The sequence below is a fragment of the Wolbachia endosymbiont (group B) of Melanostoma mellinum genome, assembly GCF_947251465.1.
GTDB lineage: Bacteria > Pseudomonadota > Alphaproteobacteria > Rickettsiales > Anaplasmataceae > Wolbachia.
On the sequence record NZ_OX366366.1, the window covers coordinates 1,787,426 to 1,845,096 of the forward strand.

The 57,671-nt window shown below is 34.4% G+C and carries 51 protein-coding genes, 1 tRNA gene and 7 pseudogenes (2 of these 59 running past the window's edge); 26 read left to right on the forward strand and 33 right to left on the reverse strand.

Features of this window, described 5'->3' with window-relative positions:
• Window positions 1-516, reverse strand: partial view of a hypothetical protein gene (locus OPR42_RS08300; RefSeq protein ID WP_265042295.1) — the beginning only. Its footprint begins 1,017 nt before the window's first position; only the first 516 of its 1,533 coding nucleotides appear in the window; it begins with the start codon at window positions 514-516; the stop codon falls past the left edge of the window.
• A gap of 179 nt (window positions 517-695) precedes the next feature.
• Here OPR42_RS08300 and OPR42_RS08305 point away from each other — a divergent pair, with 179 nt between their 5' ends.
• The 5 genes from OPR42_RS08305 (at window position 696) to OPR42_RS08325 (ending at window position 5,164) form a co-directional block, all read left to right on the forward strand.
• Window positions 696-1,973: an adenylosuccinate synthase gene (locus tag OPR42_RS08305; protein ID WP_010401253.1), complete on the forward strand. Its 1,278-nt coding sequence runs from the start codon at window positions 696-698 to the stop codon at window positions 1,971-1,973.
• 158 nt (window positions 1,974-2,131) lie between these two features.
• Window positions 2,132-2,743 carry a hypothetical protein gene (locus OPR42_RS08310; RefSeq protein ID WP_265042296.1) on the forward strand — a complete coding sequence of 204 codons (612 nt, stop codon included), beginning with the start codon at window positions 2,132-2,134 and terminating at the stop codon, window positions 2,741-2,743.
• 51 nt (window positions 2,744-2,794) lie between these two features.
• Window positions 2,795-4,261 (forward strand): hypothetical protein, encoded by a 1,467-nt coding sequence (locus OPR42_RS08315; protein WP_265042297.1) that lies wholly within the window; start codon window positions 2,795-2,797, stop codon window positions 4,259-4,261.
• A gap of 71 nt (window positions 4,262-4,332) precedes the next feature.
• Window positions 4,333-4,596, forward strand: coding sequence for a translation initiation factor IF-1 (gene infA, locus OPR42_RS08320; protein ID WP_052264695.1), 264 nt, complete (start codon window positions 4,333-4,335; stop codon window positions 4,594-4,596).
• Window positions 4,574-5,164 (forward strand): Maf family nucleotide pyrophosphatase, encoded by a 591-nt coding sequence (locus OPR42_RS08325; protein WP_010401248.1) that lies wholly within the window; start codon window positions 4,574-4,576, stop codon window positions 5,162-5,164. Before infA ends, OPR42_RS08325 begins: the two co-directional genes overlap by 23 nt.
• Here OPR42_RS08325 and OPR42_RS08330 read toward each other — a convergent pair.
• Complete coding sequence (locus OPR42_RS08330; RefSeq protein WP_265042299.1) at window positions 5,151-7,418, reverse strand: hypothetical protein; 2,268 nt, start codon at window positions 7,416-7,418, stop codon at window positions 5,151-5,153. The genes OPR42_RS08325 and OPR42_RS08330 overlap by 14 nt on opposite strands.
• A gap of 380 nt (window positions 7,419-7,798) precedes the next feature.
• Window positions 7,799-9,136 (reverse strand): alanine:cation symporter family protein, encoded by a 1,338-nt coding sequence (locus tag OPR42_RS08335; RefSeq protein WP_265042391.1) that lies wholly within the window; start codon window positions 9,134-9,136, stop codon window positions 7,799-7,801.
• A 387-nt stretch (window positions 9,137-9,523) separates the two neighbouring features.
• Between OPR42_RS08335 and OPR42_RS08340 the strand changes: the two genes are divergently transcribed.
• Together OPR42_RS08340 and OPR42_RS08345 are read left to right on the forward strand one after the other, a co-directional pair.
• Window positions 9,524-9,751 (forward strand): hypothetical protein, encoded by a 228-nt coding sequence (locus tag OPR42_RS08340; RefSeq protein WP_064085506.1) that lies wholly within the window; start codon window positions 9,524-9,526, stop codon window positions 9,749-9,751.
• A 75-nt stretch (window positions 9,752-9,826) separates the two neighbouring features.
• Window positions 9,827-10,717 carry a hypothetical protein gene (locus tag OPR42_RS08345; protein ID WP_265042300.1) on the forward strand — a complete coding sequence of 297 codons (891 nt, stop codon included), beginning with the start codon at window positions 9,827-9,829 and terminating at the stop codon, window positions 10,715-10,717.
• A gap of 144 nt (window positions 10,718-10,861) precedes the next feature.
• On the opposite strand, the gene OPR42_RS08350 is transcribed toward OPR42_RS08345, so the two are convergent.
• From OPR42_RS08350 to OPR42_RS08360, 3 genes are all read right to left on the reverse strand, one after another.
• Window positions 10,862-11,365, reverse strand: a complete 504-nt coding sequence (locus OPR42_RS08350; protein ID WP_264376423.1) for a protein-disulfide reductase DsbD domain-containing protein — start codon at window positions 11,363-11,365, stop codon at window positions 10,862-10,864.
• 287 nt (window positions 11,366-11,652) lie between these two features.
• Window positions 11,653-13,311, reverse strand: a complete 1,659-nt coding sequence (gene groL, locus OPR42_RS08355; protein WP_265042301.1) for a chaperonin GroEL — start codon at window positions 13,309-13,311, stop codon at window positions 11,653-11,655.
• A gap of 89 nt (window positions 13,312-13,400) precedes the next feature.
• Window positions 13,401-13,691 (reverse strand): co-chaperone GroES, encoded by a 291-nt coding sequence (locus tag OPR42_RS08360; RefSeq protein WP_265042302.1) that lies wholly within the window; start codon window positions 13,689-13,691, stop codon window positions 13,401-13,403.
• A gap of 112 nt (window positions 13,692-13,803) precedes the next feature.
• Here OPR42_RS08360 and ygfZ point away from each other — a divergent pair, with 112 nt between their 5' ends.
• Together ygfZ and OPR42_RS08940 are read left to right on the forward strand one after the other, a co-directional pair.
• Window positions 13,804-14,601, forward strand: a complete 798-nt coding sequence (ygfZ, locus tag OPR42_RS08365; protein WP_006012580.1) for a CAF17-like 4Fe-4S cluster assembly/insertion protein YgfZ — start codon at window positions 13,804-13,806, stop codon at window positions 14,599-14,601.
• 268 nt (window positions 14,602-14,869) lie between these two features.
• Window positions 14,870-15,821 (forward strand): annotated as a pseudogene (locus OPR42_RS08940) (IS5 family transposase).
• A gap of 12 nt (window positions 15,822-15,833) precedes the next feature.
• Here the strand turns inward: OPR42_RS08940 and OPR42_RS08380 are convergent.
• From OPR42_RS08380 to OPR42_RS08450, 16 genes and pseudogenes are all read right to left on the reverse strand, one after another.
• Window positions 15,834-16,580: a phage tail protein gene (locus OPR42_RS08380; RefSeq protein ID WP_265042253.1), complete on the reverse strand. Its 747-nt coding sequence runs from the start codon at window positions 16,578-16,580 to the stop codon at window positions 15,834-15,836.
• The gene (locus OPR42_RS08385) at window positions 16,581-16,790 is read right to left on the reverse strand and encodes a tail protein X (protein WP_265042254.1); all 210 of its coding nucleotides are present in this window, start codon (window positions 16,788-16,790) and stop codon (window positions 16,581-16,583) included.
• Window positions 16,787-17,143, reverse strand: coding sequence for a phage tail protein (locus OPR42_RS08390; protein WP_213863735.1), 357 nt, complete (start codon window positions 17,141-17,143; stop codon window positions 16,787-16,789). The genes OPR42_RS08385 and OPR42_RS08390 overlap by 4 nt, the downstream gene beginning before the upstream one ends.
• Window positions 17,143-19,410, reverse strand: coding sequence for a phage tail tape measure protein (locus tag OPR42_RS08395; protein ID WP_265042255.1), 2,268 nt, complete (start codon window positions 19,408-19,410; stop codon window positions 17,143-17,145). The genes OPR42_RS08390 and OPR42_RS08395 overlap by 1 nt, the downstream gene beginning before the upstream one ends.
• 115 nt (window positions 19,411-19,525) lie before the next feature.
• Window positions 19,526-19,780 (reverse strand): phage tail assembly protein, encoded by a 255-nt coding sequence (locus tag OPR42_RS08400; protein ID WP_265042256.1) that lies wholly within the window; start codon window positions 19,778-19,780, stop codon window positions 19,526-19,528.
• A 36-nt stretch (window positions 19,781-19,816) separates the two neighbouring features.
• A complete protein-coding gene (locus OPR42_RS08405; RefSeq protein WP_320157554.1) occupies window positions 19,817-20,275 on the reverse strand; it encodes a phage major tail tube protein in 459 nt (152 codons plus the stop codon).
• 9 nt (window positions 20,276-20,284) lie between these two features.
• Entirely contained in the window at window positions 20,285-21,637 is a 1,353-nt protein-coding gene (tnpC, locus tag OPR42_RS08410; RefSeq protein WP_265042338.1) for an IS66 family transposase, read from the reverse strand.
• Window positions 21,638-21,742: 105 nt separating this feature from the next.
• Window positions 21,743-21,811: pseudogene (locus OPR42_RS08770) on the reverse strand (phage major tail tube protein); the annotation flags it as partial.
• Between the two features lie 17 nt (window positions 21,812-21,828).
• The gene (locus tag OPR42_RS08415; protein ID WP_265041520.1) at window positions 21,829-23,010 is read right to left on the reverse strand and encodes a phage tail sheath subtilisin-like domain-containing protein; all 1,182 of its coding nucleotides are present in this window, start codon (window positions 23,008-23,010) and stop codon (window positions 21,829-21,831) included.
• Between the two features lie 33 nt (window positions 23,011-23,043).
• Window positions 23,044-23,598 carry a hypothetical protein gene (locus OPR42_RS08420; RefSeq protein ID WP_265041519.1) on the reverse strand — a complete coding sequence of 185 codons (555 nt, stop codon included), beginning with the start codon at window positions 23,596-23,598 and terminating at the stop codon, window positions 23,044-23,046.
• Between the two features lie 22 nt (window positions 23,599-23,620).
• Entirely contained in the window at window positions 23,621-24,994 is a 1,374-nt protein-coding gene (locus OPR42_RS08425) for a hypothetical protein (RefSeq protein WP_265041518.1), read from the reverse strand.
• A complete protein-coding gene (locus tag OPR42_RS08430; protein WP_264337301.1) occupies window positions 24,991-25,185 on the reverse strand; it encodes a hypothetical protein in 195 nt (64 codons plus the stop codon). The genes OPR42_RS08425 and OPR42_RS08430 overlap by 4 nt, the downstream gene beginning before the upstream one ends.
• A gap of 4 nt (window positions 25,186-25,189) precedes the next feature.
• Window positions 25,190-26,371 carry a hypothetical protein gene (locus tag OPR42_RS08435; RefSeq protein ID WP_265041515.1) on the reverse strand — a complete coding sequence of 394 codons (1,182 nt, stop codon included), beginning with the start codon at window positions 26,369-26,371 and terminating at the stop codon, window positions 25,190-25,192.
• Between the two features lie 11 nt (window positions 26,372-26,382).
• Window positions 26,383-28,309, reverse strand: a pseudogene (locus tag OPR42_RS08440) (DUF4815 domain-containing protein).
• A gap of 16 nt (window positions 28,310-28,325) precedes the next feature.
• Window positions 28,326-29,009 carry a hypothetical protein gene (locus OPR42_RS08445; RefSeq protein WP_265042304.1) on the reverse strand — a complete coding sequence of 228 codons (684 nt, stop codon included), beginning with the start codon at window positions 29,007-29,009 and terminating at the stop codon, window positions 28,326-28,328.
• 21 nt (window positions 29,010-29,030) lie between these two features.
• A complete protein-coding gene (locus OPR42_RS08450; RefSeq protein WP_265042306.1) occupies window positions 29,031-29,234 on the reverse strand; it encodes a hypothetical protein in 204 nt (67 codons plus the stop codon).
• Window positions 29,235-29,659: 425 nt separating this feature from the next.
• Between OPR42_RS08450 and OPR42_RS08455 the strand changes: the two genes are divergently transcribed.
• Window positions 29,660-30,604: an IS110 family RNA-guided transposase gene (locus OPR42_RS08455; protein WP_264336326.1), complete on the forward strand. Its 945-nt coding sequence runs from the start codon at window positions 29,660-29,662 to the stop codon at window positions 30,602-30,604.
• A gap of 246 nt (window positions 30,605-30,850) precedes the next feature.
• Here the strand turns inward: OPR42_RS08455 and OPR42_RS08460 are convergent.
• The 7 genes and pseudogenes from OPR42_RS08460 to OPR42_RS08490 all read right to left on the reverse strand — a co-directional run.
• Window positions 30,851-31,765: pseudogene (locus OPR42_RS08460) on the reverse strand (phage portal protein); the annotation flags it as partial.
• Window positions 31,765-31,989, reverse strand: coding sequence for a gpW family head-tail joining protein (locus OPR42_RS08465; RefSeq protein ID WP_187297528.1), 225 nt, complete (start codon window positions 31,987-31,989; stop codon window positions 31,765-31,767). The gene OPR42_RS08465 and the pseudogene OPR42_RS08460, both read right to left, overlap by 1 nt.
• A gap of 13 nt (window positions 31,990-32,002) precedes the next feature.
• Window positions 32,003-33,346 carry an IS110 family RNA-guided transposase gene (locus OPR42_RS08470; RefSeq protein WP_262986668.1) on the reverse strand — a complete coding sequence of 448 codons (1,344 nt, stop codon included), beginning with the start codon at window positions 33,344-33,346 and terminating at the stop codon, window positions 32,003-32,005.
• 244 nt (window positions 33,347-33,590) lie between these two features.
• A complete protein-coding gene (locus OPR42_RS08475; protein ID WP_265041663.1) occupies window positions 33,591-35,432 on the reverse strand; it encodes a phage terminase large subunit family protein in 1,842 nt (613 codons plus the stop codon).
• A complete protein-coding gene (locus tag OPR42_RS08480) occupies window positions 35,429-36,922 on the reverse strand; it encodes an ankyrin repeat domain-containing protein (RefSeq protein ID WP_265041661.1) in 1,494 nt (497 codons plus the stop codon). The genes OPR42_RS08475 and OPR42_RS08480 overlap by 4 nt, the downstream gene beginning before the upstream one ends.
• Window positions 36,923-36,929: 7 nt before the next feature.
• The gene (locus tag OPR42_RS08485) at window positions 36,930-37,394 is read right to left on the reverse strand and encodes a hypothetical protein (protein WP_265042308.1); all 465 of its coding nucleotides are present in this window, start codon (window positions 37,392-37,394) and stop codon (window positions 36,930-36,932) included.
• 135 nt (window positions 37,395-37,529) lie between these two features.
• A complete protein-coding gene (locus OPR42_RS08490; RefSeq protein ID WP_077188250.1) occupies window positions 37,530-38,000 on the reverse strand; it encodes a Holliday junction resolvase in 471 nt (156 codons plus the stop codon).
• A gap of 873 nt (window positions 38,001-38,873) precedes the next feature.
• Between OPR42_RS08490 and OPR42_RS08495 the strand changes: the two genes are divergently transcribed.
• From OPR42_RS08495 to OPR42_RS08525, 7 genes and pseudogenes are all read left to right on the forward strand, one after another.
• On the forward strand, window positions 38,874-39,365 hold the full coding sequence (locus OPR42_RS08495; protein ID WP_265042080.1) for a sigma-70 family RNA polymerase sigma factor: 492 nt from the start codon (window positions 38,874-38,876) through the stop codon (window positions 39,363-39,365).
• Window positions 39,366-39,416: 51 nt separating this feature from the next.
• Window positions 39,417-39,671, forward strand: a pseudogene (locus tag OPR42_RS08500) (AAA family ATPase); the annotation flags it as partial.
• Between the two features lie 64 nt (window positions 39,672-39,735).
• Window positions 39,736-41,013: an IS4 family transposase gene (locus tag OPR42_RS08505; RefSeq protein ID WP_265041416.1), complete on the forward strand. Its 1,278-nt coding sequence runs from the start codon at window positions 39,736-39,738 to the stop codon at window positions 41,011-41,013.
• A 186-nt stretch (window positions 41,014-41,199) separates the two neighbouring features.
• Window positions 41,200-41,799 (forward strand): annotated as a pseudogene (locus OPR42_RS08510) (AAA family ATPase); the annotation flags it as partial.
• Window positions 41,800-41,822: 23 nt separating this feature from the next.
• Window positions 41,823-42,302: a hypothetical protein gene (locus tag OPR42_RS08515; protein WP_264377177.1), complete on the forward strand. Its 480-nt coding sequence runs from the start codon at window positions 41,823-41,825 to the stop codon at window positions 42,300-42,302.
• Complete coding sequence (locus OPR42_RS08520) at window positions 42,299-43,525, forward strand: AAA family ATPase (RefSeq protein ID WP_264377178.1); 1,227 nt, start codon at window positions 42,299-42,301, stop codon at window positions 43,523-43,525. The genes OPR42_RS08515 and OPR42_RS08520 overlap by 4 nt, the downstream gene beginning before the upstream one ends.
• Before the next feature lie 23 nt (window positions 43,526-43,548).
• Window positions 43,549-45,564 (forward strand): AAA family ATPase, encoded by a 2,016-nt coding sequence (locus OPR42_RS08525; RefSeq protein WP_264377179.1) that lies wholly within the window; start codon window positions 43,549-43,551, stop codon window positions 45,562-45,564.
• A 12-nt stretch (window positions 45,565-45,576) separates the two neighbouring features.
• Here OPR42_RS08525 and OPR42_RS08530 read toward each other — a convergent pair whose 3' ends face one another.
• Complete coding sequence (locus OPR42_RS08530) at window positions 45,577-46,686, reverse strand: hypothetical protein (RefSeq protein ID WP_264953854.1); 1,110 nt, start codon at window positions 46,684-46,686, stop codon at window positions 45,577-45,579.
• Window positions 46,652-47,848 carry a hypothetical protein gene (locus OPR42_RS08535; RefSeq protein WP_265042079.1) on the reverse strand — a complete coding sequence of 399 codons (1,197 nt, stop codon included), beginning with the start codon at window positions 47,846-47,848 and terminating at the stop codon, window positions 46,652-46,654. Before OPR42_RS08535 ends, OPR42_RS08530 begins: the two co-directional genes overlap by 35 nt.
• A 195-nt stretch (window positions 47,849-48,043) precedes the next feature.
• Here OPR42_RS08535 and OPR42_RS08540 point away from each other — a divergent pair, with 195 nt between their 5' ends.
• The 6 genes from OPR42_RS08540 to OPR42_RS08565 are packed head-to-tail and all read left to right on the forward strand — an operon-like array spanning window position 48,044 to window position 52,887.
• Window positions 48,044-48,259, forward strand: coding sequence for a hypothetical protein (locus OPR42_RS08540; RefSeq protein ID WP_265042078.1), 216 nt, complete (start codon window positions 48,044-48,046; stop codon window positions 48,257-48,259).
• Window positions 48,162-49,856 carry a recombinase family protein gene (locus OPR42_RS08545; protein WP_265042310.1) on the forward strand — a complete coding sequence of 565 codons (1,695 nt, stop codon included), beginning with the start codon at window positions 48,162-48,164 and terminating at the stop codon, window positions 49,854-49,856. The genes OPR42_RS08540 and OPR42_RS08545 overlap by 98 nt, the downstream gene beginning before the upstream one ends.
• A 39-nt stretch (window positions 49,857-49,895) precedes the next feature.
• Window positions 49,896-50,483, forward strand: a complete 588-nt coding sequence (locus tag OPR42_RS08550; protein WP_265042311.1) for an L-threonylcarbamoyladenylate synthase — start codon at window positions 49,896-49,898, stop codon at window positions 50,481-50,483.
• A 17-nt stretch (window positions 50,484-50,500) separates the two neighbouring features.
• Window positions 50,501-51,352: a DNA polymerase III subunit delta' gene (locus OPR42_RS08555; RefSeq protein WP_320157551.1), complete on the forward strand. Its 852-nt coding sequence runs from the start codon at window positions 50,501-50,503 to the stop codon at window positions 51,350-51,352.
• A gap of 36 nt (window positions 51,353-51,388) precedes the next feature.
• On the forward strand, window positions 51,389-52,183 hold the full coding sequence (locus OPR42_RS08560) for a hypothetical protein (protein ID WP_264337251.1): 795 nt from the start codon (window positions 51,389-51,391) through the stop codon (window positions 52,181-52,183).
• A 44-nt stretch (window positions 52,184-52,227) separates the two neighbouring features.
• A complete protein-coding gene (locus tag OPR42_RS08565; RefSeq protein ID WP_139686506.1) occupies window positions 52,228-52,887 on the forward strand; it encodes a VirB8/TrbF family protein in 660 nt (219 codons plus the stop codon).
• 6 nt (window positions 52,888-52,893) lie between these two features.
• On the opposite strand, the gene OPR42_RS08570 is transcribed toward OPR42_RS08565, so the two are convergent.
• Complete coding sequence (locus OPR42_RS08570) at window positions 52,894-54,390, reverse strand: proton-conducting transporter transmembrane domain-containing protein (protein WP_010407433.1); 1,497 nt, start codon at window positions 54,388-54,390, stop codon at window positions 52,894-52,896.
• A gap of 348 nt (window positions 54,391-54,738) precedes the next feature.
• Window positions 54,739-56,181, reverse strand: coding sequence for a replicative DNA helicase (locus OPR42_RS08575; RefSeq protein WP_139686507.1), 1,443 nt, complete (start codon window positions 56,179-56,181; stop codon window positions 54,739-54,741).
• Window positions 56,182-56,283: 102 nt separating this feature from the next.
• On the opposite strand from OPR42_RS08575, the gene OPR42_RS08580 reads away from it, so the two are divergent.
• The 3 genes and pseudogenes from OPR42_RS08580 to OPR42_RS08590 form a co-directional block, all read left to right on the forward strand.
• A tRNA-Leu gene (locus OPR42_RS08580) sits at window positions 56,284-56,366 on the forward strand.
• 22 nt (window positions 56,367-56,388) lie between these two features.
• Entirely contained in the window at window positions 56,389-57,006 is a 618-nt protein-coding gene (locus OPR42_RS08585; RefSeq protein WP_264374840.1) for an RDD family protein, read from the forward strand.
• A 66-nt stretch (window positions 57,007-57,072) separates the two neighbouring features.
• A pseudogene (locus OPR42_RS08590) lies at window positions 57,073-57,671 on the forward strand (IS6 family transposase) (it continues 22 nt past the right edge of the window).

Genomic DNA, 57,671 nt, shown 5'->3' on the forward strand with positions numbered 1-57,671 from the left:
AATAGCATCACTTGGGATTTCTGCTTCAGCGTATCTAAACATTTCCTTAAAAATTTCCTTTGCTAATGAACGGTAATCTTTTTTGGAGAATAGATGATAAGAGCTTCTCCCTGCGTTATAAAATCTCTCAAATTCCTTTCTATATTCATCAATTTTTTTTTCATCAGCAACTGTAGGGCTATTACAATGATTTTCCCAAACTTCAGATAGTCTATCTTGATCAAGCTCCTTAAGTACTGGTTCCATAAAAGCTTTACCTTCTTCAGAGAGGTTATCAAAATTATCACGGTTAAAAATCTCATTTTTATAATCTTTAGCTCCTTCCTTAAATGCAATAATAAAATTTTTATCTATTTCTTTTTCATTAATAATAAAATTCATTCTTTGAAAATCTAAGAACATTGTTTCACCGGAATTCGCTAATTTATTATCTTGATCTGCTCTTAATTTACTAAAATTGAATTCTTTAGCTGTGGCCTTTAATCTAACTACCGGACTCTTCTTTGCCTCTTTCATAATTAACACCTTACTATAAATATGCTGTAAGTTGTACCATATAATGATGAATAATTTTATAATATATAAAAAAGTCGATAGTCTATTTCTTTATTTTAGGGATATAGGAAAGGCGTAGATTTCTCTTTTCATTTGTAGCATGCTGCATTAATATTTACGTATTAATCTAGAAAATAGTGATGAATAATATTGTAATTGTTGGTCTGCAATGGGGTGACGAAGGCAAGGGTAAAATAGTAGATTATCTTTCTGAGAATGCAGATGTAGTTGTGAGATTTCAGGGAGGAAATAATGCAGGGCACACTATAGTAATAGATGATGAGGTTTATAAATTAAATTTACTGCCCTCTGCTGTTTTGAGAGCGGACAAAATATCTATTATAGGAAACGGTGTTGCTCTTGATTCACATGCTCTAGTCTCAGAAATAGAGTCATTGAAAGTTAAAGGAGTGGACGTAAACTATAACAACTTGATGGTATCCGAGAGCTGTCCATTAATACTTAGCGTACATAAGGACAAGGAAAAGCTATTTGAAGATTTAAACGGAAATCACAAAATTGGTACAACAAACAAAGGGATAGGGCCATGTTATGAAGATAAAGTTGGCAGGAGAGCTATACGCCTTTGTGACTTAGAAAACACAGATGAGCTCAATCAAAGAGTGGATGCTCTCCTGAGTTACCATAATGCTATCAGAAAAGGACTTAACTACCAGGTAGTTAAAAAAGAAGAAATATTAAAGGAAATTCAAGAGATTTCAGAAAAAATTCTTTTATATAAAAAACCTGTGTGGAAGATACTAAATGATTTTATGAAAGAAGGTAAGAAAATAATATTTGAAGGCGCTCAAGGCGCATTTTTAGATATCGACCACGGAACTTACCCTTTTGTTACTTCAAGTAATACCGTAGCATCGCAAGCGATAACAGGCTCAGGATTATCCTACAATGCTCACATTATTGGTGTAGCAAAAGCGTATACAACAAGAGTGGGTAATGGTCCATTTCCTACTGAACAAAATAACGAGATTGGAGACAGCTTATTTTCTATAGGTAAGGAACTTGGAACAGTAAGCAATAGAAGAAGGCGCTGCGGATGGTTTGACGCAGTTTTAGTGCGCCAGGCCGTACAACTCTCTGGAGTTTCAAGCATTGTATTAACCAAATTAGATATTCTTGATTCTTTTGATACTATTAAAATAGGCACTGGTTATAAGTATGGCGGAAAAATGTATGATTATTTACCCGCATCACATTCAATACAAAAAGAATTAGAGCCAATATATGAAGAATTTCCTGGTTGGAAAGAGAAAACTCAAGGCAAAAGGTCAGTTAAGGAATTACCTGCAAATTTGATGAAATATGTGAGAAAAATAGAAGAATTAATAGGTGTACCAATTCATCTAATTTCAACTAGTCCCAATAGAGAGGATGTTATTAAGCTTAAAAATCTATGAAAACGTCTTGTTAACTTTTATCTAATAAAAAACGATACTTGTGTGACTTCAAGCAATCTATTATGCAAAGTAGCAGCGTAAACGTACAGTGAGCAGTGTGATTTTTCTTAAATACATGTTGATTGTTATAATATAAACATAGTTAAAGGAGGCGTATTATGATTGCAGGTTTGACTAAGGGAGACAAAGCAGTAAGAGCGGAAAAAACAAGTGATCAGCTGAGAGAATTGTCAGTTGCAGAATATGTAGTTAAGTCAATACATGACTTGCAAAAATTGCATAATAGATTATGTTCATCACAGGGCAACAATTGTGTTAATGATAGAGAGAAGTTTGTCCAAGATAGTGATGGGCTTGGTATATTTCAATTTCTCAAAAGCTATATTAATGATGCAGAAAAAAATGAGCCTTCCATTAAGAACCTTACTATAATGAAATTTCTTCGCTCAATTATAGAAGATAGGGAACTGTATAAAAAGTTATGCAGTTTCGATGATTTTCTCGATTGTGAGTTAGAAAATTTGAGAGATAAGATAAGCTTATTAGCGCTTTTGAGAGAAAAGATGGACTTTGCTGATATACAAAAAGCTTATGATAATTGGCGTTTTAATGATCTAATAGGTGATAATGATTTTAAGCGAATGTACGTGGATCAAGCAGTAAAAGAAAGAGAAAAGCCTGTTAATGAGGACTTTGAGAAAAATATAGGTAAATACATAGAGTTAGTAAAGGAAGGAAAAGAAGTTGCAAGTAGGTATTTTGGAAAATGAAAAGAGGACTTTCAAGTTTACTGTGAAGAAATTGACAATAATAATAGAGTTTTGAATATTAACCTTACTCATTACGACAATAGTGAGCCAACAAAGATTAGTGACGTTTTACAGCAAGAGAAAGATATTAAAGAACTGAATATCTATTGCAATAAAAAACATGAAATACACGCTCGTAAAAAAGATAAGAAAAGATATTATGAATTTAAAGAAGGTGCATATTATGAAATGACAAGCACTTGGCCTGCAAAAGATGGATCAGGAATGTGTACCATGATTATGAATGTGAGTAGAGATGGCATAACTGAAATACTAAAATTTAATGGTGAAGATTTTGTTTCATCGAAGGAGATTCTAGAATTAATAAAGCAAAACGATGAGTTATATATTCAAGGTCTCTCCTTATATGATGCTGTAATGGAATCACTAGAAGAGAATAGGGCTACTCCTATTAATCTTTACAATGAATCTATGGTGGCTTATCAAGGTAAGGAACCAGAGGGGAAGTTAGATCATAAAGTTGATGCTGATAATAGCCTTCCTTCTTCTCCTTCTATTAATAGCAATGCATTGGAAGCCAATTTACAGCACACTGAAACTCAACCAGAAATTGCTTCACAACAAATAACTGATTTACAAAACAGTTTTGGAAAAGAAGAGCGAAAAAACACGGAATTGCAAACTGAACTGGCACAAAAAGATGAAAAGTTAGCAAGTGTGTTAGCAGAGTTACAAGAGAAAGCACAAGAACTTAAAAATGTATGTGAAGCAAAAGGAAAGCTAGAGGGTAAGCTAAAAGGTGTTAATACAGAAAAGAAGGAGTTAGAAGACAAATTAAAAGAAGCAGCACACATAATGAAGGAAAAGGAGCAGTATATAAGCAATTTAAAACTTCAAGTGCAAGAGTTGAAAGATGAGTATAAAGCACAATTGGAATCTTATGAACAAGGGATATGCAAACTAGCATGGGAAGTTGAAGAGTTAAGAAGCAAGCTAGAGTGTGAGAATGAATGGGATGATAAAGTTGTAGAAATAGCTGATGGACTGGGAGAAAAAATTCATGCTGATGAACAAAGAAGCCTCAATAATCAATTTTATACTCCAACAAGAAATATTTTTAATGAGACTAATAATGAGTCTTGTGTTCCACTGGAAGAAAAGATGACGTTACTCAGATCTTCAAGCTCTGATGGCGGATATGGTAGTTATAATGGTTTATCTTCTAACATGAGTTCTATTGAACAAAGAAGCTTCAATCATCAATTTTATACTCTAGCAGGAAACGTTTTTAGTGAGCCCGATAGTGCCTCACAAAAGAAGACAGAGTTATCCAGATCTTCAAGTTTTGATAGTGGACTTGATAGCGATGAGGAAAATTGTGATAATGATTTATCTTCTAACATAACTTCTATTGAGAAGGTAGTAGAGAGTAGAAGCGTAGGTAGCTCGCTTTCCTCTTGCATTGTTAAGGAGATGATTGGAGTTAAGTTGCAAGAGCAATACTCAAGTAGAGTATAAAAATCTCCTGTATTGATAATAATTTAAAATCTATAGTAGACTGAAAAAGATTATTAAATTATAATACGACAATGATAAAAGAAGACAAATCAAAAACAATTTTTGAAGTGGAAGGGGCAGTAACTGCTTTACTACCTGCAGCAGAATTTAGAGTGAAGCTGGACAATGAACATGAGATTATCTGTCATGTATCAGGGAAAGTGAGAAGAAGTAAAATACGCATAATTATAGGCGATAGGGTGTTGGTTGAGATGAGTGTTTATGATAGGAATGCAAAAAAGGGTAGGATAATTAGAAGGCTTAAAGGTACAAGTGACAGAACGATCTCTAAATAATCTTATTCTTGCTTCATCATCGAAAAGGCGTATAGCTTTACTAAAACAAATAAATATTGAGCCAGGTTTAATTTTGCCAGCAGACATAGATGAAGTTCCTTTAAAAAAGGAACTTCCAAGAGATTACTCAATCCGTATGGCAAAAAGTAAAGCTGAGAAAACACAAAGTTCAAATCCAAATTACTTTGTGCTTGGTGTTGATACAGTTGTTGCTTGTGGTAGAAGGATACTGCTCAAAGCTGAAAACGTTGAGCAAGCAGAAAAATGCGTTCGCTTGTTATCAGGAAGAAGGCATAGAGTATACACCAGTGTGTGTTTATTAACTCCTGATCAATCTAAACAGCATATTAGGACTGTAGTTACAATAGTGAAATTTAAGCGTCTCAGCGAACAAGAAATTAAATATTATTTAGCATCAGAAGAGTGGAAAAACAGGGCAGGGGGGTGCAACATACAAGGTCTTGCAGGAATGTTTGTATTATTTTTACGTGGCTCATACTCTTCTGTAATAGGGTTACCATTACATGAAACCCATTGCTTGCTAAGTAATTACTTTAACCTATACTAATACCATTGTCCTTTTTTTGTTTTTCTTCAGCAATAAGTTTAGCCCAGATTCTATTTCTATTTGCTAATGCAATTCTATTGCGATCAGGACTATCATTGCGTTCTGTTAAAGTATCTTTTCTTTCCTCTTCTACTATTCCAGCTTTCAGTTGTGCTGCATCTTTTTCTAGCAATTTATATAGTTCGCTATTTTTGTCTATAGTCAGATTAGTATTATCATTTTCTTGTTCTGCTTCTTGTTCTGCCACTTTTCTTTCTAATAACTTACGTACAGGGTCATATTTTTTACCTTCTTTTATTTCTTTCAACATACTTTCTGAGAATAAATCTTTAGTAGCCTGGTGTGAAGGTTCTCTCAATCCTTTATTCAATTTTTCCAATGTATCTTTTGGTTCAATGGTTTCTAATCTCTTCTCTAATTGCTCAGAATTGACCTGAAAATTATAGTGGCTAGTGTAAGTTGGAGATGAGTAACCTGAGTCGTTTATTTCTTTCTCCGCTGCATTGTCTTTTAGCAATCCAGCTGCTAATAAATGTTCTTTTGTTTGCCCACTCATTTTCTTTTGATTTACTGGTTTTAGCAGGAATTTCTGAGTTTCTTTATCCAACTTACTGGTAAATTCCGTAAGTAGGGTATCATCTCTTTGTTCAACATTCATTAGACTCGCTTTTAACTGTCCAGAATTTACTCGAGATTTTTCATGATTAGAGTGAGTTGGAGATGAATAGCCCGAATCGTTTGTTTTTATGTCTGTTAAGCTGTATTCTAGCGATTCATTTTCTTGTAATTTATCTTCGGTTTCTTTTTGTTTATCGTTTCCTCTTTCTTCGTTTTCCTTAGTGCTAAGATAATCTTTTTCTTGTTTATAATCTGATTGAGGATTTGAAAGCGTTATATACTCATCTTCGTTATCGCTCCAACCATCTTCGAAGTCAGAAAATTCTTCATCATACTCACTTTCACTACGTAATAACTCATTTTTTGCTTTCCATGCAAGAATCGAAGCTACATCATTTAGTGGTTGCTTATTTCCAGTATTGCGTGATTCTTTAGCGTTTTCATACTTAAATGCATCTTTAACTTTTTTGAATGCAACGTCTTGTACTGGTGCAGCGCTTTCAGTAGTTGTAGGATCAAAAATTGCACCTTTTTGCCGATTATTAGATATTTGCTCACTTTCATCTGATTTTCGGCTTCCAGGTACAGCATGTCCAAATGTAGCAAATGTAGGATTGTCATACCGTTCATCCTCTTGTGTATTATCTTGATTGTAGATTACAGACTTGGTGAAAATAGTACTGCTTGAAGAAGCATCAGAATATGGAGAATTGTAGTTATTTCTACTATTAATCCGTATTGGCTGATACTCATCTTTTTTCTGATTATTAGGTAATGAACTAGCTCTAGGTGGAAGTGACGGTGGAATCTTTTTAGCAGATGCGTTATTAGAATTTGTAGTGCTAGTCGTTACATGCTTAAACTCAACTTCTTGATCTTGAGTAGCTTGAACGCCAATACCTTTACTAATATCACTTTCTATGAAAGTTTCAGATGATTGTTGTTTCTCTTGTTCTTGTCCTTTCTCCTTGAATTGTATTTGATATAGGAATAAGCCACCTATTTTTACATCTGTGTTTGCTTTTAATTGTTCCTCAGTAACACCATTACGTTCAGTTAGATCTACACCATCTTTATCAATCTTGATTTTGATAGTACATTTTTTTCCATTTTTGTCATGCCAATTCAAAGTCATTTCATATGAACCATCGGTTACAACATAATGCCTTATTCTTTTCTCTCCTTCTTCGGCAACAAAACCGTGCATTCCGCTCTTTCCATCACTATGCAGCGTTGAAAATCCCGAAATTCCTTTCTTCTGACAAAAGTCACTATTTAAAAACTCGCTGATTTTAAACTCTTTTTTGTCATCTCCCAGTGTAATACTTGCGTGATCGCCATATATTGAAACTCCTGCGATATCATCAACATACTCTTTTAACCTTGCTTTAACTTCACTTTCAAGCTTTTGTTCGGCTTTCTTTATCTTGTTCTGCTCTGGAAGAATAACTTCATAAGCTTTATTTTTGTCTTCATCTATCTCCAAATTCCAGATGGGGTGCTTTATTAGAAACTTTACTGCATTAAAACCAACTCTGGAATTATAAATTGGGTCGTCTTCCTTTTTTATTTCATCGAATAAAGTAAAAAATCCTCGAATGAATTCATGATATTGTTGTGTGCTTTGAGTATTCATATTTTCCCTCACTAATAACCCTCTGCCTTTTAGCCTTAGCTAGTACAATTATTACGGGAATTGATTTAGTTTTTATTAAAGAAGTTGTATTGCTAACGTGATGACATGAGCTATTTTATGTTCACATCAAGCAATTTAAGTTTTCATTCCAGTCTGGAATCTAGATTTTTCTAGACTTGATCCTATAGTCAAATTCATAACTACAAACGTTATAATATAAGAGTAATTTTCACCAAAAAGTATGTCATTCTAGTAGCTGACACTGGGATCCAGTCGCACTCAGTTAGTGAGCATAAAATTATTATGTTAAAACATAACATTTTTGATGAAGTTCATGAAAGGCTGGATTCCAGACTGGGATGACAACTTAAAATATTGCTTTAGCTCTGTTTTTGCAACTTCAAGTATTTGCTACTCATAGTAAATACTTCTGGATCTTGAGAAGTGAGCTTGAGTATAGCAAGTATGTTAATAAAAAGCAAAGCAGCAATCGAGATATCAGCTATATCCCAGAGTAACTTAACTCCACCAATTGCACCAAATGGAATGATTAAGGTAAAAACTACAGTCCAGATTTTGGTGTATTTATTATCCATAGATACATAGCGTATTGTTTGTTTTGAACAAAAAAACCAAGTAAAAATAGTAGTAAATGCAAAGCAAAACATTATGGTCATAATAAAATAGTCAATATAGGGCCAATTCATAGCTTTTCTAAAAGCAAATATGCACATGTTAGTGCTCTCTAAATCAGTAATCCAAGAATCTGTGACAAGCAGTACCATTGTTGTAATGAATACTATGAGTGCAACTATAAAAGGAGATATTATTGTGATTAGACTCTGTTCAATGATAAATTTATTGTTATTTTTTTTAGGAGTAATCGAGGAGTGTACAATTCCTTCGAGGCCAAGTCCTATATCTGTTGCAAAAATACCTCGCAAAGTTCCAACTTGAATAATAGTCAACATTTCTAAAATTAAACCTAAAGATAAACCAGAGTTAAAGCTACTAGTTGTAAAAAAACTGCTTGTTATTAATTTTAGAGAAGGAAGGATATTTTCACTAAACTTAAATAATATTATACCGCAAAGTGTAAGGTAACTCACCGTCATTATCGGTATCATAGCCGATATAAAAATTTTAATTTTTTTTAAGCTGAGAGCTGCAACAACAAAAAATATTATGGCCATTACAATGCCGCCAATAACTACAGGTACATCTACCATGCTGAGTGGTATTGATAGAGAATTTACCTGAACAAGATTACCAACTGTTATTGAAACTATTACCATAACAATTAGAAACACAACTGTAGCTTTTCTAGAGTTAAATGCATCAGCCATGTAGGCTACAGGTCCACCTATAAACCGTCCATTTTTTTCTTTTCTGGTTTTTATACTTAGGTAACAAGTAACATATTTTATCACAGAAGTAACAACAATAATGATTGCCATCCATAAAATGGATCCCGGTCCTCCGGTTTTTAGAGCAACAGCAGTTCCTGAAATATTTCCTACTCCTAAATTTCCCCCTAAGATTGTAAACAGAGCAGCTATAGAAGAAAATTTATTTTCTCCTCTTTTAGCTCCAATAAGTGAAAGGGCATACGTTAGTCTAAATATCTGCAACCATTTTAGTTTAACCGATAGGTAAACACCAGCAACTAGTATGAGTAGTATTGTTGGCAGTAATAAAACAAACTTTACTGTATCCATCTGTAAAAGAGAGATTTTTACTTGAGTATATAGCAAAAGTTGAAAAATACCTAACCTATTTTCTATGTATGACTTCGGTTCCATTATTCTAGCACCTCTTATCTTGTCATACCAATCACAACTGTATGAACATTGTAATATGGTACAATGTTAAAACAATGTCATTCCAGACTGGAATCCAGAAAATGAACAATGGATCATAGTTTTAGCTACTCGGATGATAAGAAAAGGATACTTGAATGACAAGAAAGGGGACACTAGAAAGAAATGGGTGTCATTCCAGTGCTTGACACTGGGATGGCTTTGTTGCATCACTCAAGAGAAAAGAACTGGCAGTTACTGACAAAATTCATTATAGAATAGCCATTTAACCATTGAAGAAAAAATATGCCACAGCAAATGAAAGTCAGTAACTGCAATGAATATAACAAATTTCTCCAAGAAAGAGGAAATATTTTTCATTTAGGCAAGGTGTTGATAAGAAGTTTAAGCTACAAGAGCATTAAATACACTGATGAAGTACGAGAATATCTAAATCACATATTGAAGCAACATTCAACAAGTGTAGATGGAGCACAAGCACAATCTTTAGCAGGTGAAAAGAAACAACTATAGTTTTTGTTATTGTTTAGTGTTGACCTAGAAGGTCAACACTGATATACCTCTATATAATTTAATGTGTGGAGGTATATGTTAGATAATCCTAAAGGTCTAATTAAAACTGACCTGAATCAAAATACAAATGAAAATTTTTATTTACGTGCAAAGGATAAGTTCTTTAAAAATGTAAGCCCAGGTAGCAAAATATCTGTAGATTCTGGAGATAAGAACGAAGAAGTTAGTATTGATGATGATGAAGTGTGGTTTAAACACTTTTCTACTGTGGTTCCTAGTGAAGAAGGACAGGAAAAGTATAGATATGAAGTTAATGGCAGATATGAATACAAATATGCTAATAAGTACGATAGCAAAAATATTGTAGGCAAAATTGCTAACAAAATTGCACAAGATGTAATTGAAAGTATAAAAGACAATACTTTAGAATATATAGGAATTAAAGAAAGTAGAAAGAAAGGTAAGATTAAGCCTGCACTCAGAATTATGCTTGGTGATTCTACAAAATCAATAAATGTGGTTGATGTTTTAAATAGTGATCTATGCAGAAAATATGGTGTAGATGGAATTACATTATTACTGCCTAGTAAAAGCAAGTGTGAAACAAGGGGAATACGCTGCAGAGTTGATGAGAATGGAGTAAGAATTTATGAAGTAGCTAATGGCTCATATTATATGAATTTAAATTGGTATGTTGAGGGGAAAGAGTGTAAAATGAAAATTAGCATTAGCGATAATGGTTCTGTAGAGTTTATTGAAAGCAATGGTGTTACTTGGGATCAATTAGCTGCACATAAAGAAGTAAAAGTAGGAAGACAATATGAAGCGAAGACTTTATATGAAGCATTGTCATATTTAAAGCGAGAAGGCTCTGAAGTAATAAAAGGATTTTATCCTTCAACAAGTGTGGAAAGCATACAAATTACTACAGGAGTTAATAAGCAAGCAGCTCTTTCAAAGTTATAATTTTCGTTATTGATTGAAATGAAGCCTTTTGGGGACCAAAAGGCTTCATGATCGAAATTTTTGAAAAGATCTTTATTGGAAAATTCAGGGACAGGAATAACATTTTTAAGCTATCGTATAACTATCACTTGCTCGCTGGGAGCTCTATTTTTCATACCACTCATTTATGAGTTTATTGATATCAGAATCTATAAAATCCTTTAGTGGTTGACTGGTTTTTATCTCGGCATTTTTAGGGATACACCTATCTTTACATATTGCGTACTTTATATGAAAGTTAATATCAGCGTATTCCTGATTTGGAATGATATTGTTTTTAAAGGGAAATAACACCATATCTTCATATATGTTACTAACAAATGTAACTTCCCCAACTTTATCTTCATGTTCCTTGGGAGTAGGCCAATGAATATCTATATTTGATATGTTACCCTGACAGTCAAAGGAAGTAGGAAGGCCGAAATCTCCAGGGTCTTTGTAATATATATGCCAACCTGGTTTTATTGTAACCTTTATTGCGCCTTCAATGGTAAGGTTTGCTTTATTTACCTTACCAATGAGCAGATCAAATTTTGCAACTTCTTCTTCAGCGCACAATTGAGTGCAAGAAAAAAGTAAAAGTAGGATTGAGTATATACGTATTTTCATAAATACTCTATTTATGAAGAAAATAATTTAAGTTCTATCTATTATAATAAAAATATTATATAAATCATTTGTTAATATAATATTATGCTAATACAAATATAGTAGCAATTATAACTTTCATATATTATTTTTTTATTTTTAAGCAGTTATAATATTAAAGAGACGTAACAAATATAAATAGTAGTGGCTTTGCATAGAAAGTCACAAATTTATTTCCTTTATAAATGTAAGACTTTTTAGAACTAGAAAGATACCTTGGAGCAAGTTGCTCCAAGGCTCTTGTTTACTTAGAATCCACCCATTCCGCCCATTGCTCCTGCACCTATAGGTGATGAAGCATTTTCTTCTTTGTTTGGTAGATCAACTATCATAGATTCAGTAGTAATAAGTGCGCTTGCTACAGACACTGCCGTTTCAAAAGCAATACGAACTACTTTTGCCGGATCAATTACACCAGCTGTTGATGCATTAGCGTAGTTCATAGCCTCAACGTTGTATATAAGCTCTTTATCATTCTGCTTAATCAAATAGTCAATTATAACAGCAGATTCAAGACCAGCATTTTTAACCAATCTTTTGATTGGAGCACTGAGAACTTTTTTGACAATGTTGATACCTATTTGCTCTTCATCGCTTGAAGCTTTTAGCTTATCAAGAGCAGATGCAGCGTAAAGAAGTGCAACTCCACCACCGGGAACTATACCTTCTTCAATTGCAGCTCTTGTTGCGTGAAGTGCATCTTCAACTCTATCTCTGCGTTCTTTTACTTCTACTTCGGTTGCTCCACCAACTTTGAGCACAGCAACGCCGCCTGATAATTTCGCTAAACGCTCTCTCAGCTTTTCTTTATCATAATCAGAGGTTGAAGTTTCAATCTGAGATTTAATCTGGTTAACTCTAGCATCTACTCTGTTTTTTTTATCAGAGTCGCTGTCTTCACTAACAATTGTGGTATTGTCTTTAGTGATTTTAACATTTTTGGCAGTACCAAGATCTTCAAGAGTCAAATCTTCCATCTTGATTCCAAGCTCATCTTTTATGACATACTTAGCACCTGTTAAAGCTGCTATATCTTCGAGCATCTCCTTTCTCCTATCACCAAAACCTGGAGCTTTTACTGCAGCAACTTTTAGACCACGTAATTTGTTGATCACTAAAGTGCTTAATGCTTCACCTTCAACATCTTCTGCAATGATAAACAAAGGTTTACCAGACTTAAAAATAGCCTCAAGAATAGGAAGTAAAGGTTGAATAATATTAAGTTTTTTTTCTGTAATCAGCAAATATGGATCATCAAGTTCCACGCTCATCTTTTCATTATTTGTAACAAAGTATGGAGAGAGATAACCACGGTCAAACTGCATACCAGTTGTATGTTCAACTTCTAATTCTTTTGAACCCTTACTCTCTTCAACAGTGATGACGCCTTCTTTTCCAACCTTTTTAACAGCATCAGCAATGCTATTACCAATATCTTTATCACCATTTGCAGAAATTATTGCAACTTGTGCAACTTCATCCATTTTCTCTAAAGAAATTGTGCGAGACATTGATGTAATCTCCTTTAATATCACATCTTTTGCCTTCTGTATTCCATTTTTGATACAAATACGATCATTTCCAGCTGCAATTGACTTTGAAGCTTCCATTATCATATTGCTAGTCAGTATTGAGCATGTTGTGGTACCATCACCAACTTTGTCATTACACTGAGAAGCACTTTGAGCAATGGTGCTTACTATCGCAGAGTGTAATGGTTTTTCAGGCTTTATACCTTTCATTACCTTATAGCCATCCTTTGTGACCTCTGGTCCACCATATGGCTTGCTAATTCCTACTGTATTTCCCCTAGGCCCTGCAGTTGCTCCCACCGTTGAGTCAACCATTGCTGCAACTTCACGAAAGGCTTCTTGCAACTGTTCGCCTGATACTACTATGTTAGCCATTTTTATCACTCCTTAAATTAATAAAAAATTTAGAATATTAAAATACATAATGCACTATATAGCGCATTAGTTTAGTAAAATAGGAATACCTACTTGATAACAGCAAGTAGGTCTGACTCCTTCATCACGACATACTTTTCATTATCATGCTCTACTTCTGTCCCAGCCCACTGCCTGTAGAAAACCTTATCACCAGTTTTTACAGTTAAAGCTATACGCTCTCCGCTTGAGTTGAGTGAACCACTACCAATTGCTATAACTTCACCTTTAGTAGGCTTCTTTTCAGCACTTGATGGTAGTACAATTCCACCTTGTTTTTCTTCAGTAATAGGCTTTATTAGCACGTTATCATCTAATACATTCAAATTTACACTTGACATTTATGTTTCCTCATTAATAGATTAACCTACAATTCTATGTAGTCATCTAAAGGTTACATTTCAAGGGTTGGAGTTAGTAAAAGTGTATAATTAAGGTTTGAACAGAAGTTTTATGGGTTACATACCGCTAGCAAACCGTAGTCTAATATCTTTATACGGACCAGATACGAGAGATTTTCTTCAGGGTGTTATAACAAATGATATTAATAAACTAAGTAGCCAGCAGGCAATTTACTCTTTATTACTCAACCCTCAGGGAAAATATCTGTACGATTTTTTCCTCATTGAGCATGATAAATATATTTATTTGGAGTGTGAAAATGCCCATCTACAGCAAATAATTGAAAAATTAGACTTGCTCAAAACTTACCTTAGAGTGAGGATTAAAGACATTAGTTCACTATATAAGGTTGGAGTTTTGTTTGATGCTAAGTTGGCGAAGTGTAGTAGTAAGTCACAAGTTATTTTTCAAGATCCAAGGCACAAGCTGCTAGGAATGAGGATCATACATGAAGATGAAATAAAAGAACCGGTTGGAGATTTTATTCAGTATGAAAAAGTTAGAATTAAAAACCTTGTCCCAGATGGAGCAAAAGATATGGTGCAAAATTCATCATTTCCGCTGCAATATTTAATCGATAAGATAAATGGTATAAGCTTTAATAAAGGGTGCTATATAGGTCAGGAAGTTGTAAATCGAATGAGCAGACAAGAAAAATTCAGAAGGAAACTTTACCTTGTTGAGGGAAAAAATGCACTTCCAAATATTGGCACTAAAGTAATCAGTGAACATAATGAAGAAGTAGGAGAACTACGCTCTAGTGTCGACAATATTGGACTTGCATTGCTTAATACTGGAAAAAGCCACGCAAATTTATATGTCGGTGGAGTTAGCATTAAGACGTTATAAAATATCTATTCGGGTAAAAGCACCTTTTTCTTGTTTGAATGTTTGTGATACTAGTTAAATTCTTGACTTTCTTGCTTAAATGTATAATAATTAAAGTATTAGTGTTTTTATAAATATTATGGCTATTAGAAAAGAAGAGCTTTTATTCTGGATGGCTTTGTTGCATAGCTAGTGTTGGTTGAGGTTATTGTAAGAAGAAAAGCTTTTTAATATATGGCTACTAACGCATTTTGTTGTAAAATAGGCATTTTTCAAACAAGTACAACTTATGCCACAAAAAATGAGAGTAAGTAACCAAAGAGAATATAACGAGTTTCTCAAAAAAAGAGGAAATGTTTTTCATTTTGTTAATCAAGCCATAGAAAATTGGTATGAAAATAGTCCAAAAGTTGCAGGTGGCAATAACACTTATAGTGATAAAGTTGTAATTTTAATACACATAATAGTTCATCTTTTTAGAATTGGCTTGAGACAAGCTGTAGGTTTTGTAAAAGGTTATATGGTGCAAATAGGCAAAAAACTTAAGATTATCAGCTATACACAAGCTTCCAGAAGATTTAAAAAGCTTAATTTGAAGATTGATGACCATAGAAGCAATAAAGATGATCTGGAAAATGTTGAAATTGCCGTAGATAGCACTAGAGTTAGTATCTACAATAATAACGGTGGGCATAGTAAGCTTAATATTCGAAAAAGAAAATACAGTGGTTATGGTCAAGTAAGAAAATTACATGTTGTTTTAAACATAAATGATAAGAAAGCAATAAGCATCTAGTGGTGTTGCTGTAGACTATTTGCCGGTCTGCGATATGTTAGAAGAAGTCAGTGATAAATATAACATTTGTTCTATTCGAGCAGATGCGGCTTATGATATAAAAAGTGTGTATAAAGAATGCAGAAAATACAATATTGTGCCTATTATTCGCCCTAGGAAGGATACTAAAATTTGTTTAGCTGACTACTTATCAGAAAGAAACAAGTATGTTAGTAGAATTAGGTCATATGAGAATTATGAAGATGGTATTAATGAATGGAAGAAAAAAGTTAAGTATGGAGCACGGTCTTATATTGAAGTCTTTTTCTATAGGTTGAAGCAAATATTTGGGTTTGGCTTGAAAAATAAATCAGAGGTAAATCGTGAAAAAGAGCTGTTAATTAAGTGCTACTTATTGAACAAATTTACTGATATAGGTATGGCTGAATTTAAATTAGCTGCGTAAATTCACTGTGATTTACATGCCTATCAGTGCTATGCAACAAAGCCACTCTGCATTTGAGTAAAGTTCCAGCATAATATAACTTGGTTCACCGCTACCAACTGTTTCTTTAATAGTTTCACCTTTTTCATAGCTATGCCATTTTGCTACTACTGAATTATACTTATCACGTACGGTAAAATGCACTTTCCAATTAATTGTGTCTTGAGGTCTAATAGTCGTTGTTCCTAAAGCTTTTCCTGTGGCTGATTTTGCCATATTCTTTGAAATAAACAATATATACCCACCAGCTAATTTTGCCATTGCTTCACACTCTGTTGCGATCTTTGTTAACAGACTTATATCACTTTCATCTGCCTGATTAATATGGGGTATCAATACATTCTTAAATTCCTCAGCAACTTTATGTCCATATCCATGTTTTTGAGCTATTTCTTTCACTAAGTTTTCTATGGTAATTTGATGCCATTCTTTTGATACCTTTGCTTTTAAAGATATTCTTAAATTTGTTGCATGAGCTTTTATTAGTAGAGTTTTAGGTGGGCCTTGTATAGTAACTTCGTTGACTGTATATATACCCATTGGAAAGATTCCCGTTTCCTTATAACCTAGTACTATGTTCAATTCATTTGGAACTTCTACATTTTCATTGCCATAATCAACGCATACCTCTGCAACATCATCTATAGTACCAGATTCATCAGTAAGATGCACCGATATTACAGGATCTTTTATTCCTTCAATGCTAAATTCAGGTTTCATTTATTCCCACACTTTTAACTTCGATTTTTTTAATTGCTCTTGTATTCTAGGTAACCTGATCTTTAATCCTGTAGGCAAAAAACTTCCATGTTCTGCAAGGCCTGGATTTTTAAGCAATACTTCCTCTACTGCTCCAGAGCTATATCCATAGTGCTTAAAACATATGTAATCTAACATTTCATTTTCTCGGGTTATATAATGTACTGTCATACATAACTCCTTAAACTTAAGCTAAATTCAACCTTTTTTGGTAATCCACAGGGAAAATACGACATTTGCTTTTCTTCTAACCGCACAATAACAAATCTTCCCAAAACATTTCCTAAACTATCTACTAAGATACTTGGTTCCTGATTTTTCTCAGCTTCTTTCATACTTTTTAATTGATTTAAATCATTGAGATTATGGAAATAAATTATTCCTTCTAAGTCTATATTTTCTGTACCTTGGCCAATATTTTGTAATGAAGGTATTTTACCAATAGACTCAATTGTACTCCAACGATTTTCTTTACTATACCTTACACTTGTTGGAGAAAACTTATGTTGACCAAGTGATAGCATTAGTAAATTGGTTCTATTGAATCAAATAGAACGTCTCGCGATTTTTCTCTTATTCTTTTTATTACTGCATCAGCAAGACTACGTACATCTTGGTTAGGTTCTGCTTTTATACTTATATTAAATGTAAAAGTTTGATTGAAAATTTTTTGTTCACACTTTTCACAGTCTTTTAAAACTTTCTCTGAATTATCTCCTGCAGAACTTTTTTCTGTAATCACACTTTCAATATTCGTTCTACTATTCGAAATTCCACTAAAAGCATTATTATTTAATAAAGGATTTCCTTTACTAAAAACATTTCTATTTTCACTAGTTGCACTGCCTATTTTTGCTTCTACTGGTTTCTTTAATGCTTTTATTGGACTATCATTAAACAATTTTTCTACACTAATCCAATTTTCTATAGGTTTTGTCACTGATTTCCAGATACTTGAGAAAAAGTTCTTTACCTTTTGCCAATTAGCGATTACAAGCGCTGCACCAATTGATAGTCCAGCAATAGCAGCTCCTATAGGATTGGTTAGCGTTAAAGCTTTCAGTCCCATGATCACTGCTGGAATTACTCGAGCTGATAACGAAGTTAATACTGGCAAAAGTGTTCCCTGCAAAATAGCCTTAAAAGTTAATATTCCACCTCCAGCCAATGCAAATGCATAACCAAAACCTACCACTGTAATCTTACCAATAATAAGAGCTGAAATTATGCTCATAACTCCTGTAGTCAAAATTGGACACTTCTCTGCGAACCAAGCTATACCTATAGATATAGACCTCAAAATCTTACTTATCCAATTTAAAGGAGGTAGCACAACTGACCCTAAGTTCATTCCTAGCTCTGCTATTGTATTTTTGAGTAGCTGCAAATTATTTGCTGTAGTACTTGCACGGTTATTAAATTCCTTTTGCATAGATTTATTATACTTTTCTTTATCAGTCACAAAACCTATTGCTTTTTTATATTCTTCCAAACTCCCAACTATCAATGCAATATCATCTTGATATTCTTGACCGAAGAGGTTGAGAAGAATTTGAGAACGTTCCTGTTTATCTATTTTCTCTAAAGTTTTAAAAAAGTAGAGTAATGCTTCTTGACCGTTTTGAGCAACTTTTTGTGACATCTCTTCTGCAGTTATGCCTATGGATTCCAATGCTGCTTTAAATTCTTTGCCTTGCCCTTCAGCAGTTTGAAGTTTGCTAAGTAGAGCATTTATAGCAGTAGCAGCTTTTGCTGGTTGTTTACCTAAACTAACGAAGGCATTTACTAAACTACTTGTTTTCTTGATATCAAGACCAAATTGTTTTGCAGTACCACCAACTATTGCTAGAGCTTCAACCATATCTTTTGCTTTGGCAGCAGTGTTATCTGATAAGTGATTGATTACATTACCAACATGCTCCATTTCACTAACATCAATTCCATAAACATTAGAGAGTTTAGCTATGGAATCACCAGCTTGTTCGGCAGACATGTCAAATGCTGTGGCCATTTTAGCTACTGTTGTGGTAAATTCAAGTAGCTTATTTTTGTCAATACCAAGTTGACCACCACTTGCAGCTATTTGTGCTAACTCTGCAGCCGATAATGGTATTTCACGAGATAACTTCTTTAATTTTTGAGCAAATTCATTAGCTTCGTTTGTCCCTTCTTGAAAGCCTACTACTTTCTTAACATCAGCCATAGCACTTTCAAAGTCAATAGCAACTTTAATTGGCGTTGCAAGCGAAAGTCCTAGTCCTATAGTCTCCATTACTTGTGATCTATAATGCGCTTTTTTTGCCAAAGCATTTTGCTGTTTTTGTATTACAGATCCTAATTTATTGTATTTCCCTTTGAGTACTTCAATAGATGAACCAAGTTTAGTTTGATCCCTCACTAAAGATTTAATATCCTTTCCACTTTTCCTTATTTCTTCATTTAATGTGTGAAGTGCATCTCTCTTTTTAATATAAGCCTCTTTTGCCTTTGATGCCGATGCTTTCAATTTTTCGAATTCATTTCTCAGTGCTTTGCTTGGTTCTTTTTTTTCCTTCTTCTCTTTAGCGATTGCTGTAGCTGATTCTTTTGCTTTCTTCTCCGCTTCCTTCCAATTCTTCATGGCTTCAAGAGCATCATGATTTAATTGCTTAAATTTGGAGACTGATTTCATTGACGAATCAAGCTGCTTTATACTATCACCCAACTTAGAAAGCTTTGCTGCACTACCTTTCATTGCACTATTAAAACTGCCATCTAATGTTGCACCGATCTTTATTGAAAGCATTGACATTTTTTTGCCACTCCTTTACTTATTTCTATCCAGGATAAAAATTCATTTACATCCATATTAGTAATCTGCTCAATTCCACTTCCTGAAATAGAACTGAGTAGTAATACATTATACTTTAAGTTCTCTGTTCCAGCGGCGACAAAAAATCTTTTAGTACCTTTTGTATTTCTACATAATCTTTAATACATAAATCTTCAACTACTTCTTTTGGCACAGATGCTAGATTAGCAATTAAAGCTACCTCTTTCAAAGCTTCGCCTTCTATGCGTTCTATAGCAAGTAAATCTCTTACTTTAGGTTCACGCATCGATAACTCTGAGACAGAGATACTATCAACTGTTATTGATTCACTAAGTGTAATTGTTTTCATATTTTCCTCTAAAAAAATAAAATTTCAAATAAGTTTTCATATTCCTAAAACCGTTTGCAGCAAGGCCATTTGATCAACACCATTTATCTTTCTTATCATATTTTCAGCATCGATCTCTATCAGTTCATTACCACCTATGGTAAGTTTATAGTAATGAGCAGCTACAGTACACTTCAGCGTTGCTTTTTCAGCAGGTTTCCAGTTACCAAAATCAAATTCTTTGAATATTCCTCTGAGGTTGATAATTACTCCTTCAATATCATTGCTACCACTTCCTTGCATTCCTCCACGAAGCGTTAAAGAAACCGAGTTTCCATTTATCAAGCCAAATAGCCGAAAGAGTTCTGTATCGTATTCAGAAAAAGTGAAATCTGCTTCAAGCTTCTCCATGCCCATATCAATATTTATTGGAATATCCATACCACCAGCACGGTACTCCTCTGTTTTTATGGTAAGCTTCGGCAAAGTTATTTCATCTATTTTGTATCCGTTCAGAGGTGTGGTTTAAGAAACAACAGCTAGCAGGTTTTGAAAAGGGTTTAATTCCTTTTGTTTCCAAGTCAGATACAACGAAATTATCCGCTCAAGAAATCTATTCCCTCGCTCTGACTGTGCAAAATATGAATTCTTACGATAGACAACATAATGCCGTATCTGTCGCTCAACATGGTTATTCGTTAATGGAATATTCTCTGGGTCATCCAAAAATGTCCACATCATTGACTCGGATTTTATAATACCCTTTACCGTTCGTGAAGCTCCTTTTGCTTCAAGTATATAAGATATTTTTATCATGCAGTACTGTATGTATCTTCGTAATTCTTTAGCTTGCTTAGTGAACTTTGAAATACTAATTTCATTTTCTGACAAAGCGTTTTTTAATACAAACAATCCATTAGCTGCGTCTTTTAAACAATGGCTAAGTCTCATTACTTCACTATTCCAACTATGAGATAACCTCTCGAAATTTCTCAATAAGTGAGCCCAACAAATTTGTCGTTTTTCATCACTGAAGTGGTTGTAAACTGCATATCTGTCAGTAATTACCAGGTTTTTGTAATCACAAAATGCACTATTCTTTAAAAATTTCATTCCTCTTGTATCTGCTAACTTCATAAGACTTGCTTTATTGTTGGCAAACATCCAGCACCATCCCAATTTGCCTTTGTTGTAGTGACTGGTTTCATCAATATGCAAAATTTCGCTTGCTTTTATTTCTTCCTCTATTTGTTCATAGGCTTCTTTACATTTTGACGAAACCCTTGCTTCACTATTGGACACACTACCAACACTTATACTCATGTTAAAGATGTCTTTCATAATATTCGCTATTTCTCGCTTTGAATTCTTATAAAACCCACTTAGTGATGCAACTACTGACTTAACTCTAGGACCAAAGGTATCCGGTGTAACTCCTTCTGGTAATTTGCTACTCCTTCTTTTTCCGCATTTACGACAGCGACCATGTTCTAATTGATACTCAACTACGTAAGGCTTAATTTCTGGTAAATCAACTTTTTGATAGACATATGGTTTTTCCGATATTGCGATTTCTTCACCACACTCGCATCTATTTGGTAACTCTACCTTCACCACCTCATCTGCTTCCATTTTAGCTCGGCAATTCCCCTTATGTCCAACTTGACCACCTATCTTCCTGCCGCCCTCTGACTTATCTTCTGGTGTGTCTTTTTTTATTTTGTACAGCTCTTTTGAACTTGGTAAAGATGAATTCCTTGAGTTTAAGCCGAGTCTCTCTCTTAGTTCAGCATTCTCTATTTCTAAGATTTTATTTTTTTCTTCAAGCTTTGCTACTTTCTGCTCTAAGTTTTTACATAACTCTACAATACTGATCAACAATTGAAGCATCTAGCCTTACTTTACTATCAACATTTTGTGTTATTACTACTTTAATATATTATGTCAATTGTTTTTTATCCTTGCCACACCTCTGAACGGATACTCTATTTTTCCTGCATAGCCTCTACCATCAACAAATACGTTAAAATTTCTCAGTATTTTCGGTAACATTTGTTTTTCTCCTTTTCTTACAGTACTTCGCTATTGATCAAGTGTGATCTAAAAGTAATCTGTTCTGCCGGATACGGTGGTGTAAATTCAAAGTCAAAATATACTTTTCCACTTGCAATGTTTGCCGGCGTATTGAGTTCTGGGGTTGCATAACATCTTCCACTGATAATCGCTCCTTGGGCTTTTAAATTAGCCAAATAAGAATTCACCCCCTCAATTACATCATCTATATAAGTTTTGGTGATATTGCGATCAACTGCCCATAAATGAGCTCGAAGTAAACTATCATTGATTAAATCTGCAGTCCTTCTCACTGATAAAAAAGCCCATTTTGAGTCATTTGAACATGTTCTATTTCCCCAAAGCCTATAGCCATTTTGATGAATTATCGTTGTTACTTCATTTTCATTCAAGTGGTTTGCTCTACAATTTGTATTACCGAGCGTAAAATCAATAGGCCTGCTTGTTCCAACAATACCATTTATCTCTTTGTTTGAAGGTGAATGCCAAAATCCTTGCTCACTATCTACTTTCGCTATTAAACCAGCTACAAATGGGCTTACTGGCAAAATTTCTTCTTTTCCTTCAATAAATACCTTAACCCAAGGATCAACTACGTACACTCTTGAGCTGCCTACACTTTTTCTCCATTTTATTACTTCTTCATCATTGGTATTTGATCCATCTGCTACTATTATTGCTCTTAGCTTTTCTGCTATAGGAATTAAAGCGCTAACCACTGGATTTCCAGCATCTCCAGATAATTGATGAGTAAACTGAGGTGCAATTAGTATTCTTGGCGCAACATGAACTATGCTTTCACTACTGAGGAATGCCTCTATCCCTTGATACTCTCCAGTTTCTTTATCAACACCGCCAATTATATTCTTCAGCGTCTCTTCTTCTTTTAATTTTGGATCGCTGTTTTCACTTTCCTCAACTCGAATAACTACTACTGTTGCGCCAATTTGGGAAAATACTCCATTTACTGCAGAAGGTAAACTGCCACTCTTTCCAAGCTTTGCTGCTTCTTTTAAGCTTCCTGCAATTAACACTGGTTTATTTAGCGGAAATTTTTGCTCATCGGCTTCAGGAGCAGTACCAATTACACCTATCACTGATGACTTAGCCGTACGTACTACCCTTGCTCCAGAGGTTACCTCTATAACATTTACTCCGTGTAAAAATTCTTCTGTCATTTTTTCCTTTGTACGCTGATTTTTGAAAAGAATTTAACTTTCTAGGTTTTGCATTTTTTGTCTACAATCATCTAGCAAAGTTTGCAGTTCTTCTTTACTTTTAGCTTCACTGATTTTCCTTTCAGCTATATCTACCAATTCTTCACATTTGATTATTGCTTTTACTGCTTTTTTTGCCTTTTCCTGAATCATTTCTGCCATCTCTACTACTGAAATTCCTCGTACTTTTGCTAAAGATTCTATAATTTCTACATCTTTTTCATCTTGGTCTGCTAGAATGCTTTTTGCTGCTTTTTCTTGTATTTGATACGATTTAGCTTTTTGGTGAGAATTTCCAGCGTATTCGTTAGTATAGTTATCATAATAAGCACGAAGATTAGAAAGTGCAGAAAACTTCGCATTTTGTAGTAACTCCAATTCAATATCTTCTTGACTCCGCTGAGCAATTTCTCCTCCTTCTGTTAACTGATAACTCTTTTGCCAGTCAAAATTCTTTGGCGCTTCATACCAATCATTTCCAATTGGCTTACTTTCAAGCGTTGTTGTTTCTACTTGTTTGTTATGTTCAAATCTAATATAAATTGGCATTGGTTTTCTCCGTTTTCTAGTATCAATTCCAAATTTTATGAGTGGCATCTAATCCTGGGCATTGCCAAGCTCTTAGCGTTCTCTCTACGTCCACCTCAAGTCCCGTGGTTAGAAAATTGCTGCGAAAATTATATATTCCCCACTGAATAAATTGACCATAGATTGTGCTATACGTGTGCTCACTTGCAAAGAACTCAGGTGTCTCACCAACTCTTTCACCTTCTGAGTGAAGATTAGATGACGTATAAAGTAACACTGCAACAGTTTTTCCTGCTGGAATGAGTATGTTACCTGATGCAATAAATTCAGGACTGTTAATTTCATGCTGGTAAATACGTGTCCAAGTAATTCTCGAAATCTCTGACTTCCTTGTATTAGTTTTATCAGGTGTACCTATAAATAATCCTGCTCCTCCATAATTAACTTCATCTTTATACCACATTGCAGATCCAACAAAGTTTAGAGTTTTACTTATATCTACATTGCTTGTGTTTTTTACGAATATTACTCCCAGTGCAGCATAAGGGTATTTCAGCATATTGAATTGCTCAGAAAATCCATCATACATAAATCTTGGGTATGATTCTCCATAGATAAATGTACCTTTGCTTCCCTCTAAAAAACTGAGTTGTCTTGGCCGATAAAAACTAACATAGCTTTCATATGTGTGAGTACCTGCTAGTAGTTGTAGCATATAGTCTGTTTTTGTTACATCACTACTCCACTGACCAAGCTCAGTTGTAAAAGTTCCGTGGCCAAAGTAATTATTTTTTCTACTTAGTACACCAAATAAAAAAGGTAATGCTCCAGGTTCAATCATATGACGATTTCTTACTTCTTTCATGATTGATGAGCCACTTGGTACATCATTAACAGTACGGAAGTTATTCACTAAACCTTTAAGACCATCTTTATGATCATTGCCAACACTGTTTATTGCTGCAATATTGGCATTCTTTCTCGTATCAAGTAGCGATAAATTTGTTGTTCCTTTTTCATCAATTCTCTTTAATAACTGCTTCTCTGATTCAGAGATCACTGCTAAAGAACTAGCTTTTTTATTATCCAGATCAGTTAAGTGTTTTTTTGCACTATCAAGAAGTTCTTTTAGCTTACCATCTGTCATCTGCACAATTTCAGAAACTGCACTTTTGTCGACTATTGATTCCAATGCTTTAGCAAGATATGCTAATTGATCTGGTGTACTGTTTTCTGCTAAATCCTTAAGTCTTTTTTGTAGTGCATCAATTATTCCTTTTACTTCAGTCATCTGCACAACGTTGGAAATAGCTTTTTTATCTGCTATCAATTCCAGAGATTTTGCAAGATATGCCAGTTGATCAGGTGTGCTGTTTGCTGCTAAATCCTTTATCCTTTGGTATATTGCTTCTTTCATTCCCAAAAATTTAAAAAAGTTTCAAATCTAAATCGTTTAAAATTATTTTTTAGTTGATTATGCTCATCTTCTCTTTCGGTAATATCTTCATCTATTTTTTCTATCGCTTTGCGAATACGTACTACATCTTCTACCGCAATATTCTCTGGGTGTGGCAAAGGATATCCTCGTTTGCTTTGGTCATTTGGCATTGATTCAAGTAATAATCACTCGCAAATTTTTGACTTTAGGACGATAGACAACCGTTCCACTTAAAACCAATTTTATCCTTGTCTCATTGCCATTAAAGTTTGTCAGTATGTGGACTCTCTCTACCCAATTTTCTCCAATTGGTTTTCCTGATGTTAAATTTACTAATTGCCAATCCACATTTTTTTGCACATATGCTTTTACATCTGCAGTGCCAGGTATTAGCGCATCATATGTTATGGTGATCTTGGTGTTAGCTCCTGCTGTAATGCTTCTTGTAACATAATCTCCTTTTTCCCCTATATTACCTATAACTAGCTGTAACCCAGGATATAGCACTGGACTTTTTTCTCGCCCTCCTTTTAGGCTTGCTTTTACCGTTAGCTCTCCAGATAATCTTTCACGCAGTGCGAGCGGCAAATTATCAGACAAAAAGTTTTCTCTTCCCTCTTCATCTGTTAAGATAAATTCTACATTGGTATCAAATGCTACTTTTTTGACGTTCGTCAAAACAATTAAATCTGATACATTATTTACAGTAACTTTGCCCAGATCAATAACGTGAGAACTTTCGCTAAATTTTGCAGCTAGTAATCGAAACGTTAAATCTAAATTCTGATGCGGTGTCCAGGTACTTGCATTGCTCGATGATAATAATACTCCTACTTGATATGGCTGACTTGTTACCCAACGGCTATTTACTGCATCATATTTGCCAAGTTCTGCTATCTTTACTGCAGTACCAGGATCATCAGTAAGCAGTACTATTGCATGCTCCTCTCCTGCATGGCAAAACACTGGTGACCAAGTTATACGTGTTGCCGTGCCATCTATCTTTATATCTTTTGGCTCAATATAACTTTCAGCAATGACAGTCTGCGAGGGCATTCCCACTGCTGTTTCTCTAATCTGCACAGCAACACGTTTTTTGCCGTTATTTACAAACCATAACTCTAGACCTCCTATGTGTCTGCTCTCATTTAAAGTAAATGTTTGCGCTAAAGGATCAACTCTTCTTGCTGCGATCACTCTTCTTCTTTCTTCTATAGTAATAGTTTTTTTACCAGTATAAGTTGCCTCTCCATAGCTTCCTTTATCCCCATAAAACTGTACTAATTTAGTACCTGCTGGAATGTTTGCTGGTACTTTCACCTTTCCCTTTAATTTTCCCTGGTTGTTAGCTTCCACTTTTTTTTCCTCTATGCCATAGGTATAATAGAAATGCCATCAAATTTTATTTCCTTAAGCTTTTCATCTGGCTCAAAACCTTCAATTTCAAAATTCTGTACTGCTTCTCTCATAAATTCAGTTTCGTATGAAGTACTTGACAGCAGCTCTGTCGTTTCTTTAGCATTAAATACTCTGGTTACTGGACTTTTCCAATTTGTTTTTACCTCCGTCCAGTGATCAATGTTTTTATTTAGAGTAACTTTTGCGGTTACTTTATCAAAAGCTTGATATGGATTAATTTTTTCACTTTTAGTCTGTAAAAGCTGTTCCAATACCGGCTCAAGTTCATACGGCAAAAGATATCTTTCCCCACCTTTTTCAATATCTGCAACTTCTACATCTATTGGCAGAACTAGCTCTCTATTTACTATTGCTGCAGACTGCGAAATTCCTTGATCACGCATATCATCATCAAAGAATGGGTCAACAAATACTCCTTTTTTGGTAGTAGGTTCTCTTGAATTTGCATCATTGCGTAGACGTTCCTCTGCAACCAGCGCATAAAGATCATTTATTCCTTTTTTCATTGCTTCAAGCTCATTCATCGGTACAGCATGAATAGCATTATTCACTATTTTTACCCCTTCTTTTTCTCCGTTTTTCCATGTCTGATGAATGTAGCAGAGCAAAAGTTGTCCAGAGGGCGCTTTAGGCATCGATGGTCTCCAAGGGTGAGCTATGCCTTTTATTCTTCTTACCACCCCTTTGCTATCGATAGTAATTAAATCATAGCGGGGCATTTTCCAGGTGTAATCAACCAGAACCAAGCTGTTATCAACTGCTCCTTTTACTTTACACCCCTCTTCACTTATATCTTCAGGGCTCACCTGAGTACGACAGCGATAAGTTATTTGATAACTACTCCCAGGTGCTGGTTCTTTGCCAGGTAATGACCAATCAACATTTCCTGCATTTAACTTATAGTCTATACTATTTTCATAAATAACATTGCCTTGTTTAATTTGAATAATTTCAAGTACCGCAGAGTCAGGTATTGGATCAACAGCTCCTGAGTATGAACCATGAGTAACAGTAATGGTTTTTTGAATAGTGATATCTACTTTTTTGATTTCACTGATTGGAAAATCATTAACTTTAAGTTCCATTACTCTTTGGCTGAAAAGTATGTGGTTCTGATTCAACTGATTTTATATCCGGATCTTCATCAAAAGAAACACGAATACTGTGAGGAAGTTCAATCTCATAGCCATCAACATGAGCTTTGCCCTCATTAATTACAAAAACTTGTTTTCCTCCTTCTCCCTCTTCCTTTTGCAGGAACATTACTTCAAGACCATTTACGACGTAGGAACCATTTGCCTCTTTGTCATAACGAGCAAGCGCAGTAGTTACTATGTTTGCTTGTGGAGGTGGTGAATGTTCTATTAATACTCCATTTTCAATGTTATAGATTAGATAAAACTCTCCTTCAGAAAAACGTGGAGAAAGACCTTCTGCTTGATAACCCCAAATGGTGGAAACTTTAAGTCTTGCAGCTCCTACTTCCTGATAGTTTCTTGTACCAACAGCAGGATCACGAAGGTTTTCATCCTCAAGTTCTGTAATGGTAGATTCTACATAATAAACACCTATGCGAACTATAGTACTCAGTGGAATAACAAACTCTTCTTTTTCGACTTTTCTAACCGCTCCACGAAGATAGATTTTTCCTGATTCAAGCGTAACTTTACCAGTTTCTCTATCTATAATACAATTGCTTCCTGTTATAACATCACCATCACGAAATATTGCATCGCCTATGCCTTTAAGCTTAGAGAGAGCATATTCCTGAGTCTCGTTTAGTTCTGCAGACTGTAGACCTCTTCCTGCAAGAAATAAGCTTTTTTCGTATTCTTTGTCAGGATTAAAGCGGTTATAATAGGCGTTTAAAGTCATTTTATGCTAGAAAAATTCAAAAAGTTACAACAAATGAAAAAGTTTCCCGGGTGGCAGCAGTTCTGATAAGCGGCACTGTATGCTCAAGGACCAATAAAATTCCAGGATCTTCTATATCTTGTGGTTCAAAATATCTCTGTCCTTCAGGTAATCCTTCTTTTATTTTAGTACCAACCATAACCCCTAATTCCCGTATAACTTGATTTGCTGCGTCCGTGAAATCGAAAGTAAATTTAAGATAGAGATTATTAGTTGGTACATTTGAGGGCCTAAACCTTCCAGAAGGGGTCAAAAGCTCTCCATTCTCATCACCTGTGCAGAAGAGCACTTCGTTCGCAGTACGTCTGCCAAGCTCATTGAGCAGTTTTTCAGAAGTTATCAGCTCTGGTGGTGTGCTTTCACTATATTCTACAGTAACTGCACTATTTGCCCTGATAGAGCTATTTTCCGTACGTTTTATTACGCCACTACTGCTATCAACTATATAATCTATACTTGGCTGATAAGTTGTTTGTCCTGTAAAAACCCTTACATCTTTAATAGTGTGGTGATCTAGAGCTATTTCACCCTCAACAAAAACTTTTTCGACCTGATGGCTACTTCCAGAGCTTGAATCACCTTTTCCCCAAGCAAGATGTATCGGTTGCTCTCTTATGCTCGCAGCAATAGCTGCTCTGCCTGATTGTGTGAGTACTGACATAGTTGATTTGTGCAGTTGATATTATGTATATACAAGATCCGTAGAAAAAACGTCCAATTTTTTTGCAATAATAGGATCAAAATCTTTCCAAGGGAGATTTAAGTGGCGATGTTCATGCCAAGTAACCATACCTAGATAGAATGCTGCTACGTAATTTTCTAGCTCATGAATGGGATCTTTCTGTTTTGAATCTGAATCATTTTTACAATCAACGTGATATTCCACTAAATTAGACTCTATTATTTTTTGATCAGTAAAATTCTTCGCTTCATAGTAATAAGTTATACTAAATCTCTCTAAAATTGGTGTACGTTGAAAATTCCAAATCTGCTCAGAAAGTTTATCTTCACTTAAGTGAAATGTATGCTCTATTTCTTTATAAGTAGTTGATGCAAAACAAGCATTGATATCCCCTAAATTCCAACTATTGTAAGTTAAAAATATGATATAAAGGAGATAAGAGGGAAGATAACCCTACTCACTATAGGAATAGAGTTATCACGGGCGTGTGCGACCGACCAACTGTTGGTATTATAACCGTTCGGATCAAGGTACACTAGCCCATCTCTCGATACGTTTGAATAGTTGCATGGGACATATGTATGCACCCGTTTACAATCTTAAATTAATTAAAACTAATCGAGGTTATTATGATTACATCTTATCAAAATTTTATTGGCATTGATATTGGAAAATTTAAAAATGTTGTTGCAGTTCACAAACAGAAGAACGCTGTCGAATTCGACAATGATACTGCTGGCTGGCAACAATTGTTTCAAGATTTTTCAAATATCTTACCTAATTCTTTAGTAACTCTGGAAAACACTGGAAAATATGAGCTTGGCTTAGCACATTTTCTTGTTGATAAAGATATTGCTGTACATCGAGCTAATACTCGCAAAGTAAAAAGCTTTGTTCTATCTCATGGAACTTTAGCAAAGTCTGATCAATCAGATGCAAGAGCCCTTGCTCAGTATGGGTTTGAACGCTATAGTACTCTATCTCTATTTGCACCTATGTCAAAAGAACAAACAACCTTAGTTGCACTTTGTCAACGTCGTGATGACATTACAAAAATGAGAGCTCAAGAGAAATCTAGGCTTGCAGCACCTGAAAACGACCATATAAAAGAAAGCTGTCAGAAAACTATTGAATTCTTTAATAGCCAGATAGATGAGCTCAACAATACCATACAAAAAATTATTGATGAGAATCCAGAGTTACAAAAGCGCCAAAAAATCCTTAAAACAGTTCCAGGAATAGGTGCAAAATTATCTCAAGATTTTCTGTGTCTAATGCCAGAACTTGGTTATGTAAGTAGGGGAGAAATTGCAAGTCTTGCTGGAGTTGCACCTCATCCGAAAGAAAGTGGTAAAACTATTGGTTATCGCAGAATAAGTGGTGGCAGAAGCAACGTTCGTGAAAAGCTTTTTACAGCTGCGATGTCTGCTTCAAGGTCTAAGTCTGCGCTTGGTGCCTTCTATTCAAGGCTTGTTGGTAAAGGTAAAAAGAAGATGGTGGCTATGACAGCTCTAATGCGTAAAATCATAGTAATTGCCAATGCGAGGCTTAAAGAAGCAGTCAATGTGAATTAAAAAAATCTGCATAGAAAATAGGTTAACGAATATGTGGATAAATACGTCTACACACATTTAAAGTATTTATACACATATTCGTTAACCATAAGATCTAAGCAGTAACTGTTGTTTGATACAAAATTTTTCTATGATTAAGTTAGGGTTTTTATTGTCAAAAATGCACTTTTTACTCGAATAAAAAACAAAATTACAAACAAAAGTTGTAATGAAACTAAATTCAAAAAATTTTAAAAAACATAGTTGATCCGATGGTTCTGAAAATTTTATATCTTCTCCTGGGTCTAAAAGCTGCATTGTTCCAGGCTCTAAACCAGATAGTGCTACTCCTTGCTCATTACTTTCACCTTCTCCTAAAATATTTGCTTCTGGATCGAGTCTCGTAATAAATCCTGCAAACATCGCCGCTGTCTTTTTTCTCACTAGCTCTGCATCATCGTATTGATCAAGCTCATAGAGCTTTAGCAGTATATTAGAAAGCCATGGCTCTCCCCTAATTTGCCCAGGTCTTAGTGGTCTATAGATATGTAAAACATCGTTTGCTGGTACTCTTACTGATTCTCCAAACGTACTTTCACCAGGGTGTTCTTTAAATAGGTAGTATGCTTCCCTTTGCCCAAGTCTATTGAACTCAATCCCGTTTCTTATTACATTACCATTTGCTAAAGTTTGATTTGTTTTATTATCTAAGTGTTCAGATTCAAGCACTTGTAATTGCAACGGTACACACAGACCATCTCCAGGTTTTCTTGTTCTTAACCGTATGAAACATTCCCCGCCTTCTATCATGCTCCTACAAACCAGTGCTTGCAGTCCATAAAAATCATTTACTCCACTACTGTCTGCTTCATCTGTCCATCTCAGCCATAACTCTTGCACTCTTTTCCGAAACTCTGGATCTTTAGCTTTTGATTGTGGTTTTATTCCTGTTCCAATAGAGTTACTTACTATCGTATCAATTATATTTGCAGCGTAAGGATTTTTTCTCACCATATCACGTGATCTACTACGTAAAGTTTCAAGGCTTTGAGACAGCAAATTGTTTATACTTCCTAACTCTGGTTGAAAGTGAAAAAATCTTCTTCCTGATCCTGCTGCATCCCAGGCTGAGCTTTTGATTTTTGGCTTGCTAAATAGTTGTTTGAATGATTTTAGTAACATTACAAAACTCCCTTGTTAGTAGCAAAAATAATTTTCCTCTTCGGCTTCATTCCAACAATCTTTAGTTCAGCCTTAATACGTTGTCTTAAGCTTAGTAAATCATTTATATCTACTTCTGCATATCTCACCACATGGTCACCATATGCAATTGATACCACTCGCTCTCCGTTTTGCAGCTTCTTTATCGCTTCTTCAATTTGAACTAAATACTCTTCGTTATACATTTACTACTTGCTTCTAAGAAACTTCCCCTATCAGCTCATCTTTTTTTATCAGGATATAACCAAATTCATTGGCTTTTTTACCCAGATTCTTTACTACTCTTTCCTTATATAACTTTTCATAATAATCCATTCCTTTTTCTACATATTCTTGTCCACATTTCAGCATTTGATAAAAAATACATGCTAATTTTCTTGCTGTAGCAGTTATTGCTTTTGGTGCTCCCAATCGATTTTTCAATCTTCTACAGTACGCACCTAATGCACTTTTACTGTGCAACATAGAATAACCAGCAAGTCGAAAAGCATTTGCAGCACGGTTAATTACTTTACGAGTTCCACTTCTAATCACTCTTTCTCCTGTAATCCTATTAAATGGACATAATCCCAACCAAGAAGTAAAATGTTTTTCTGATGGCCATTTATTAGCATTAAGACCAACTTCTGAGAGGATGGTCTGTATATTTGATGTATTAAGCCCTGGAACTTTGGTGAAATCCATGCCAGTTATTCGATACAATTCTTCGTGTGCAGCAAAGTTTGGTTTGTTTCCTGCAGACCTCTTTACTTTACTGCATTGCTTATTTTCATTTGATCTTGTTTCAAGTGTTTTATAATAGTTTTCCATACTTTTATCACATTCTTTTATTTGCTCTTGAAAAAAAGTATATGCTTCGTATTCTTGCTTTAATGTAAACAAATGCTCTTCTCTATAGTCACCTGTTAGTGCTTTTGCTATGGTTGATCTGTCATTTTTTATTCGTCTATCACTCAATTCAGCCAATCTATTAGAGTTTCTTTCACCCGCAATTATTGCTTTAATGATTCGCATACCAGTTACACCTGTAATATCACTAATAACCTTGTGTAATTGAATGTTCATTTGAATTAATGCTTTTTGCATACGTTGAGTGTGTACAGCTGCACTTTTTATCAGGTTGTCATGTTGTCTATTATAACCACGTAGTACACAAATTTGGTTATCAGGCCTAAATGATCCTTGAAGTAACCCATAGCTATGTAATTGCTGTAACCACTGGCAATCTTGAACGTCTGATTTTCTTCCAGGTACATTTTTTACATGTCGTGCATTTACCAGTTTAACTTCGAATCCATATGATTCAAGTATTTGAAACAAAGGAATCCAATATACTCCTGTTGATTCCATGGCTATCGTTCTAACTTCACACTTTTTCAACCACTTTGCTAGGTTATGAAGATCTACTGTAAAGCACCCAAATTTTTGAACGCGTTGTTTATCTCTCCCTTCTGGTACGCATGCATAATGTACAGATGAACCAATATCAATCCCTGCTGCATTAGGATTCACTACTTCTAATTTACTTTTTGCTTTTGCCATATAAAATCCCTTATATATACCTTATAATGAAGAAGTGCTTTAGCTTGGGGAGGTTATATTACACAATCTTCTAAACGAGGTAGCTAAGAAGCTCCATCAATGGTTTGACCGTCCCTTCCAAAATCATACTGATCCACGGGCATTTATTGCACCATTGCGAACTCGATTATAACTGCAGAAGCACTTCTTCATAAAATTATATCCAAAAATTACTGCAATGTGCATTAGGACGTTTCTTTCTGGTTTAACAGATTTTGTCTGTTCCGGTGCTGATCCACTTACTTTTCACTATTTTCTTTGATTTTTTACTTTCTGGTTTTTCACTTAAACTATTCCATTTACTCTCTGGCCATCTGTCTACTCCCAGTGCTATTGATGCTGCTCTTGCGTAAATTCGGCAATCTAATACTTCATTTCTTTCTCTTACCTTTTGCCACTCTTGTTTGGTGTATCCTTTTACTACTTTGCTGACTAATTGCTCTGCCGTTAGCTGCTTAAAATATTCAGGTGCATACTCCGGAAAATGACAATATCCTGCTGGCACTTTCTCTTCTTCTTTCAAAATATTAAGTAATTGAAAAAGCTCTGACTTTAATATCGATACTCCTACTGGCCATAGCTTTATTCCTCTTTTTAGCTTTTGACCACCAACTGTTATATCTACTCTACTTGGGCTGCTAAGTGGTACTAGGGCTTTATTTACACCTTTCACTGCCATTACTCTTCCAGATCCTTGATGACCTCTTACCCAGTTGTATACTTCTTGTGTTGCATATCCTGCATCAACTGCCATCATGCTTATCATGTACTCAAGCCCATTTTCACCAATAAAATGATGATTTAAGAGCTCAGAGAGTTTTCCCCATACTTCTCCACCCCCAGTATCTCCTTCAAATACTCGGTAGTCTATTGACCAACTTTCACGGCTTTTTCCCCAGGCTACAACTTCTACTTCTAAGCGGTCTTTTTGGACATCAACACCTGCAGTAAGTACCACTTCTCCTTTTGGTACTGTGCCTATGGGAAAAAATTCTCTTCTGTTAAATAATTGCTTCCAGTCTGGTACTTCTCCTTTATCTACCCAAGTTTCTCCTAAAGTGGTATTTATCCAAACTTTTAGTAATTGTTCACTTTCTTTTGCATGGAGAAAGTCCTCTACTGCTTGTTGCCAACTATACCAGCCAACTGGACTATAAAGACTTGAAAGATGAAATCCTTTTTTCTCACCTTTTACTCTATTAGTAGGTCTCCATTCTCCACGGTCTAGCATCTCTGTCTTTTGATGATTTTCTATCTTTTCACCACATTCTATACATATATAGTGTGCTGTATTTGGATTTTTATCTTCCCATTTTATTTGTGACCATTTTAATATTTGGTAATAATTACAATACGGACAGGGAACAAAAAAGTACTGCTTATCTGTTGCTTCAAATTCTTTCTCAATTCTGCTTATTCCATGAATCGTTGGTGTTGATACTAAAAAAATCTTTCGCCGTGCAAATGTATTAGTACGGGCTATGCTGAGTAAAACTGGATCTCCTTCACCTCCTGAATCTCCTGGATAAGCATCTATTTCATCAAGAAAGAGGTATTTTACTGGCATAGACCTGAGACCCACACTACTGTTTGCTCCGGTTATTACTACTATTCCACCTGGAAATTCCTTACTTTGTACAGTATTTCCTGAATCTCTTGACCTTGGGTCTTTTACTTTACTTTTTAAACATGGTGTACTCTCTATTAACGGCGCAAATCTTCCTTTTGACCAACGTTTTCCCATTTCAACTGTTGGCTGTACTACCAGCATTGGACCTGGTGTTTGATCGATGATATAGCCTATCCAATTGTTACCAGCTTCTGTTCCCCCAATCTGCGCTCCCTTCATGAATACTACTTTTTCAGCCTGTGAAGAAGGAGATAGTGAATCCATGATTTCTTTTAAATAAGGAGTTCTTTCCGTTCTCCATTTTCCTGGCTCTGATGCTGCAGTTGCTGCTAAAACTCGATACTCATTCGCCCACTCTGATACTTTAAGCTCTGGATCTGGTTTTAAACCTTCAGAAAAAGATGTGGCGTATATCATTGTCTGCATCTACTCATAATTGGTTCTATCTCAATATTGTTAACAGTAGAGTTTATTCCTCCACACTCCTCCAATTCCATAAACATCTTTTTCTGAAATTCGTTTTCTATATATCTTTTGCTCATCTCACTTACCATTATTGCTATAACAAGCGCAAATACCCCTGTTATTGTTGCAAAAATGATTGCACTGCTTATTGTTGCTGCTGTTAAACCTATATATGCTGCCATTGCTACTGCGCTAACTGTAATACAGATGCAGATAATATTATTATGTTTTTTCATCCTTTTATCTGCTATTTCTCTCTGTGCTATATATTTATTATGAAGGGTTGGAAAATTAACAACGGTATCTCTGCAGAGTAACGCTCCATTTTTTTCATTAAATAAAACTTTAAGTAATTCTAAATTATTTGACTTGATTGCTAAATGCAAAACAGGTTTATAATTTGCTCCTTTTTTCAGCAATAACTTTACTACATGTAAATGCTCTTTTTCCGCAGCAAGGTAAATCGGTGATAAACCTTTATTATTTACAATATCAATATCGATTTCTTCCTTTAAAATTGCATCTACAAGCTCAATTTCTCCCGTTTGTACAGCTAAATGGAGTAGACTATTCTTTTCAGAACCGTACTTATTACTCATCAAAGCCTTCTTTATCTCAGGTTTAGCGTAATCAAATGGTGTCTTGCCCCTATCGTCTTTTACCAGAGGGTCTATATCTTCTCGCGTTAGTAAGACCTCTATTGTTTTAAGTCTTTCAGCGTAATGTAGAGGTGTTTTATTTTCGTAGTCTTGTAGATTCACTTGAGCATTAGGCTCCTTTATTAAGCATTTGAGGATATCCAAACACAAATCCCTTTCATCGTAATTAGTATTACTTACAGCTATATGAATAGGTGATAATTTCATCGAGTTTTGTCCTACACGTGCGCTATTTACATCTGCTCCTAGCTCCAGTAATAACTTTACTATCTCTAATTTTTTGTTGTTAACTGCATAGTGCATCGGTGTCTGATTTCGTGCATCAAAAACCTCGATTTCAGCATTTCCTTCTCTTACTAAAATCTTTACAACTTCTACATGTCCAATACCAGCTGCCAAATGTAATGGTGTATGAAATATTGCATTGCGCGAATTAATATCAATGCCTCTATTTATTAGGTACCTTACAGCATTTACCTCACCCACCATTGCAGCTAAATGAAGTAAGCTATCTTGTTCTGATCCGTATTTATTATTAATTAGCGCTTTTAATATTTCTGCTTTTTTCCCTTCTTTGGCGTAATCAAGAGATGTTTTACCATCATTATCTTCCACAAAAGGATTAATATTCTTTTTCGTAAGCAGCAGATCCACCATGCTTAATTCGTCAAATTCTATAGCGCAATGTAGTGGTGTCTTTCCATTTAATCCTCTAACATTAACATCTAATCCAGGTTGATTAATGAGACACTTTATTAATTCTAAACTTAAGTGAGCAGACATTTTATATTTAAAATTTAGTGTTAGATAATTCTTCAAGTGAGTTTGTAATCTCTTCAGTTAGCGCCATATGAATCTTTTCAGTGTCACTCAGTGATGCAAGTAGTGCTGAAACTCTATTTGGAATATTAAGCAGATTATTACGTACAACTCTTGCTACATTAAATGCTTCAGTTTTTACCTCTTCAATTGACACAAATTTGCCTACTTCAGCTTTCACTTTAGCTTCCAAAAGTTTACCACGCTCCGTTTCATTTTTTATTCTCGTTTTTAGCAATATCGTTGAAAGTTTTTCCCCTCGCTCTTTTCTCCTAAGTGGTTGACTTGGATCTCTTATTGCTGCCACCGCTTCATTTGCTTGTTCTCGGTCAATAAGTCCGTCTTCCAGCTCAACTATTCCTTTCTTTGCCAAAGAACAGACATATTGCCTCGAAAACCCTTTTTCTCTTGCCCATTCTGCTTGCGTAATTCTCACCTTTTTTTTCTCCTTATTTTAGCACTGCTCAGCTATAATTTCGTAAGTAGTTAACATTTGAAATATGTCTAACGCTAAAGAAGGCCCGAGGTCGGGACCACCAAACCCGCCAGCCTGGCCAAAAGGACCCACTTTTTATGATATTTTCAACGTATTGAAATCTTTACTAAAATTCATAACATAGAACATTAATGCTAAAGAATCTGCTTCATTATCATCTGTTGGACAAAAACCCTTTTCCTGCACTGCTTCAATTACATCAGCTTTACTTGCATTGCCCTTGCCAGTTATAAAACGTTTAATAGTCTTAACCGAAACACCTTGATAGGGAATATTACTTTCTTCACACCAAGCAGAAAGGTGTGCTAAAAACCCTCCATAGATATGTGCAGCATCAGTTCCCAAGTGTCTTCTCACTTCTTCAAAGTATACAACTTCAATGCCTGGAAATTTATACTTAAGTGAATTAAGCCAATTACGAAAATTTAAAAACTGCATTCCACCACCACTAAACCTGCTAACATGAAAACTCTTACTTCCACTTTGCACTATTCCATCATTTAAAATAGTCCAGCCGGTTTGTTTGCCAAGATCTAGGGTGAGCATTTCCTTTCAATTGCCGAGTACATATATATACAAGATTTGAAAAAATTACGTCCAAAAAATCTTTAATTTTCGAAATTTAACAACTAACATAAAAACTCTTTTACAGCCAGTTTGTTTACCAAGCCTTTCAATTGTTGTGTACATATATATACAAGATTTGAAAAATTTTCGTCCAAAAAATCTTCAAATTTTTAGGAATTTTTTTTATAATTCTTGAATTTGAAGACCTTTCAAACGGGTTTCTCTACTTTTAGAGGTTTTTATTATTCTACTCTTATATTTTATATGTTTTTATATATGTGTATATTTTTATATATGTATTATATATATATATTATATATAAGGGTTTCAGGAAGCTAGAATCCTCCATATTGGCGGACTTCAGATATGCCGTTCCTAGGAACGGTTTTAGGAACGCATGGTGAAAACCTGCCATACAGGCTAATTCTAGATTCCTGCTTCCTAATTCCTGATTTAGGAAGCCAGTAATTAGGAACGGAACTTAAGGTTATAGAGAGCATACTTTTCAACTATTTTCCTCTTAAAAATTTAAGCTATTCTTTTAATAGCGAAATCCACATTTTTAGCTCTTTAGGTGATATTGAATTTCAAAATATGAAATTCTTATATGTTTTTAATATAACTTTAGGAAGCCTGAGCTACCCATTCTTAAAAATATTGAAATCCATTCAAAATAGGTTCCAAAAACCTGAACTGTATTATTTTAAATTGCATCAGTATTATTCTCAAAAAAAAACAATAGAATATCAATAGATTAAAAATTGCATCAGTATTATTTATTTTTGCTCCTGTCCTACATAAGGGCATTAATAACTTCCATCCTTAAAGCATTAATTTGTTTTAGGGAAAACCATGAAATTAAAAAATATAGCTATAATTGTTAAAAACGTAAAATACCAAGCCTATAGACTAAAACTTGCCAAGTGCTTTATTGATGAGAATAACGAAGACCTTGAGCAAGAACTCTTCTGTGAAATTTGGCCATGCCTTGATCAGTATGATGAAGATAAAAGTAGCTTTAACACTTTTGTAGCAAGACTAACTGAAAATAAAGCTATTAACATGTTAAAGAAACAGCAATGTGCAAAACGTAATATCAATAACTATATTAGCATTGATGTAACAGATCTATTTGAGGGTGAAATAACAAAACGCATTGATGTAGACTATATGATCTCGGTTTTACCAAAGGAATGGCAAAATATATGTGAGCAACTTAAATTTTTCAACTTACATGAAGTTGCCAAAATGAACAACGTTTCAAGAACCACTTTAAACAATATTATCAAGAAGATACGTGCCAAACTTTCTCCTATTTACTACGAAGGCAAAAAGAAAAATTGAACAAAATTTTTGCCTTTCTTGTATATATATACATCGTAGCATGGATAAATAATGGTTCTTAAAATTTTGAATAATAATGAAAGATTGCAAACAATATCAACTGTAAAAATGGTCATCTTTGGTCCTTATGGTATTGGTAAAACAAGTCTCCTAAAGACCATAGATGAACCAACACTTTGTCTTGATTTTGAAGCAGGGCTTCTTGCTGTTCAGGATTGGAAAGGAGATTCAACTGAGATTCGCACTTGGAATGAGGCCAGAGACATTGCCACTGCCATTAAGTTAAGGAAAAGTGATGAACTGTATTATAAAATCAGGTAAGATTCACAAATTAAAAGAAGTAATGACATGAGTAAAAAAAAGAATAATCATGTTTATAAAAAATAAATTGATGAGTTTAAACTTTATAAACGCACACAGAGCATCCTCAAAAGACTTCTCACGAAAAAGAAAGCTGCCCTTCGTTAATGTATTTCTCCTGATTTTTAGAAAGAGTGTAAAGTCATTACAAGTGATGCTTAATGAGTTTGTTCTGCATACAAGAAAAGATTATACAATTACGGCAAGTGCATTTACTCAAGCAAGAAAGAAGCTAAAACATACTGCGTTTTCAGAGTTAAATGATGATATAGTTTCCCTATACTACCAAGATCAGGAATTTAAAACCCACCATGGCTTCAGAGTACTTGCATTTGATGCTTCAATACTGATTCTGCCAAAGAGCGACAAAATAATAGGTGAGTTTGGCTCAAGAGCAGTATGGAATGGAATCCAGAGATTTGAAGACTATACAAGTGCAACCTTTGAAGTTTGCTACGATGTGCTAAATAATATTGCAATAAAATCTGTGCTAAGTAGAGGTGACAGCTATGAGGTTGATTTAGCAATCGGTATGCTTGAATCCATAAAATCAGACGATTTGTTAATCTGTGATAGAGGATACGTATCTTATCGATTTCTTGCTGAGCTTACAGGAAGGAAAATCAATTATATAATTCGCTGTTCAAGTTCGTCTTTCAATGAAATAAACACTATGTTTAAGCCGGAAAGCCCATCTAGTACGGTGGTAGTGTCTACCGCACCTATTAAAGTAGCAAGACAGCTACGAAAGCTAGGATTACCTGATGAGATGAAATTCAGGTTAGTCAAAATAATACTTTCTTCTGGCGAAGTTGAAGTGTTAGTAACATCTCTGTTAGATGAGAAACGTTTTACAGTTGAAGAGTTTGAGAGATTATATTACTTGCGCTGGGGAGTAGAAACATTTTTTTCTAGGCTGAAGGGAAGATTAAATTTAGAGAATTTCACAGGAAAAAGTATTGAAACTATCAAGCAGGATTTTTGGTCAACTATCTTCATCAGTAATCTAGAAAGTATCATGATAGAAGATGATGAAGAGACATTGAGCTCACAGAATAGTAAACTAAAAAAAAGCATCAATAAATCTGTCTCATTTAATGCGATTAAAAACTTAGCCTTTGATATTTTTTCTACAGAGTCAGACATAGACTGCATTATGTATCGACTATCACAGTTATTTTTGATGAACACTTTAGTGGTGAGAAAAGGGAGAAGAGTTGATCGTCATAAGATATCTGATATTCGTTCACTCAACTACCAGAAAAGAGCTAGAAAACATGTGTTTTAAATTCAAGATATCTTTTCAGTATCATTGCATTAGTACATTCTTTGCAAAATAACCTGCAATTATTACTTTTTTAAATAACTTGCACTTTTCAGACTCCCTTTTCTTAAAAATTCACCCTAGTATTTACCATAATTATCAATCACTTCAAATTTTTTGTCCAATCTTAACTTCTCTTTCCCTTAACTTAATGGCAGTGGAGACATTGCTTGTCTTATTGGTGGTCCTAATCCTGCGCTGAAGTCTGATCAAGCATATAGCCAAAGACACCATGAACATGTATCTGGTAAGTACAAAGATCTTTTCTCTGAGTTTTCTAAATACCGATGCATTTTTGTAGATAGCATAACCGTTGCTTCACGTTTATGTCTTTTATGGGCAAAAATGCAACCTGAAGCTTTTTCTGAGAGATCAGGAAAACAGGATATGAGAGCTGCGTATGGATTACTTGCTCAAGAAATGATGGCTTGGCTCAATCAATTTCAACACATCAGAGACAAAGACATCATCATAGTTGGCACTTTAGGTCAATATCTCGATGACTGCAATCGTCCAACTTGGCTACCTCAATGCGAAGGAACTAAAACTGCCAGTGAAATTCCTGGGATAGTTGACGAAGTAATCAGTATGGTTGGAATCAAGAAAGATGATGGAACGGAGAAGCGCTCTTTTGTTTGCCACACTTTAAACCCTTGGGGATACCCAGCTAAAGACCGCAGTGGACGCCTGAGTATGGTTGAAGAACCGCATTTAGGCAAGCTGCTTACAAAGATTAAAAGCAAGTTTTAAAATTTAAACATGGAGAGTGATATATGTTACAAAACCTATTAACTGATTTTAACACTGTAAAACCGCAAAGTAGACTGATACCAAAAGGTACAATAGTAAAGGTAAAAATGACAATCAAGCCTGGAGGTTATGAGCATTGGTTTACTAAAAGCCCCACTACCGGTAGCATTTATTTAAATACAGAATTTACCGTTATTGAAGGTCTATATGAAAAGCACAAGATTTACCAAATAATTGGTATTAAAAGTAATAAAGCAGAAGATACTTGGGGAGAAATGGGTCGCTCTATGCTTCGCAGTATCTTGGAATCAGCACGTGACATTCATCCACATGATAACTCAGAAAGTGCAATCCTTGCTCGTAAGCTAAATTCAATTGCAGAATTAAATGGCTTAGAGTTTACAGTAAAGGTAAGTGTTATAACTGATGAATATGGAGAAAAGAACAAAATTGCTTCGGTAGAATACCGCAAAAATTATGAAATTGACAGAGTACCATTTTGAAGTACGACGAGGAAAAGCTTTGGTCTGCTGTCGTTACTAGAGGTATTCAGGACGCAGTAGGAAAAAACTCAAAGCTAAGAGAAGAAGCAATTCATTGGCTGAATTCAAAATCTTTTGAAACTGTTTGTGAGCTAGCTAATCTCAACTTTACACGTATGAAAAATATGTATGGGAATTTTATGTCTAAAAAGCAAAAAGAGTTAAAGATGTTATTGATTGATAATATCAAGGAGTGTGTTTCTTACCTACTTCCAAATGGTGAGTTTTACCGAGAAAAAACTTATATCGGAAACTTAAATGGAAATACAATTACAGTTAAAATAGTAGGTAAGGAAGCTGGTGATTGGCGTAATTTTACCAAAGGGACTAGCGGTGATATTATTGATCTTTGGATTTTGATTAAAGGTGATATATATTCTGCTAGAAAGTGGCTCAATAAAAAATCAAAGAGTGGAGAAAAAAAAGGGGGGAAAAGAGAAGAAAAAATATTTTCTGTAAAGCAGTACTTAAGTGATCAATCACCAATACCAGAAGATATAATAGCTCCACGAATTCTCACTCCAGGTGGTCTTTTAGTCATTGGTGGTACGCCAAAGGTTGGCAAAAGTTATTTTCTTCTCTCTTTGCTTGCACATCTTGCAGCAGGAGTGTCGTTTCTTAAGATGAAGTCAGCAAGGCCACTAAAAATAATCTATCTGCAAAATGAGATGGAGTACAATTATATCAGGGAACGCATACAACAAATCATAACTAATCAAAGGCTGCCAAATCTAGCAGAGGAAAACTTGATTGTTACTACAAAGATGAGATTAACTTTAAATGATGAAGGTATAGAGAGAATAAAAGAGATCATAGGGGAAAAATTTAAAACGATAGATCTTATCGTCTTGGATTCGATTGACTATGAAAATATATTTTCTGGCCTGCAAAGCAGAATAGAAAAATTACGTTCTATAATTAATCCGATGGCTGGAATAATTATTACACGTCATACCAGAAAAGTATCGACAGCTACACTCGCAAAAAGTCCTTTTCAAGCTTTAATTGGTGCTAATGCTTTAAGAAGTTTTTATACATCTGGTATGGTAATGTTTCAACCAAATAAACGCGCAAATATCTTGCAAGTAGTATATGAGCTAAGAAACGGTAAATCAATACCAGCAAAATTCATTAGCAGAGTAAATGGGCGTTGGCAGAATTCTAAAATTATAGCTACGGCTTAACTTGTCCGCAAAAAACGGATACTATGGTAGAGCTAAAGACTCAGCTTTTGCAAAATATCAGATCTTGTCTTTTTCATCTACTACCAAGAGGGACATTTCGTGGTGATAAGTTTTATGTAGGTGATGTACAGGGTAACAAAGGCAAAAGTACTGTAATAGAATTAACAGGCGAAAGAGCTGGATTATGGAAAGATTTTGCAACAGGAGAAGGCGGTGACATTATTGACCTTTGGGCAACGGTACATGGGAAAAATGCCAAAATAGAATTTCCTGAAGTAATGGCTTCAATAAGTGAATGGCTTGGTCTTAAGAAACAAAACAATATCAGAAATCTAGAACAATATCTGACTTGTAGTTGGAATTACTACGATGAAAATAACCAATTGATTGTAATAGTCTATCGTTATGATCCTCCTTTAGAGAAAAAACAGTTTAAACCATTTGATGTTAAAAGACAAAAATTCAAAGAGCCAGAGATCAGGCCACTCTACAACATTCCAGGTATTTTAAAGTCCGATAAGGTTATTCTGGTTGAAGGAGAAAAATGCGCAGAAGCACTTATAGAGAAAGGAATTAAAGCTACAACTGCGATGTTTGGAGCAAATGCACCTATTGATAGAACAGATTGGACTCCGCTTAGAGGTAAACATGTTATCATTTGGCCAGACAACGATGAAGCAGGTAATAAATATGCCAAAAACGCTGAAAAGAAGCTTTTAGAACTTGGTGTTGCATCACTTACTACGCTTAAGATTCCACCGAATAAACCAAGGAGTTGGGATGCTGCTGATTGTCTGTTAGAGGGAATAAATGTTTCGGAATTTATTGAAAAAAACTCAAGAAAAATAATTATTAAACCACCACTTGATATTTTCAGCTGGAGTGTAGAGCGTTTTGTAGGTCCAGTACCAAAGCAAAGATTCTTGGTTGAAGGATTATTTCCTTTGGGTGTAACCTCCATTTTGGCTGCAATGGGAGATACAGGCAAAGGTATGCTTCTTCTTGACCTAGCCCTCAAGGTTGCAAGTAGCATAGACCAGGTGTGTGGATTTGGCCCACCTGTTACTGAACATGGGTCTGTGGTGGTATTTTCCGCAGAGGATGATACAAATGAAATACATCGTCGCTTAGAACGACTTGATCCAAAATGCGAGAGATTAAAATATAAAGATAGGCTATTTATTGTACCATTGCCAAATATAGGAGGATCATTTACCATACTTAAGAATGTTCGCGGTAAAGTTGTAGAAATATCTCCAGAATTTGAGTTGGTAATGAAGCAGCTGAGCAGAATAAAGGATTTAAAGCTCATTATATTTGATCCCCTTGCTTCTTTCATTCATGCAGATTTAAATGCTGACCCAGCAGTAGGGGATTATCTCATGTGTTTATTATCTGATTTAGCATGTAGCACTGGAGCTTCAATAATTACTGCACATCATATGAGAAAGCTGAAGGGAGAAAAGCCTATATCAACAGTAGAGCAAGCACGAGATGCTATTCGAGGTACTTCTGCTCTCGTAAATGGAGTCAGGTGTTCTTTTGCTTTTTGGCCTGTTGAAGATATGACTAAACCAATGATTTTTAGGTCAATTGGAAAAATCCCAAGACAAAATGCACTATTTTATGGAGCTGTTGTTAAGGCAAATGGCCTGGCTGATCGTACTGTACGTACTTATCTGAGAAATGAAGAAACAGGGCTATTGGAAGACATTACTGAACAATTAAAAGCTCAAAATATTAGCGATAAAGATCTAAAAATATATCTTATTGACTCAATTGCGCGAGCTGCTAGTTCAGGACATCCATTTACTCATACAGGAAGTGCAGGCATACATAAACAACGACATAGATTGCTTGAAGTTTTTCATAGTATGGGAAGGGATAGACTAGAGCGTATAGTTCAAGAGCTTTTACAAGCAAAGCAAATAGTTAAAGGAATGGCTAATGGTTCAAAAGAAGATAAATGGCTTGATGTAAAAACAGGACCATTTGCACGTGGAGTTGGAAAATTTACTCATGGAGCTGAAAATTTTTAAAATCAGGAAATTCTATTTTTTTATAGTCAAAGTAAAAGGGTTAATACGATAACCATATGATGATCTTTGCCAACCAAGGGTTTGTATTACATCATCACGTTCAATACTTAATCCTAATTTCTCAGCAAGTGTAGATTTGATTGTTCTTTGCATTTTATTTAATGGCTTTCTGATCTGTTGTTCTAAATCTGCTTCTAAACTAAGTCCCAAGAGTTTTTCTAACTGGTTAATATTGAGAAGTTTATGTTTTTCAGGTGGTAATTCTTTCTCACAGTCATGTAAAAATTGCTTGAACAATATTCGAAAAATATTAAGACATGATACAGCTTTTTTATTTATAACTTCAACACTATTAACATATACCATACCTTTAACTACCTGTAACTCCAGAAGCTTTGTTGGCACAATTGGTTCAACACGTTTAAGCGAAATATATGAAGCTGGTAAAACTTGCAAAGAAGTATTTTCTACTACCTCTGGTACTCCTTTTTTAGCTGCTTCTTGGAATATCTCAGTTACAGTCTTAAGCTGACAAAACAGTTTCACCATTGGCACTACATATAGGCTCAATAATAGATTCGGTATATCTTTTTTTAGAGTGATGAGAACTGTAGGGTGGACTCTAAGTTTATCTATAGTTAAAAATATCGCATCAGTACAAAAATCAAGGATTATTAGATTTACAATACGACCTTGATTACAAATATAATAAACTCCTTTTTCCACTTTTTCCCACATAAGTTTTGAATCATTCAACTTTGTTTCAAACCAGTCTATGACCTTTTCTGTATTTAAGTATATGGATAAGAGATGAAATCTCTGTTTTTGATAAGTATTAGGCAGAATATGACGAGAACAGTTTTCACAAATAGCGTCATCACATGCTTCATCAAAGTCTGAATCGATAAAAATCTCATTGCTACAACTTGAATCAATTACATTTGGCCAATCAAGATGATCTTCTTCACGAGAGCAAACAATATAATACCTTTCTTGCATTTTTATCAATCCAAGATCGAATAAGTATCTTGCTGCTTTAATATGATTTTGGCTTGGATTAATCCAGGAACTATTTGAACTTAAAAGATCAGCAATTTGCTCGTGAAAGAATTTTAAGACCATAAGATTGTTCCATATGTTTCTTCAGGTCCTCTCTTTCTTTTTTATTGAGTGGATGCTCTGAATAATAAACTTCCCCACTTATTTTGAAAGAAAATGTTACCTTTTTGTTTTGGAACATTACTTTAGCTGATTGAATAGATTGTAGTATGTTGCCAATAGCTGGCTTTAAAATATGTAACTCTGGTGCAATAGGATCATACGGTTTTACACTTAAAGTAAGATATGTATTACTATTTTTAAAATAATCTGACTTGAAATTTAACTCAAATATACAAATGTCAGGGTCAGAACCATCTATACATGCTTGAAGAAATTTGTGCACTTGTAATGGAAAGTTCTTATCTTGTATATTTACAAAAGTACATTCGCAGTCAAAATACCCACTTACAATGCTATTTGCTATTTCCACAGCCTTGTTAGTATTTTTAGCACAAAGATTAACCTGAGTGCCATCAAGAGAAAAGTCTAAAATCATCCACTCAGGTTTATGACCATGAACAACTTTGTTTGAATTAAGCAGTAAATCCATGTCACTTCCTCGACGTACAAACATATATATTCGATCTTGATGATGGAAAAAACCCTGCAACTGGTCATCATCCTTAAGTATCTGCTCTACAGCTTCTTGTGACATAAACTCTTTAAATGAAGTGTTTATTTGTCTTGGTGATTTCTGTAAAGCAAATGATACGAAACCTTTCTTTTGCACTTTATCAAAGTGATAAACAGATTTTAGAAGTTCGCAATTTATGTGAAATAGTAAAAACAATAAGGATCTTTTATCATACTTGGTATTGTTTTTTACCAGGTACGATCTCATTAACTTCTCAGTCAGAGCAAATCTTGCCACTTCACTGACCGTAGCCTCAAGTTTCGTACGATCAAAGTAGCTAATGAGATAATAGTCAAAAAGAGAGTCAGAGTAACTGGTAAGTATCTTACGTTTTTGTTGAGTCGATCTATCGTCATAATCTCCGTCCTGAAAAAGTTGTCCATTTAAATGATTTTTAAAGCAATGCTGAAAAATGATGCTCAGTTGCTTACCAGAAAGGGAGTCAAGCCAGGATTGGCGTATCTTTGAATCTTGAAAGCGATCTAGTAAAAGATTAACGGGAACTTCTAAATCACTCTCCCAGAATTCGTAACTTGGATGAATATTCATAACACACTAAATAAGCTATATTATACATAATATGACAATTCGAGCAAAGATTTTTTGGACATAATTTCTTCAAATCTTGTATATTTAATTAAGGAGAATTTGTGTGAACTAGATAGCTTTCTTAAATAAGGTGTGCATTGATTTAGTTTAATAGAAGTCTCCTAACCTTATAAAAAAATTCACAGGAAGAAAAACATGCAAAAAGGGGATTTAACTATTTATTGCCGTTATGAGCCCAGTCGGTTGGCAGGTACATATTTGGCAGATGCTTATGAACAATTGTTGAAATATAAAACAAAGGAGGTAGAAGAAAATGATAACGGTAAGCTTGTATGCAAGAGTTTCATCAAGACAACAGGCACAGGAGAATACAATAGAGAGTCAGATTGTAGAATTGGAGCGTCGCATTAGTAGTGATGGACATGAATTGTTAGATGAGCATAGGTTCATCGATAATGGTTACAGTGGATCAAATTTAGAACGTCCTGGCTTAGAGAGTTTACGTGATAGAGTAGCAGAAGGTAAGATTGATAAGATATACATTCATTCACCTGATCGGCTATCACGTAAATTTTCATATCAAATGATCTTACTCGAAGAGTTTAAAAAGGCTGGATCTGAAATAGTATTTTTGAATCATAAGTTTGATGATAATCCGGATTCCCATTTATTTCTACAGATTCAGGGAGCAATAGCAGAGTATGAACGTGCAAAGATTATGGAACGAAACCGTAGAGGTAAACTTCATGCGGCCAAAGCTGGGTGTATAAGTGTGATGGGTAGGGCGCCTTACGGTTATCGCTACATAGCAAAACATGTAGGTGAAGGAAGTGCTCAATTTGAGGTTGATGAAGAAGAGGCAAATATAGTGCGTAAAATATTTAGTCGGGTTGGCCAAGAAAGAGCAAGTATAGGAGAAGTTGTACATGAACTGAATAAGATACCGGTAATAACACGAACAGGAAAAAGGTATTGGAAAAGGAGCACTATTTGGAACATGTTAAAAAATCCTGCTTATATAGGACAAGCAGCTTATGGTAAAACTAGGACATGCTCAAAACCACAAGTAAAAAAATCAAAAAAAGGAACTTGTGGTAAACTTAAAAGTGGTCGCTTTAATAGTGATAAAGAGAATTGGACTTATATTCCAGTACCAAAAATAATCAATGAGCATTTATTTGATTCAGTGCAGGCACAACTAACTGAAAATAGGCAAAGAGCAAGAGTACGACAAAGAAGAGAAACATATTTATTGCAAGGTTTAATGGTATGTCAACGTTGTCAATATACTTATTGTGGTACAAACCACGTTCATAAAAAGTCGACATATTATTACTATCGTTGCTCTGGTACAAACTCTAGCAAATTCAATGGCAATAAAATCTGCGATAATAAATCAATACGCACTGATATATTAGATGGAGTTATATGGGAAGAAGTCAAGAGTATCTTGAAAGAGCCAGATAGGATTGCAAATGAATATCAACGTAGATTATCAGAGAACAAAAAACCTTTACATAATCAAACACGTGAAAAGCAAGAAAGTAAGTTAAGATTAAGTATCAAAAAATTTATTGATAGCTATGCTAAAGGGTTTATAAGCCAAGAAGAATTTGAACCAAGAATCACAACAATGAAACAGCATTTGAAAGAAATTGAAGAAGAGAAAGAAAGAACGCTTGATCAAAAAAAACTACAACAAGAATTGAGCCTTGTTACAGATAGCTTGAAAAACTTTTCCTCAAGTGTTGAATCAAAGCTTGATCAAGTGGATTGGCAGACTAAGCAAAATATTATTAGAATGTTAATTCATCAAATTGAAATCAATCACAATCACTTGTATATAGTATTTCGCATAAAAAGTCTTGCAAATTTTGATCAAAATAGCCATAATAGAATTATGCAATGTTGTACTAGCAGTCAAAACGAGCAGTTGCTAATAAAATTTACTGTAAGTATACAACAGATGCATGCTAGCCATTTCGGTATTTTAATTGCTATCATATAGCGAGATAATCAGGGATATTGTAAACACAAGTTTAGCTATATGATATTTGAAGTAATAAACGCAATACAAAATAATTTGTTAGCATGCTTTCCAACAGAAACAGTATATGCTCTTGCTTGTAATGCGCTAGATCAGGAATCTATAGAAAAAATATACCAGATAAAGAAGCGTTCTCAAAACAAGCCACTCTCTATATTTGTTAGTGATGTTGATAGTTTGACAAATATAGCAAAGGTAAAAGAAGAATATATCAATTTAATAAACTACTTTTCTCCTGGACCAATTACCTATATTTTACCACTTCAAGATAACAGTATATTACCAAATGAGTTCTTTAAAGATAGTATAGGCATAAGAATTCCTGATCATCCTATTGCGATTTCAATATTAAATGAACTGAAAACTCCAGTAGTTGCAACTAGTATTAACATTTCAGGAGAAAAAAGTATATGCAAAGCAAGAGATATACCTCAGTCTATTAAGCAACACTTATCTGCAGTAATTGAAGATGATGAATTAGTTTCTGGTATAGAATCTACTATTATTGACTTAACTGGAGACAAGATTAAGGTTTTAAGAAAAGGTAAAATTTCATTACAAACAATAAATAACGAATTTTCAAACTAAGATCTATAGGAGAAAGAATGAAAAAGGTGATAGGCCACAACCAAGCAAAAAAAAAGATAATGAACAACTTGTCTGTTCAATCTTGGCTGATCTGTGGTAAAAAAGGTATAGGAAAAGCAACATTCGCAAAATCCTTTTCTAATTGGTTTCTTATAAAAAATTACGATGAAGTAGCATTAGACTTACACATTGTTGAAGGTGATACAATAGGAGTGGAAAAGGTGAGAGAAATGAAAAACTTTTTGCACTTAAGCCCCATTCAATCAGAATATAAAATAGCTATAATAGATAGCTTAGAGTCAATGACTAATAATGCTAAAAATGCAATATTAAAAATATTAGAGGAGCCGCCACAAAATTCTAAAATATTTGTAATTAGCCATAAGCCATATGATGTACAAACCACCATCCGGTGTAGGTGTTTTCAGCTGAATTTACTTCCATTAACTTACGATGAAACAAAGCAGGTTGTTTCATCTCAATGTAAATTTGACGATAAAATATTTAGTGAGATCATTACTTTGTTTCCTGGAACTCCGGGAGTAATAATAAATGCAATAAACAGTGGTGCTTATGAGTCACATAAGCATTTTTATACATTTTTCCGTAATCTAAATAATTCTGACATAGTTAATAAAATAATTAATAGTGAGATTGAGCTAGAACTAGCATCACATATAATTCAAACCTCCATTTTAGAAAGTATAAAGAAAGAAGTAAATAATGTTGAAATTCTACTAAGTCAATGGAAAGAAATAGATGAACTTTTCGTTGCTGTAAAGCAATTTCGCTTAGATAAAAAGCATGTTTTAGCTAATGTAGTTAACATCATGACACAAAAATGTAATACTTTTAACATAAATTTATGATAAAATTCTGCTAATTTAATACTGAAAGTATATAACTTGAATGATAATAAATTAACTGTATGGCAATCAATAGAAGTTTTAACAAACACTATACTGAACATGCAGAAAGAATTGAGTTTAATCAAGAATACATCTTTAGATCAAGACGTCACTTTAGAAAAAGGGAAGGAGCTATCAAGTGGCATCTATGAGGCAAATTTTAAGCTAAACAAGGCAATCAATATAGCTACTTTGCCAAGAATTGGCTATTATATGATTAATGATGAACTTGTTGTACGTAATCATATTACGAAAGAGGAAGTAAAGATCCCTAGAGATTTTCATTACTTTAAAGTTGTTAAATCCAATCACGATGATTGTAAATTAACGTTTTGTAATTTTTTAGGTAATGAGTTTTTTGAATATAAAAAGTATGATCCACAATATTCTGGTCTTTCAGATGAATATAAACTCATGGATTTTGGTAGTATAAAAAAGACTAATAATCTAAAACTTAAGGAGTATGTTGGTCATGCACCTAAATTTTTTGCTGTAGAAGGATCTATTGAGCCTGGATCTGAAAACCATGTAATTGATCTATTTGAGCTAGTCAGAGACGGTAAAGGCAAAAAAGTGGGAACTCTTGCTGATGAATTTGGTTATTTTGATGATCAAAATAAATTACACTACTATAATTATCACAAAAGTGCAGAAAGTAATACTTATGATCCTGAAAGCTTCAGTGTAAAAATGATAAATTTAGATGTGAGCAAAATTGATAAATTTCACCTTATTGCAGAACAAGGTGATATAATAATTCATCCCATTTTGGAAAATTTAGACATATTTTAAAGTTTTTTAGAGTATCCAGTATATTATATAATTGGGTTTGTATTATGGAAGATAAATTACTTGAATCAGTAAAAAACAAAAGTTACTTCAGGAAAGCAGTTGAATGGTATTGCCACAGATACCTGTTCTGCGTTGTAGAAAGATCTTGGATGGCGTTAATAGCGTTACTTCTCTTAGTATGTTTATTTTTATCACTACTAAACATATACCTATTACTTCCTGTTAAAAAAGATTTAAATTTTGTGAAGTATATGAACCACACAGAAGATGAGTTCTCTGCAATACATAAACTTAGTTTTAGTAAAAAAGAAGATGAGTACATTTCCATAGCAAGGTATTTAATAAGTAAATATATTGAAACATATGAGTCCTCTCGGACTGTTGAGCCAAAGTATCAAGAAAATTTTATAAAAAACAATTCTGTATACAAAATCTACCAAAACTTTCAGGAAAAAGTGAACAATGAAGCTGTTTCATCCACAAGAAAAATTACCAACATAAACGTAACAACATTATCTATTGACCGGTTGACCAAGAACTTAGTTACATTTGCTGGAAACGCTACTGTAGTTTTTACAGCTGAGCAAAATAAGAAGATGAAAGATTATGCTGTGGAGGTCAGCTTCACTTTGTCAAATATAAAAGCAACTCTAGCTGGAATAGTGCCATTTAAATTTATTGTTAATAGCTATAAATATAGATGATTATATTTATAACATTATTTGGTAGCTAAAAAAAATAACTAAAGTGCATATAGCAGTAATAACTGGGGGTAAAACTAGAAGCATTGGTGTCTTTTTAATAAAATAATTTCTAGAAGGTTTTGAGAAAAAGGCGTTGTAAATTATTGGTAAAAAGTATAGAGCATTGAGTATAGTACTAACAATTAACACTAGAGTTACAAACACAGAAAGTGTTACATTACTAGAGTTGAAAACAGCTTGAAAGATGAGAAATTTGCTCCAAAAAGTCGGAGCAGGAGGTACTCCTATCATGGACAATGCACCTATAGTGAATGCTATCATGCTAATTGGCATACTACGTCCTATACCGTGAATTCTATCTATATATTTTTCACCCGTTTTCGTTATTATGATACCTGCAAAAAAAAATAAAGTAATTTTTGCAAATGCATGGCAAACTAATTGAAAGATTGCAATCTTCATGCTGAATTCACTAAAAATTGAAGCGAACAATATAATATACGACAATTGGGAGATGGTAGAGTAAGCAAGCAATTTCTTTAATTCCTTTTGCTTTAATGCAATCAACGATGCAGTAATGATAGTAAATCCAGCAGCGTACGGAAGCCACCCTCCAGCAAACCAATTTTGCTGCACAAAACGTTGCATATTATCGACGCCAAAAGTGTATAATATAACTTTGATGATGATGAAAACTCCGGATTTCACAACAGCAACAGCATGTAATAGTGCACTCACAGGAGTTGGTGCAACCATTGCTTTTGGTAACCAAAAATGCATTGGCATTAATGCAGCTTTTCCTATTCCATAAATCAGCATAGCAAAACACACTGCAATAAAAGTGATGAGTGAAGTATCAAACTTGAATATTCCACCACTTACAAAATCTAAAGTATGGAATTCATTATATAATAGGCCTATTGCAGGAAAAAATAATACTAAAGAAGAGAAAAATAGTAAACCAAAGTAATAGCGTCCTGCAATTACTGATTCATTTGTTGAGTTGTAAGTAATCAGAGGGTATGTACTAATAGTTAGAAGCTCATAAAAGACAAATGTAGTGAGCAAATCTCCAGAAAAAGCAATAAACATTGCACAACTGATTGATGTTGAAAAAAAGCATAGAAAACTTGAGTGATTGCTATCAGCATAGTTATTTCTCATATAACATATTGCATATATACTGGTTAGTACCCACAAAAATGATATTAATAAACTGAATATTGCTCCACTAGACTCTAGCTTTAAACTAATATGCAAATTATTACCAAAATCCATGAGAATAAATTGAGAATGATCACCATACACCAAATATAAAGTGCATAGAGATGTATACGCAAACAGAAGCATAGAAGAAGCAACAGTAACGCTACTGTTCACTCTGGGCCATTTACTAGTAAAAGAAATAGCTAATGCACTTAAAAGTGGGATCAACGCAGTAATTAACAAATAATTCTCAGTAATAAAAAGTGGCAAGGAAAGAGATATTAAAACAAAATCCATTAAGTAATTCATCTTTCTGTTTAGGTAAAGCTAAAATTATATTCAAGTTATAGAGAATTTGCTATTTTTTAGTTGTATATCGGAAGTGTTAAATAAACCATACGCATCAAGTTAAGAAAAAGTGGCGTAAGGAAGAAAGGAAATAAGAAAAAAACTATTTTATATATTAAGTAATAAAGTTAGTAATTTATAGATTTTTCTAAAAAAATATCTTATCCTAGATAAGAATTTCCTAAAAAAATAAATGTAACAAATAAAATGCCAATCTTAAATATTGCTATATTTCACGATAGCTACTTAATTTGGCACGTATGGTTTGTTAAACACTTCCAGAATTACTCAAAACCGCTACAGACTATATCTTTCTGTATAATCTTTAAATGCACCTCTATTGGAGTCAAAATGTAGTTTCACACTACCAATTGGCCCGTTTCTTTGTTTTGCAATGATCAGTTCTGCAATATTTCTAATTTTCTCCATTTTCTCTTGCCACTCTCGATGTTTATTACTTCCTTCATTTGGTTGCTTTCTTAATTCATAATATTCTTCTCTATAAAGGAACATTACTATATCCGCATCCTGCTCTATGCTTCCTGAATCACGTAAATCAGAAAGTTGTGGTTTTTTATCATCCCTTTGCTCAACAGAACGAGAGAGCTGTGATAGTGCAACAATGGGAATATTTAGTTCCTTTGCAATTGCTTTTAAACCCTGCGTCACTTCTGAGATTTCTTGCACTCTATTTTCACTACTCCTTTTTGTTGTTCCTCGAATTAACTGCAGATAATCGATAAAGACCAACTCTACATTATATAGTTGATAGAGAAGACGTATTCTGGTACGAAGAGCACTAATTGATAACGCAGGAGTGTCATCTATGATGAAAGGTAATTCGGATAGATCTGTACTAGCATTAATGAATTCGTGTAATTCAAAATCACTAATTCTCCCAGTCAGTGCCTTATAATAACCAATGCCTGAATCTATAGTAATCAATCTTGCGGTCAATTGCTCTGCTGACATTTCAAGTGAAAAGAATGCTACATAATGTTGTTTATCTGTTCTTTTTTGCAAAATCTTACAAGCATTAAGTGCGATGTTCAGCGCCAATGCTGTCTTTCCCATTGAGGGCCTTGCAGCTATAATTAACAGATCAGATTTCTGCAAACCACCAAGAAGCTGGTTTAGGTCTTGAAGTCCGGTTGTAATACCTAGAGCCTCTGGGTTATTCTTCAGCTTGCTGATCTTCTCAACCACATCTTTAATTGAACTTGCAAGCTTTATATATGTCTTATCACCTTGCTTTTTTACTGCTAAGTTGAACAACTTTGTCATTGCCTGCTCAATTTGTACCTGTGCAGGATTTTCAATGTCGTAGTTGTAACTATCGTCAACTATCTCCTGTCCGAGCTTGATTAAGCATCTCCTTAAATAAGTATCACGGATTATTCTGGTCAAGCTATAGATGTCAAGCGCAATGCTTGCCTTTGCTGCAAGTTTTGCTAGGTACTCAACTCCACCACATTCGGCAAATGCTTTATCATTCTCGAAAAACATCTTGAGGCTCAGTTCATTAGCAACTATACCGTGTTTTCTGGTTTTAGATATCTGGGTAAAAATGCTTTGATGTAGTGGATCATAGAAATTATCTGCTGCAATTATATCTTCGACTGCATCACAAATTCTATTATCACGAACCATTGCACCAATGAGCATTTGCTCTGCTTCTAAATTGTGTGGCAATTTACATATTTCTTCTCTTGAATCAATAAGATTGGCTAATTCATTCATTTTAATTTTTCAGAGTAATGATTGATTATTGTAGAATATTCAGTCCTTACTTGAAAGAGAAAAAATTTGACTAATCCTGTGTTGCTTATAGCATTAAAGTAGGCCCCTGTGGTGGAATGGTAGACACGGCAGACTCAAAATCTGTTGCTTGCAAAAGCATGCTGGTTCAAGTCCGGCCAGGGGCACTCAAATATTGGAAAATGCTTTATGTTACACAAGTTTTTTAATCGTTTATTTTCCATTCTTTCTTCGATAAATGCTATTCAAAGGGTAAAGAAAGATGAAAATGGAATATGTTACGTAACAGGACTTAGACGCTATTTGTCAGTGCTGCTTGATTTAATTATCATCGTTTTGTTCTTGCAGCTTTGCGGCCAAGCCTTAAGCCAACTCTTCATGAACTCAGAGAGCAGTAAAATATTAGGCCAAATTGCTGCGAAATATCAGATGCAAACACCATTATCTGCAGAGGAAACAGCAATGCAGAGTAAACTAATCAAGTTACTAGTTCTAAATCAGATAGTTCAATTTATTATGCTTTTTAGTTATGTAGCATATATGTGGATAAGATTTGGCGCTACACCTGGAAAGTTATTACTTGGACTCAGAGTTGTAAATGCACAAACTTTTGAAAAATTGACTCTAAAACAAGCAATAAAGAGGTTTTTTTCCTTTATATTGTCAACTTCACCACTATTCTTAGGTTTCATATGGGCAAGCTTCGACAAACGTTGCCAAACTTGGCACGATAAGATTGCAGGCACAGTAGTTGTAACAAGTAAAAGTCTTAGATGTATGGTCTCAGAACATAATAGAGTGGATTAAGGGTTCTGTCGCATTTGTAGGGAAGTAGAAAGAAGAATGATATAATTGTCTAAAAAAAAAGCAAAGATGTTTCGTATCAATCAAAAATTGTTGCCATATTTCAAAGGATTTAGCTTTTCAGCGGATGTTATCTGTATACATGAAATGTCGATTCTCTTTGAGCTATCGAGATTTGGAAGAAATGATGAGTATAAGGGGAGCAAAATGCTACGTTACAAAGGTGGGTTATCACCACTGATAGATGAGGCAGTAAGGAAAAGAAAGAAGCAGGTTGGTAGTAGTTGGAGAGACTTACATTAAATTAAACGGTAAATGGGTTTATTTATATACTGTAGACTTGTGTGTTAGTAGAGACAAGTCTGCAGCACTTGCATTCTTTCATAAAGCCTTCAGGAGTAACTATCTTCCTGAGAAAATTGTAATTGATAAAAGCGGCAGTAATACTGCTGCTCTTGATGATTTGAATGCAGAAATTTCTGAAGATTACAGTTCTTCAAATAAAATATCTAAATAATATTGTTGATAGATTTATCAAAAAACTAATAAAGCCAATGCTTGGGTTTAAAAGCTTCCATTCCGCAAAGATTACCATCACAGGCATAGAAAATATTCGTATGATTCAAAAAAGACAAATTATTAAATAATGTTTCTACTTTTGAGAATTT

Coding starts and splice junctions, on each gene's coding strand:
- OPR42_RS08495 (WP_265042080.1), top strand. CDS start 38,874: ATGAAATTAAAAAATATAGCTATAATTGTTAAAAACGTAAAATACCAA.
- OPR42_RS08395 (WP_265042255.1), bottom strand. CDS start 19,410: ATGTCAATGCTTTCAATAAAGATCGGTGCAACATTAGATGGCAGTTTT.
- OPR42_RS08575 (WP_139686507.1), bottom strand. CDS start 56,181: ATGAATGAATTAGCCAATCTTATTGATTCAAGAGAAGAAATATGTAAA.
- OPR42_RS08380 (WP_265042253.1), bottom strand. CDS start 16,580: ATGAAACCTGAATTTAGCATTGAAGGAATAAAAGATCCTGTAATATCG.
- OPR42_RS08345 (WP_265042300.1), top strand. CDS start 9,827: ATGTTAGATAATCCTAAAGGTCTAATTAAAACTGACCTGAATCAAAAT.
- OPR42_RS08540 (WP_265042078.1), top strand. CDS start 48,044: ATGCAAAAAGGGGATTTAACTATTTATTGCCGTTATGAGCCCAGTCGG.
- OPR42_RS08445 (WP_265042304.1), bottom strand. CDS start 29,009: ATGTCAGTACTCACACAATCAGGCAGAGCAGCTATTGCTGCGAGCATA.
- OPR42_RS08570 (WP_010407433.1), bottom strand. CDS start 54,390: ATGGATTTTGTTTTAATATCTCTTTCCTTGCCACTTTTTATTACTGAG.
- OPR42_RS08430 (WP_264337301.1), bottom strand. CDS start 25,185: ATGCCAAATGACCAAAGCAAACGAGGATATCCTTTGCCACACCCAGAG.
- infA (WP_052264695.1), top strand. CDS start 4,333: ATGATAAAAGAAGACAAATCAAAAACAATTTTTGAAGTGGAAGGGGCA.
- OPR42_RS08425 (WP_265041518.1), bottom strand. CDS start 24,994: ATGAAAGAAGCAATATACCAAAGGATAAAGGATTTAGCAGCAAACAGC.
- OPR42_RS08350 (WP_264376423.1), bottom strand. CDS start 11,365: ATGAAAATACGTATATACTCAATCCTACTTTTACTTTTTTCTTGCACT.
- OPR42_RS08550 (WP_265042311.1), top strand. CDS start 49,896: ATGATATTTGAAGTAATAAACGCAATACAAAATAATTTGTTAGCATGC.
- OPR42_RS08565 (WP_139686506.1), top strand. CDS start 52,228: ATGGAAGATAAATTACTTGAATCAGTAAAAAACAAAAGTTACTTCAGG.
- OPR42_RS08360 (WP_265042302.1), bottom strand. CDS start 13,691: ATGTCAAGTGTAAATTTGAATGTATTAGATGATAACGTGCTAATAAAG.
- groL (WP_265042301.1), bottom strand. CDS start 13,311: ATGGCTAACATAGTAGTATCAGGCGAACAGTTGCAAGAAGCCTTTCGT.
- ygfZ (WP_006012580.1), top strand. CDS start 13,804: ATGGGTTACATACCGCTAGCAAACCGTAGTCTAATATCTTTATACGGA.
- OPR42_RS08535 (WP_265042079.1), bottom strand. CDS start 47,848: ATGAATATTCATCCAAGTTACGAATTCTGGGAGAGTGATTTAGAAGTT.
- OPR42_RS08490 (WP_077188250.1), bottom strand. CDS start 38,000: ATGCTCACCCTAGATCTTGGCAAACAAACCGGCTGGACTATTTTAAAT.
- OPR42_RS08390 (WP_213863735.1), bottom strand. CDS start 17,143: ATGCTATCACTTGGTCAACATAAGTTTTCTCCAACAAGTGTAAGGTAT.
- OPR42_RS08505 (WP_265041416.1), top strand. CDS start 39,736: ATGTTTATAAAAAATAAATTGATGAGTTTAAACTTTATAAACGCACAC.
- OPR42_RS08465 (WP_187297528.1), bottom strand. CDS start 31,989: ATGTATAACGAAGAGTATTTAGTTCAAATTGAAGAAGCGATAAAGAAG.
- OPR42_RS08530 (WP_264953854.1), bottom strand. CDS start 46,686: ATGGTCTTAAAATTCTTTCACGAGCAAATTGCTGATCTTTTAAGTTCA.
- OPR42_RS08310 (WP_265042296.1), top strand. CDS start 2,132: ATGATTGCAGGTTTGACTAAGGGAGACAAAGCAGTAAGAGCGGAAAAA.
- OPR42_RS08475 (WP_265041663.1), bottom strand. CDS start 35,432: ATGATATACGCCACATCTTTTTCTGAAGGTTTAAAACCAGATCCAGAG.
- OPR42_RS08335 (WP_265042391.1), bottom strand. CDS start 9,136: ATGGATACAGTAAAGTTTGTTTTATTACTGCCAACAATACTACTCATA.
- OPR42_RS08470 (WP_262986668.1), bottom strand. CDS start 33,346: ATGGCAAAAGCAAAAAGTAAATTAGAAGTAGTGAATCCTAATGCAGCA.
- OPR42_RS08385 (WP_265042254.1), bottom strand. CDS start 16,790: ATGACAGTACATTATATAACCCGAGAAAATGAAATGTTAGATTACATA.
- OPR42_RS08515 (WP_264377177.1), top strand. CDS start 41,823: ATGTTACAAAACCTATTAACTGATTTTAACACTGTAAAACCGCAAAGT.
- OPR42_RS08480 (WP_265041661.1), bottom strand. CDS start 36,922: ATGTCTGCTCACTTAAGTTTAGAATTAATAAAGTGTCTCATTAATCAA.
- OPR42_RS08415 (WP_265041520.1), bottom strand. CDS start 23,010: ATGACAGAAGAATTTTTACACGGAGTAAATGTTATAGAGGTAACCTCT.
- OPR42_RS08340 (WP_064085506.1), top strand. CDS start 9,524: ATGCCACAGCAAATGAAAGTCAGTAACTGCAATGAATATAACAAATTT.
- OPR42_RS08525 (WP_264377179.1), top strand. CDS start 43,549: ATGGTAGAGCTAAAGACTCAGCTTTTGCAAAATATCAGATCTTGTCTT.
- OPR42_RS08455 (WP_264336326.1), top strand. CDS start 29,660: ATGATTACATCTTATCAAAATTTTATTGGCATTGATATTGGAAAATTT.
- OPR42_RS08585 (WP_264374840.1), top strand. CDS start 56,389: ATGTTACACAAGTTTTTTAATCGTTTATTTTCCATTCTTTCTTCGATA.
- OPR42_RS08305 (WP_010401253.1), top strand. CDS start 696: ATGAATAATATTGTAATTGTTGGTCTGCAATGGGGTGACGAAGGCAAG.
- OPR42_RS08400 (WP_265042256.1), bottom strand. CDS start 19,780: ATGAAAACAATTACACTTAGTGAATCAATAACAGTTGATAGTATCTCT.
- OPR42_RS08420 (WP_265041519.1), bottom strand. CDS start 23,598: ATGCCAATTTATATTAGATTTGAACATAACAAACAAGTAGAAACAACA.
- OPR42_RS08330 (WP_265042299.1), bottom strand. CDS start 7,418: ATGAATACTCAAAGCACACAACAATATCATGAATTCATTCGAGGATTT.
- OPR42_RS08545 (WP_265042310.1), top strand. CDS start 48,162: ATGATAACGGTAAGCTTGTATGCAAGAGTTTCATCAAGACAACAGGCA.
- OPR42_RS08555 (WP_320157551.1), top strand. CDS start 50,501: ATGAAAAAGGTGATAGGCCACAACCAAGCAAAAAAAAAGATAATGAAC.